Source organism: Streptomyces sp. NPDC127100 (assembly GCF_042724095.1).
GTDB lineage: Bacteria > Actinomycetota > Actinomycetes > Streptomycetales > Streptomycetaceae > Streptomyces.
The window spans coordinates 56,498-96,923 of the sequence record NZ_JBHXFL010000028.1 but is presented as its reverse complement, the minus strand read 5'-3'; the positions used below and the strand labels follow the sequence as shown (position 1 = coordinate 96,923).

General features: G+C 72.1%; 33 protein-coding genes and 1 tRNA gene (1 of these 34 only partly in view). 17 read left to right on the top strand and 17 right to left on the bottom strand.

Going from position 1 to position 40,426, the window contains the following annotated elements; genetic code table 11:
* Positions 1–62 precede the first annotated feature (62 nt).
* Positions 63–2,627 carry an ABC transporter permease gene (locus tag ACFWJB_RS23585; RefSeq protein ID WP_386924572.1) on the bottom strand — a complete coding sequence of 855 codons (2,565 nt, stop codon included), beginning with the start codon at positions 2,625–2,627 and terminating at the stop codon, positions 63–65.
* On the bottom strand, positions 2,624–3,412 hold the full coding sequence (locus ACFWJB_RS23580; protein ID WP_385472583.1) for an ABC transporter ATP-binding protein: 789 nt from the start codon (positions 3,410–3,412) through the stop codon (positions 2,624–2,626). Before ACFWJB_RS23580 ends, ACFWJB_RS23585 begins: the two co-directional genes overlap by 4 nt.
* A gap of 698 nt (positions 3,413–4,110) precedes the next feature.
* Between ACFWJB_RS23580 and ACFWJB_RS23575 the strand changes: the two genes are divergently transcribed.
* Positions 4,111–4,491 (top strand): DUF485 domain-containing protein, encoded by a 381-nt coding sequence (locus ACFWJB_RS23575; protein WP_385472586.1) that lies wholly within the window; start codon positions 4,111–4,113, stop codon positions 4,489–4,491.
* 26 nt (positions 4,492–4,517) lie between these two features.
* Positions 4,518–6,098 carry a cation acetate symporter gene (locus tag ACFWJB_RS23570; protein ID WP_386924579.1) on the top strand — a complete coding sequence of 527 codons (1,581 nt, stop codon included), beginning with the start codon at positions 4,518–4,520 and terminating at the stop codon, positions 6,096–6,098.
* A gap of 60 nt (positions 6,099–6,158) precedes the next feature.
* Here the strand turns inward: ACFWJB_RS23570 and ACFWJB_RS23565 are convergent, their stop codons facing one another.
* The 3 genes from ACFWJB_RS23565 to ACFWJB_RS23555 all read right to left on the bottom strand — a co-directional run bounded on the left by ACFWJB_RS23565 (position 6,159) and on the right by ACFWJB_RS23555 (position 10,994).
* Positions 6,159–7,043 (bottom strand): cellulose-binding protein, encoded by an 885-nt coding sequence (locus ACFWJB_RS23565; protein ID WP_385472589.1) that lies wholly within the window; start codon positions 7,041–7,043, stop codon positions 6,159–6,161.
* A 209-nt stretch (positions 7,044–7,252) separates the two neighbouring features.
* Positions 7,253–9,985: an SUKH-4 family immunity protein gene (locus ACFWJB_RS23560; RefSeq protein WP_386924569.1), complete on the bottom strand. Its 2,733-nt coding sequence runs from the start codon at positions 9,983–9,985 to the stop codon at positions 7,253–7,255.
* Between the two features lie 7 nt (positions 9,986–9,992).
* Entirely contained in the window at positions 9,993–10,994 is a 1,002-nt protein-coding gene (locus ACFWJB_RS23555; protein ID WP_385465712.1) for an SMI1/KNR4 family protein, read from the bottom strand.
* Positions 10,995–11,255: 261 nt separating this feature from the next.
* Between ACFWJB_RS23555 and ACFWJB_RS23550 the strand changes: the two genes are divergently transcribed.
* Together ACFWJB_RS23550 and ACFWJB_RS23545 are read left to right on the top strand one after the other, a co-directional pair.
* Positions 11,256–11,783: a YwqJ-related putative deaminase gene (locus ACFWJB_RS23550; protein WP_386924577.1), complete on the top strand. Its 528-nt coding sequence runs from the start codon at positions 11,256–11,258 to the stop codon at positions 11,781–11,783.
* 46 nt (positions 11,784–11,829) lie between these two features.
* Entirely contained in the window at positions 11,830–12,327 is a 498-nt protein-coding gene (locus tag ACFWJB_RS23545; protein WP_385465709.1) for an SUKH-3 domain-containing protein, read from the top strand.
* Positions 12,328–12,334: 7 nt separating this feature from the next.
* Here ACFWJB_RS23545 and ACFWJB_RS23540 read toward each other — a convergent pair whose 3' ends face one another.
* Complete coding sequence (locus tag ACFWJB_RS23540) at positions 12,335–13,654, bottom strand: sensor histidine kinase (protein WP_386924567.1); 1,320 nt, start codon at positions 13,652–13,654, stop codon at positions 12,335–12,337.
* 135 nt (positions 13,655–13,789) lie between these two features.
* On the opposite strand from ACFWJB_RS23540, the gene ACFWJB_RS23535 reads away from it, so the two are divergent.
* The 7 genes from ACFWJB_RS23535 (at position 13,790) to ACFWJB_RS23505 (ending at position 19,494) form a co-directional block, all read left to right on the top strand.
* Positions 13,790–14,680, top strand: a complete 891-nt coding sequence (locus tag ACFWJB_RS23535) for a hypothetical protein (protein ID WP_385465703.1) — start codon at positions 13,790–13,792, stop codon at positions 14,678–14,680.
* Positions 14,666–14,738: transfer RNA gene (locus ACFWJB_RS23530), tRNA-Gln, on the top strand. Before ACFWJB_RS23535 ends, ACFWJB_RS23530 begins: the two co-directional genes overlap by 15 nt.
* Before the next feature lie 125 nt (positions 14,739–14,863).
* Positions 14,864–16,312 (top strand): bifunctional UDP-N-acetylglucosamine diphosphorylase/glucosamine-1-phosphate N-acetyltransferase GlmU, encoded by a 1,449-nt coding sequence (glmU, locus tag ACFWJB_RS23525; protein ID WP_385465700.1) that lies wholly within the window; start codon positions 14,864–14,866, stop codon positions 16,310–16,312.
* Between the two features lie 132 nt (positions 16,313–16,444).
* A complete protein-coding gene (locus tag ACFWJB_RS23520; protein WP_385465697.1) occupies positions 16,445–17,419 on the top strand; it encodes a ribose-phosphate diphosphokinase in 975 nt (324 codons plus the stop codon).
* 211 nt (positions 17,420–17,630) lie between these two features.
* Positions 17,631–18,227: a 50S ribosomal protein L25/general stress protein Ctc gene (locus ACFWJB_RS23515; RefSeq protein WP_385465694.1), complete on the top strand. Its 597-nt coding sequence runs from the start codon at positions 17,631–17,633 to the stop codon at positions 18,225–18,227.
* Positions 18,228–18,317: 90 nt separating this feature from the next.
* A complete protein-coding gene (gene pth, locus ACFWJB_RS23510; protein ID WP_386924564.1) occupies positions 18,318–18,920 on the top strand; it encodes an aminoacyl-tRNA hydrolase in 603 nt (200 codons plus the stop codon).
* Positions 18,921–18,972: 52 nt separating this feature from the next.
* On the top strand, positions 18,973–19,494 hold the full coding sequence (locus ACFWJB_RS23505; protein WP_385465688.1) for a hypothetical protein: 522 nt from the start codon (positions 18,973–18,975) through the stop codon (positions 19,492–19,494).
* Positions 19,495–19,564: 70 nt separating this feature from the next.
* Here ACFWJB_RS23505 and ppc read toward each other — a convergent pair whose 3' ends face one another.
* Positions 19,565–22,306: a phosphoenolpyruvate carboxylase gene (gene ppc, locus ACFWJB_RS23500; RefSeq protein ID WP_385465685.1), complete on the bottom strand. Its 2,742-nt coding sequence runs from the start codon at positions 22,304–22,306 to the stop codon at positions 19,565–19,567.
* Positions 22,307–22,608: 302 nt separating this feature from the next.
* On the opposite strand from ppc, the gene ACFWJB_RS23495 reads away from it, so the two are divergent.
* Both ACFWJB_RS23495 and ACFWJB_RS23490 read left to right on the top strand, forming a co-directional pair.
* Complete coding sequence (locus ACFWJB_RS23495) at positions 22,609–23,619, top strand: acyl-CoA desaturase (RefSeq protein WP_386924561.1); 1,011 nt, start codon at positions 22,609–22,611, stop codon at positions 23,617–23,619.
* Complete coding sequence (locus ACFWJB_RS23490; protein WP_385465680.1) at positions 23,616–24,290, top strand: TetR family transcriptional regulator; 675 nt, start codon at positions 23,616–23,618, stop codon at positions 24,288–24,290. Before ACFWJB_RS23495 ends, ACFWJB_RS23490 begins: the two co-directional genes overlap by 4 nt.
* Positions 24,291–24,358: 68 nt before the next feature.
* Here the strand turns inward: ACFWJB_RS23490 and ACFWJB_RS23485 are convergent, their stop codons facing one another.
* Entirely contained in the window at positions 24,359–25,174 is an 816-nt protein-coding gene (locus ACFWJB_RS23485) for a trans-aconitate 2-methyltransferase (protein WP_385465677.1), read from the bottom strand.
* Between the two features lie 119 nt (positions 25,175–25,293).
* Here ACFWJB_RS23485 and tamR point away from each other — a divergent pair, with 119 nt between their 5' ends.
* A complete protein-coding gene (gene tamR, locus ACFWJB_RS23480; RefSeq protein ID WP_385465674.1) occupies positions 25,294–25,791 on the top strand; it encodes a MarR family transcriptional regulator TamR in 498 nt (165 codons plus the stop codon).
* A gap of 61 nt (positions 25,792–25,852) precedes the next feature.
* Here the strand turns inward: tamR and ACFWJB_RS23475 are convergent, their stop codons facing one another.
* Positions 25,853–26,626, bottom strand: coding sequence for a LuxR C-terminal-related transcriptional regulator (locus tag ACFWJB_RS23475; protein ID WP_385465671.1), 774 nt, complete (start codon positions 26,624–26,626; stop codon positions 25,853–25,855).
* Positions 26,627–26,916: 290 nt separating this feature from the next.
* Here ACFWJB_RS23475 and ACFWJB_RS23470 point away from each other — a divergent pair, with 290 nt between their 5' ends.
* Entirely contained in the window at positions 26,917–27,372 is a 456-nt protein-coding gene (locus ACFWJB_RS23470; protein WP_385465668.1) for a GNAT family N-acetyltransferase, read from the top strand.
* On the opposite strand, the gene galK is transcribed toward ACFWJB_RS23470, so the two are convergent.
* From galK to galT, 3 genes are read right to left on the bottom strand one after another with little or no spacing between them, the layout of a single operon-like run.
* Positions 27,356–28,528 (bottom strand): galactokinase, encoded by a 1,173-nt coding sequence (galK, locus tag ACFWJB_RS23465; protein WP_386924555.1) that lies wholly within the window; start codon positions 28,526–28,528, stop codon positions 27,356–27,358. The genes ACFWJB_RS23470 and galK overlap by 17 nt on opposite strands.
* A gap of 45 nt (positions 28,529–28,573) precedes the next feature.
* Positions 28,574–29,536 carry a UDP-glucose 4-epimerase GalE gene (gene galE / locus ACFWJB_RS23460; protein ID WP_385465662.1) on the bottom strand — a complete coding sequence of 321 codons (963 nt, stop codon included), beginning with the start codon at positions 29,534–29,536 and terminating at the stop codon, positions 28,574–28,576.
* Positions 29,533–30,594 carry a galactose-1-phosphate uridylyltransferase gene (galT, locus tag ACFWJB_RS23455; RefSeq protein ID WP_385465659.1) on the bottom strand — a complete coding sequence of 354 codons (1,062 nt, stop codon included), beginning with the start codon at positions 30,592–30,594 and terminating at the stop codon, positions 29,533–29,535. The genes galE and galT overlap by 4 nt, the downstream gene beginning before the upstream one ends.
* Before the next feature lie 178 nt (positions 30,595–30,772).
* Here galT and ACFWJB_RS23450 point away from each other — a divergent pair, with 178 nt between their 5' ends.
* On the top strand, positions 30,773–32,452 hold the full coding sequence (locus tag ACFWJB_RS23450) for a sodium:solute symporter family protein (protein WP_386924553.1): 1,680 nt from the start codon (positions 30,773–30,775) through the stop codon (positions 32,450–32,452).
* A gap of 21 nt (positions 32,453–32,473) precedes the next feature.
* Positions 32,474–32,779 (top strand): hypothetical protein, encoded by a 306-nt coding sequence (locus ACFWJB_RS23445; RefSeq protein ID WP_385465653.1) that lies wholly within the window; start codon positions 32,474–32,476, stop codon positions 32,777–32,779.
* A gap of 171 nt (positions 32,780–32,950) precedes the next feature.
* Here ACFWJB_RS23445 and ACFWJB_RS23440 read toward each other — a convergent pair whose 3' ends face one another.
* The 5 genes from ACFWJB_RS23440 to ACFWJB_RS23420 form a co-directional block, all read right to left on the bottom strand.
* Positions 32,951–33,625 carry a LuxR C-terminal-related transcriptional regulator gene (locus ACFWJB_RS23440; protein WP_386924550.1) on the bottom strand — a complete coding sequence of 225 codons (675 nt, stop codon included), beginning with the start codon at positions 33,623–33,625 and terminating at the stop codon, positions 32,951–32,953.
* Positions 33,626–33,816: 191 nt separating this feature from the next.
* Positions 33,817–35,760, bottom strand: a complete 1,944-nt coding sequence (locus tag ACFWJB_RS23435) for a PQQ-binding-like beta-propeller repeat protein (RefSeq protein WP_386924548.1) — start codon at positions 35,758–35,760, stop codon at positions 33,817–33,819.
* A gap of 100 nt (positions 35,761–35,860) precedes the next feature.
* Positions 35,861–37,618 (bottom strand): PQQ-binding-like beta-propeller repeat protein, encoded by a 1,758-nt coding sequence (locus ACFWJB_RS23430; RefSeq protein ID WP_385465644.1) that lies wholly within the window; start codon positions 37,616–37,618, stop codon positions 35,861–35,863.
* Positions 37,619–37,855: 237 nt separating this feature from the next.
* Positions 37,856–39,670 carry an ABC-F family ATP-binding cassette domain-containing protein gene (locus ACFWJB_RS23425; protein ID WP_385465641.1) on the bottom strand — a complete coding sequence of 605 codons (1,815 nt, stop codon included), beginning with the start codon at positions 39,668–39,670 and terminating at the stop codon, positions 37,856–37,858.
* A 191-nt stretch (positions 39,671–39,861) separates the two neighbouring features.
* On the bottom strand, positions 39,862–40,426 hold the 3' portion of the coding sequence (locus ACFWJB_RS23420; RefSeq protein WP_385465638.1) for a 4-(cytidine 5'-diphospho)-2-C-methyl-D-erythritol kinase. The gene runs 335 nt beyond the window's last position; the window shows 565 of its 900 coding nt (coding positions 336–900); its start codon lies off the right edge, out of view — the gene reads right to left on this strand; it ends in the stop codon at positions 39,862–39,864.

Here is a 40,426-nt window from a genome sequence, read left to right as displayed (position 1 = left end):
CCCGTGGGACTCCGGCGCCGGGCCTCTCCTCCGCAACCCCCGTGTGCGGCGGCTGTGGGGTGCTATTCGGTCGCGATCGCGTTCAGGACGTTCATCCGGCCCGCCCGGAAGGCCGGGATCAGGGCGGCGAACAGGCCCACGAAGGCCGAGCCGATGAAGACCCCGATGATCGTCGGCCAGGGGATGTCGAGGACGTTCAGTCCCTCCAGGGCCAGCAGCTTCTGCGCCGTGGTGCCCCAGCCCATGCCCAGCCCGAGCCCCAGCAGGGCACCGAAGAGGGCGATGACCACGGACTCCATGCGGATCATCCGGCGCAGCTGGCGGCGGGAGAGGCCGATCGCCCGCATGAGGCCGATCTCGCGGGTCCGTTCGACCACCGACAGCGCCAGGGTGTTCACGACGCCCAGGACCGCGACGATGATCGCGAGGGCGAGCAGTCCGTAGACCATGTTCAGCAGCTGGCCGACCTGGTCCTTGAGCTCCTGCTTGTAGTCGGTCTGGTCCCGCACCTGGTACTGCGGGTACTGGTCCAGCGACTTCTTCAGCGCCGTGTACGCCGCGGTCTCCTGGCCGTCCTTCGCCTTGGCGAACATGATCACGTTCGGCGGGACGCGGTCGGCCGGCAGGTACTTCCGCATCGTGTCGATGCTGATGTAGCGGGCGCCCTGGTCGATGGCCACGTCGTCGCTCGTGATCGCGGCGACCTTCAGCCGGGCCGTCCCGCCGCCCTTGAAGGCGACCGAGATCGTGTCGCCGACGCGCACGCCGTGCTTCTCGGCGTAGTCGGAGCCGACCGACATGGCGTCGGCGCCGTAGGCCGCGGCCAGGTCGCCGGCGGTGGTCTCGCGGCGCACGTCCTTCGCGTACGTCGGGTCGGCGGCGGTCAGGCCGTCCTCGTCCCTCTTGCCGTCGGGCGAGGTCAGCGTGGCGTCGAGCACCTTGTAGCGGGTGACGTGCTCCAGGCCGGGCGTGTCCAGCATCTTCTTCTCGGCCTGCGGCACGATCCGCTGGTTGCCCTCGACGATGAAGTCCGCGCCGACCGTCTTGTCCAGCTCGCTCGTGGCCGAGGCGACCATCGAGGAACCGACCACCGACAGGCAGGCCACCAGGGCCAGGCCGATCATCAGGGCGGCGCCCGTGGCGCCGGTGCGGCGGGGGTTTCGCAGGGCGTTGCGCTCGGCCATGCGGCCCACCGGGCCGAAGGCCCGCAGCAGCACCGCGCTGATCACCCGCACGACCGCGCCGGCCAGCAGCGGGCCGATCACGACGAAGCCGATCAGGGTGAGGACGATGCCCACCCCCAGCATCGACGCGCCGTCGCTCGCCTTGTCCGCCGTGCCGGCCGCGTACAGGGCCGCGGCGCCGGCGCCGGTGAGGACCAGGCCGATGAGGCCGCGGATCCAGCCGGCCCTGCCGTCGGCCGGGGTGCCGGCGTCGCGCAGGGCGGCCATCGGGGAGACCTTGCCGGCGCGGCGGGCCGGCAGGTAGGCGGCCAGGACGGTGACCACGACGCCGAGGACCAGGCCGACCACGGGCGTCGCCGCCTTGACGGTCAGGTCGTCGGTGGACAGGTTCATGCCCGCCGCGGACATCAGCTTCATCAGGCCGACGGCGATCCCGACACCGGCCGCGACACCGAGCACCGAGCCGACGACGCCGAGGAGCAGCGCCTCGACCAGCACCGAGCGGTTGACCTGCCGGCGGGAGGAGCCGATGGCCCGCATCAGGCCGATCTCCCGGGTGCGCTGGGCGACCAGCATCGAGAAGGTGTTGATGATCAGGAAGATGCCGACCAGGAACGCGATCCCGGCGAAGCCGAGCATGGCGTACTTGATGACGTCCATGAACTCGCCGACGTCCGCGCGGTTCTCGTCGGCGGTCTCCTTGGCCGTCTGCACCTTGTAGGAGCCGTCCAGTGCCTTCGCGACGCTCTGCTTGAGCTGCGCGTCCGGGACGCCGGACGCGGCGGTCACGTTGATCTGGGTGAACCGGCCCTCGGCGCCGAGCAGTTCGCGCTGGGAGGTCGGGGTGTCGAAGTAGACGACGGCGGCACCGGGGTTGGTGACGGTGAAGGAGGCGATGCCGACGATGCGTGCCTTGAAGTCGCCGGTCTGCGCGATGGTGCGCAGCTCGTCACCGAGCTTCAGGTGGTGCTTGTCCGCGGTGTCGGAGTCGATCATCGCCTCGGTCGGGCCGCGCGGGGCGTGCCCGGAGGTGATCTCCATCGACCGCAGGTCGTTCTTCGTCCAGTTGCCGGCGATCGTCGGGGCGCCGCTGGTGGCGCCCACGTTGTCGTTGTCGCTGTTGACGACGGTCACGTTCATCGAGGAGACCGCGCCCTCGGCGGCCGCGACGCCCTCGACCGAGCGGACCCGCTCCAGGGTGGACGCGGGCAGCGACTCGGGCACCCCGTTCTGCGGGGTGTCCTCGGCCTTCGCGTCCTTGGGACCGACCGTCACGTCCGAGGACGTGACCGCGAACAGCTTGTCGAACGTCGTGTTCATGGTGTCCGTGAACACCAGGGTGCCGCACACGAACGCCACCGACAGCAGCACCGCCACCGCCGACAGCGCCATCCGGCCCTTGTGCGCGAAGAAGTTGCGCAGCGAGGTCTTCACGACGGTCATGACGTACGCCCCCGGGCGTCGAAGTCCTTCATGCGGTCCAGCACGGCCTCCGCGGTCGGCCGGTGCATCTCGTCGACGATCCGGCCGTCGGCGAGGTACAGCACCCGGTCCGCGTAGCTGGCGGCCACCGGGTCGTGGGTGACCATCACGATGGTCTGGCCCAGTTCGTCCACCGACCGGCGCAGGAAGCCCAGCACCTCGGCACCGGCCCGCGAGTCGAGGTTTCCGGTGGGCTCGTCCCCGAAGATGATCTCGGGCCGGGCCGCGAGGGCCCGGGCCACGGCGACGCGCTGCTGCTGGCCGCCGGAGAGCTGGGTCGGCCGGTGCTTGAGCCGGCCGGCCAGACCCACGGTCTCCACGACCCGGTCCAGCCACTCCCGGTCGGGCTTGCGGCCGGCGATGTCCATGGGCAGCGTGATGTTCTCGATGGCGTTCAGCGTCGGCAGCAGGTTGAACGCCTGGAAGATGAAGCCGATCCGGTCCCGGCGCAGCTGGGTGAGCTTCTTGTCCTTCAGGCCGGTGATCTCGGTCTCGTCCAGGTAGATCTGGCCGCCGGTGACGGTGTCGAGGCCGGCCAGGCAGTGCATCAGCGTCGACTTGCCGGAGCCCGACGGGCCCATGATCGCGGTGAACTGCCCGCGGGCGATGTCCACGTCCACGTGGTCGAGGGCGACCACCCGGGTCTCCCCGCTGCCGTAGGCCTTGACGACCTGCCGCCCCCGCGCGGCAACGGCCGTACGTCCTCCAGTGCTCCCGTGCCGGGGAATGGTTACGGCCGATGTCATGTCAAGTCTCCTATGTCGGTCATCGAGTGAGCCGTCGGTGCCCGCGGTACGCGTACCGCCGAAGTGCCGTGTGTCCGTGCCGCTGCGTCGGTGGTGCCGGGTCCGCCGCGTCCCGTGTGAGAAGTCTGGCCGGAACCAGGGGCCGGGCGCGCTGGTGCTCAGCGCACTCTTCACCTGGGGAAAACCCCACCCCCACTGCTCCGGTTCGCCGCCCCCCAGCGGCGTAGAGCCAGGTTAAGGACCCGCCGGGGCGCTTCTCGTCCTCCGCCGGTACGAACCCTCCCCGGGCCGTAGTACGGAGGTACCCCTAGGGGCTGTCCACCTGTCGGTGGAGTTCTCCTAGGGGTGGCACTCCACCCTCGGACGCACCGAGCCTCCACCCTCCCGCCGCGTGAGGCGCAAGCGGCGTGCCCGGCCCGGCAGGTTGATGTACAGGGCACGCACAGTGGCGCCGCCGGCGTTCCCGGTGCCGGGACCGTGCCGGGGCCCGGTCGCGCGGGGCCCGTTGTGCCGGTGCCCTGCGGTAGAGGCCCGACTCTGGGCCGCGCGACCGAGGTTGCGGTCTCTCCGGCATACCGACCACTCAGTCGGCCGATGAGGCACCGTCGCGCCGGACCGACGAGTAGCGTGCGTGACCCTCCACCCCCCCACCTCCCTGCGGTCCGTCCACGGACCCCAGCCGCGCAAGGAGCACCGGGATGTCCTTCGCCCCCTACCCACCACCACGGCACGGCGCGCCACCGTCGTACGAACCCGCCCCGCCCTGGCAGCCGCCCGGGCACCACGGCGACCTGCGCGCCCTGCGCGGCGCCCACCGCAGGCAGCGGCGCACGGCCACCTTCGCCGCGCTCGGCTACTTCCTGCTGTTCCTCGGCCTGTCCGCGTTCGCCCCGTCGTCCCTGACCGGCGAGGTCACCGACGGACTGCCCCTCGGCCTGCTGCTCGCCCTGCTCCAACTGCCCGTCACCTGGCTGGCGATCGTCCTGTACGAGCACACCGCGCGCCGTACCGTCGACCCGCTCGCCGACCGCGTCCGCCGGGACGGCGAGGCGAATGCCGGGCGGGGGGCGGTCCGGTGACGGGGTTCGACGACAACGCGCAGGCGATGGCCCTGGTCGCCTTCACCGCCATCGCCACGGCCACGCTGCTGCTGTGCGTGATGACCGGCCCGGACCGGGACGACCTCGACGAGTTCTACACCGGCTACGGCTCCCTGTCGCCGATGCGCAACGGCCTGGCCGTCGCGGGCGACTACATCTCCGCGGCGACCGTCCTCGGCACGAGCGGCGTGATCGCCCTGTTCGGCTACGACGGCATCGTGCTCGCCCTGAGCACCGCGCTGTCCCTGCTGCTGCTCATGTTCCTGATGGCCGAACCGCTGCGCAACGCGGGCCGGTTCACCATGGGCGACGTGCTGGCCCGCCGCACCCCGGCGCGCAGCGTGCGCGTCGCGGGCTGCGTGGTGACCATCGCCGCGCTGCTGCCGATGATGCTGGTGCAACTGGCCGGCACCGGGCAACTGCTGTCGTTCCTGCTGGGGTTCACCAGCGAGTCGGTGCAGACGGGCTGCATCGTCGGCGTGGGCGCGCTGATGATCAGCTACGCGGCGATCGGCGGGATGAAGGGCACCGCCCTCATCCAGATCCTGAAGATCGTGATGCTGCTCGGGTCGGGCGCGGTGGTCACCGTCCTGCTCCTGGACCGCTTCGACTGGAACCCGGGGGCCCTGTTCGACGCCGCCGCCCGGAACAGCGGCGCGGGCCCCGCCTTCCTGCACCCCGGCCTGGAGTACGCCACCGGGCCCCGTCCCGGGCTCGACATGGTCTCCTCCCAGCTGGCCGTGGTCCTGGGCGGCGCCTGCCTGCCGCACGTCACGATGCGCATGTACACCGCCTCCAGCGCACGCCAGGTGCGCCGGTCGATGTCCTGGGCGGTGTCGCTGGTGGCCCTGTTCGTGGTCGTCGTCACCGTCGTCGGGCTCGGCGCCACGGCGCTGGTCGGCCGCGAGACGGTCGCGCGGGTCGACCCGGCCGGCAACACCGCCTACCTGCTGGGCTCGCGGGCCGCCTTCGGCACGGACGTGACGACGGCGGAGACCCTGCTCTTCACCACCGTCAGCACCGCCCTCTTCCTCACCCTGCTCGCCTCCGTCGCCGGCATGATCCTGGCCTGCGCCAACTCCCTGGCCCACGACGTGTTCGCCACCCGCACGCGGGAGCTGTCGCCACGCCGCGAGATGACGCTGGCCCGGCTGTCCGCGCTGGCGGTGGGCGTGCCCGCGATCGTGCTCGCCACCCTGGTGCAGCACCGCAGCCTGCAGCCGCTGGCCACCCTGTCCTTCTGCCTGGGCGCGTCCGCCCTGTGCCCGGCCCTGGTCTACGGCCTCTTCTGGCGCCGCTTCACCCGTACGGGCCTGCTGTGGACGCTGATCGGGGGCACCGTCACGGTCCTGGTGCTGATGCCGGGCACCAGCCTGGTCTCCGGCACCCCGGTGGCGGCCTTCCCGGACGCCGACTTCAACTGGTTCCCGTTCACCACCACGGGGCTGGTGTCCATCCCGGCCGGCTTCGCCTTCGGCTGGCTCGGCACGGTGGCCTCCGGCCGCGGGCGAACGGACGAGCAGCGCGGACGGTACGAGGCGCTGGAGCCGGAACTCCTCGCGGGGGCGGTCCGCAGGACCGGCTGACAGGACGCCCCGGCGGGGGGCCGCGCCGCGGGAGGCGCGACGCCGCGGTGGCAGGTCGCGTCACTCCACGCCGCGGGTCGTCAGGGAGCCCAGGTGGCCGCGGCAGGAGCTGATCTGGTCCTGCATCTCGTCCCAGCGCTCCCCGTGCTCGTGCAGCACCCGCTCCGTCTCGCGGGCGATCTCCTCCGCCCGGGCCCGCGCCGTCGCGACGATCTCCGCGGCCCGGGCCCGCGCCTCCTCCTGCCGGAGCCCGGCCGACTCCTCCGCCTCGGCCAGGTCCCGCCGCGCCTCCGCCAGCGCCCGCTCGGCGCCCGCGACCAGCTCCTCGTGGTGGGCGTCCAGGGCGGCCGCCCGGCCGGTCTCCTCCCGTTCGGCCTCCGCCCAGCGCGCCGCGAACTCGCTCTCCTGCCCGGCGAGCGTCGACGAGGTCCGGCGCCGCGCCTCCCGCAGCACGAACAGCGCCTCGCCGCGCTCGGTCCGCACCTCGCGCCGGGCCGCGATCCGCACCTCGTCGGCCCGCGCACGCGCCGCCAGGACCAGCTCCCCGGCCCACTCGTCGGCCTCGGCACGCACGGCGTCGGCATACGCCCGCGCGGCGTCCCGGACCTCGGCCGCGCGGGCCCGTGCCCCGCTCACCAGTTCCTCCGCCGCGTGCCGCTCCCGCTCCCGCACGGTCTCGGCCTCCTCCTGGGCGAGCCGGAAGAGGCAGCGCGCCCGTTCGCCGAGCGCCTCGTAGTCCTGCGGCTCGAGCCCGGCCACCGTCTCCCGCAGCCGGTCCAGTTCCGTCCCCATCTCGCGGGCCAGCACCGTGAGCCGGGCGGCCCGCTCCCAGGCCGCGTCGCGCTCCCGCGAGAGGGCCGCGACACCCGCGTCGACCTGTTCGGGACGGTAGCCACGCCCCCGTACGGTCTCGAAGCCGTGCGGCGACACCGATGCGCTGCTCATGCCGGAACCCCTGTTTCGCCCGATCCACTGACAGACTTCCGCGATGTCCGGACATCTTTACGGATCAGACGTAAACACGCATAACGCGACACTCCGCGCATACCGCACGACTACGGCCGCCCGGCCCGGTCCCGGAAACGCCGACGGGCCGGGCCGGCCCCCGTGAGGGTGACCGGCCCGGCCCGTCGTTCCGCGTCAGCGGCGCCGCCTCACAGCAGCCCGTCCCACATCTGCTCCAGCAGCACCGACCACCAGCTCTCGGCCGAACCGAGCGCCGCCGGGTCGATCGAGGCCAGCTGCGCCTGGAAGTCCACCGTCCAGCGGCCGGCCTGCTCCTGGTTCAGACCGAACCTGAGCCGCCACATCCGGCCCAGCAGCGCCAGGCAGCGGGCGAACTCCGGCAGCCCGGTGTTCACGAACTGCGGCGGCACGGGCGCACCGCCCGGCCCCGCCTCCACCGGCACCGCCACGATGTGCGCCGTGCCGTACTGCACGCAGACCGCCCGGCCGAAGTCGCTGCCCACGACGAGGTACGAGCCCGCGTCCGAGGCCGGCTGCACCCCCCGCTCGGCGGCCAGTTCCGCCAGCGTCGGCACCGGACGGCCCGGCTGGGCCTGCGCCCAGAAGAACGGGCCCATGTCCATCGGCAGCCCCGCCGCCACCAGCGTGTGCGCCACGACGGGCGGCACACCCTGCCGGGACACGGCGGCCTGCTCGAACCGGAAGACGGCCGGCCCGAACGCCGCCGCGAGCTCCTGCCCGATGGCCTCCGGCGGGACCGGCGGCGCCGGCTGCACCTGCGGCAGCGGAGCCCGCACCGGCGCCGGACGCGCCGGCCCGTCGGCCACCTGGTGCAGCTCGCCCTGGTGCGCGAGCAGTTGCTGCATACCCTGCTGCCGGCTCGCGTGGTCGGTGCCGTACGGCGCGATGGACGTGATCCGCGCCTGCGGCCACTGCTCCCGGATCATCCGCGCGCAGTAGGCGCCCGGCAGCTCGCACGACTCCAGTTCGGTGTGCAGCTCGAGCACCTGGTCCGGGGGCACGTTCATGGCCCGCAGCTCGTGGAAGATCTGCCACTCCGGGTGCGGCGTGCCCGGCGCCGAACGCCGGATCAGCTGCTGCTCGGAGCCGTCCTGCGCGCGATAGCGCAGCACGGCCTGGTAGCCGGGACCGACGGTCGGCTGACCGGTCGGCGGCTGCGGACGGCCGTACGCCGGCGGCGGCACCGCACCGGGCGGCACGGATCCGGGCGGCACGGGATGCCCGGCACCGGGGACGCCCGGGGCGCCCGGAGGCTGCGGCGGGCCGGGCACACCCGGCGCGGACGGAGGCGGAGGCACGCCGGGACCGCCCACCGGGGGCGCGGCCAGCACCGTCTCCGCGTGGTGCACGGCACCACGTCCACCGCCGGACGGACCCTGCGTGCCGGACGCACCGGCCGACGCGGGCGCACCGGGAGCGGCGGGAGGCGGCGGCGTACCGGGCGCCCCACCCGCGGCCGGGACACCCGGAGCACCCGGGACGCCCGGAGCAGCGGGAGCACCCGGCGCGCCCGGAGGCTGGGGTGCCCCGCCGCCCGTCCGGCCCGGGTCGGCCAGCATCGTGGCGGCGTGGTGCACCCCGCCCGGGGGCGTCCCGCCGGGAGTGCTCGGCGGGGGCGGCGTACCCGGACCGGCCGGACCACCCGCCGCTCCGCCCGGACCTCCCTGACTTCCCGGAGCACCCGGAGCACCGGGGCCCTCGGGGCCGAGGGACGACACCATCTGCGTCGGCACGTAACCGCCCGCCGGCGCACCCGGCGGAGGCGTGCTGCCCGGCCGCGCACCCGGCACGCCCGGAGCGCCCGGCGGAGGCGGCGTGACCGAACCCGCGCCGCGTCGCGGAGGCGCCGCCTTGCTGGTCGCGGCGTCGGCGATGTCCCCGGCGTTCGGCGCGAGCGGCCGGGCCGGTGTACTCGGACCGGCCTGCGGCAGGGGCGCACCCGGCGGAGGCGTGCCCGGCACGGGAGGCGCACCCGGCGGGGGCGTACCCGGCACCGGGGGCGCGGCCGGCGGCGGCGTGCCCGCACCCGCGGGCGTCGCCGGCGTGCCCGGGGTGTCGACCGCCGGCGCGAGCGCCGTCCGCGGCAGACCGCTGCCGCCCGACATCAGCGCCGTCTTGGCGTCCGGCGCCGCCGAGGGCGGCGGAGTGTCCTCGGCACCGCTCAGCGGCGGTGCGAACACCGTCTCGGGCAGCGGCACCGAACGGTCGTCACCGGCGTCCGCGTTGGTGTCCGTACCCGCCCAGGGAGTCGCCCCGGCGGGCGCGGCCGGCGCACCGGACCGGCCGGCGCCGGCACCGGAGGCGTCACCGCCGCCAGCCCCGGCGGCGGGCCAGGCCGCGCCACCGCCCCGCGCGTCCGCGGCATCCCCGGCGGCGGAGGAAGCCGCGGCAGGAGCGGAAGGACCAGCGGGCGCGGCGGGCGCGCCCGACGGCACCCCGCCCTGCGTCCCGGGAAGCGCCGCACCTCCCCCGGTGCCGCCCTCCGCGGCACCGTCACCGGCGTCCCGCTCACCCCGCCGGTCCGGGATGCCCAGCTTGTCCGCCGCCTCCTGCAACCACTCCGGCGGACTCAGCAGGAACGACGTCTGATTCAGGTCCACCCGCGCCGCGGGAGCGGGCGCCGGCTCCTCCACCGCGTCCGGACGGCCGTACTCCTCCTCGTAGCGGCGGATCACCTCCCCCACCGCCAGCGCCGGCCACAGCGTGGCCTCACCACTGTCCCGCGCGATCACCAGCCGCTGCGCGCCCCCGTCCGAACGCGGGCCCTCCGCACGGTCCTCGGCCCACACCACGAACCCGAGACCGAACTCCCGCACCCGCACCTCGCGATGCTGGTACGCCGGCAGCTCACCGTTGATCCACTCTTCCGCGCGCTCCTGCGCCTGCGCGAACGTCACCATCGCCAGCTCACTCCCCTACCGGCGCCGAGGACGCCGACGCCACGGGCACCGCACGCGCGAAACCACCGTCCACCATCAGGTTCGCCACCGTCTCCAACTCCGGCGGCGACCCCGCCAGCCGCGACAGGAACGCGTCGAAGTCCTCACCGCACGGCAGCAGCAACCGCTCCACCCGCTCCGCCGGCGTCCACGACGGATCCACGTCCCGCGCGTCGTCGTACGAGCAGAACCACACCGAACCGATCCGGTCGCCCTTCACCTTCACCGCCAGCAGGCCGCCCTGCACGAAGGCGACCCCCAGGTAGTCCTTCGTCAGATGGTCCCGCAGGCACTTGTTGACGTAGACCAGGTCGTTGACCGCCGCCTCCTCACGCACCGTGAAGAACGGCTGGTCCACCAGCAGCCCCAGCTCCGCGTCCAGCGCCGTACCCACCGGCGCACAGCCACCCGCCGCCTTCAGGAACGACCGGTACGCGCCCGGCAGCCGGTACCCCAGGTCCTCCTCGACCCCCTGCACCTGCTGCTCCGTCACCGCCACACCCGACTTCGGCAGCCCGAAGTGCGCCGGACGCGTCTCCTGCAACGGCCGCGTCCCCCGCTTGTCCTGGTCCACCGCCGCCGTCGCGATGCCGCCGTGGTGCCGCAGCAACGCCTTCACCTCGACCGGCACCAGCTCCATGCGCCGCGTACCGACCGCGTGGTGCCACGTCCAGCCGTGCGGCGTCGCCACCGCCGGCACCGTGTCCCACAGCTCGTGCCCCGACGCCGACAACGCCGCGTTCGCCGACACGTAGTCCGTCAGCCGCAGCTCGTCGACCCCGAACCCCACCGGCGGCTCCGCGATCTCCGCGACCGCACGGGCGTACGGCGAGAAGACGGGGTAACCCCCCTCGTCCACCCGTACCCCTCTCGGGTGACGGGCCGCCCTCACCGGATCCGGGAAATGCACGACCTGCCCGGCGTAGGCCGCGTTCGGCGGCGCGATCTGCCCGAGCCGACCTGTCGTCATGGCGGTAGCCCCCTGCGGCGTCTGTCTGTCAGCACTGTCTTCCATCACCGCACGCGAACGCGGTGCCGACAGCCTATGCGGTACGCCGACACCGGTCACCGGCCCCGCACACCCACCCCCGCCCCCACCCGTGACCAGCCGTCACCCCCTCGTGACGGAACGCCCATACGTGGGCGTGTCACCCCGCCCCAGCTACCGCACACGCCACGGGATTTGGCACCCTGTGTCCTCCGGGGGGATGCCCAGGAGGGGAACATGACCATGAGTGCGACGCAGACGGAACCACACACCGGCAGCTCCGGCGACCCCAGGACCGGCGACCCCCGCATCGGCTGGAGCGCCCCCGAGACCCCCCAGGCCCCCACCCTGCGCCACCGCCGCGACGGCATACTCCCCACCGTCGCCGCCGCCCTCTCCGTCCGCGGCACCACCCTCACCGGCACCGCCACCCGCGCCGACGCGCCGCCCGCCCTGCACCACCTCGTCCAGGACTTCCTCGACACCCTCACCAGCGGACAGCGCGACCGCTTCACCGGCCGCTGCGCCGAGACCATCCTCATCTCCCGGCACCTCACCACCGCCGACTCCGCACGCAGCAAGCGCGCCGCGCGCAGGCCCATGACCAACGGCGAGGCCCGCAAGGCCCTCAAGCACGCCAAACTGACCACCCGCCGCATCCGCGAGGACGGCGACCCCCTCCACGGCAGCTTCGCCACCCCCTGCCGCGCCTGCACCGCCCTCAGCGCCCACTTCGGCGTCCGCGTCGTCGACCCCACCGCCGACGACTGACCGGCCCCGCACGCCGAACGACACCACCGACACGGACCAAGGGCAGATGCACGCCGACCGCACCTCCACCACCCGATTCCCCGTCCCCGTCGACGCCGCCCTGCGCGACGCCGGCTGGCAACCGGGACGCTGGGACATAAAGCAGGCCGAGATCTGGGCCGACACCCTGCGCGACCACACCTCGCCCGCGGGACACCGCCACCACGTCCTCCCCGCCGCCGTCGAGGCCTGGGCCGAGTTCGGCGGCCTCCACATCACCCCCACCGGCACGGGCCGCCAGATCGCCCCCGCCGCCCTCCACCTCGACCCCCTGCACGGCCTCCACATGGCCCGCACCCTCGGCGACCTCGGCCGCGCCCTCGACACCCAGGTCTGCCCCCTCGGCACCGAGACCGACACCCAGGCCCTCATCGCCATGGACACCGAAGGCCGCGTCTACGCCCTCGACCACACCGGCGACTGGTACCTCGGCCCCGACATGGACCAGGCCCTCACCGCCCTCGTCGCCGGCACCCGGCCCACCCGCCTCACCACCGGCGGCTGACCCGCCGCTACGACGCCGGAATCACCGCCGACACCCGGAAACCCCCCGCGTCCGTCGGACCCGACACGAACACGCCCCCCAGAGCGGACACCCGCTCCTTCATCCCCACCAGACCGTTGCCGCCCGACGGCAGCCGCGCCGACGACGCCGACGACACCTCCGGCGGCGGCTCGTTCTCCACCTGCATCGCGATCTCCGACACCCGGTGCGCGAGCCGCACATACGTCCTCGCGCCCGCCGCGTGCTTGTGGACGTTCGTCAGCGCCTCCTGCACCACCCGGAACGCCGTCGACTCCACCTCCGCCGCGTACGGCCGCTCCTCCCCCTCCACCGACAGCGCCACGACCATCCCCGCCGCCGTCGACTGCCCGATCAGCTCCTCCAGCTCCGCCAGACACGGACCCTCCGCGGGACGCCCACCGTCCTCCGCCGCCCGCGACGCGGCCGCCGCCGCGGCCACCCCCACCGCCGCCAGCGGCACCGCCGCCCGCTCGGCACGCCCGGCGTCCGCACCGGTACGCAGCACCCCGAGCATCTCCCGCAACTCGGTCAGCGCCTGCCGCCCCATGTCCCCCACCAGCGCGGCGTTCTTCACCGCCTTCTCCGGGTCCTTCCGGGCCACGGCCTGCAGCGCGGCGGCGTGCACCACCATCAGACTCACCCGGTGCGCGACCACGTCGTGCATCTCCCGCGCGATCCGCGTCCGCTCCTCGCCCCGCGCCCACTGCGCACGCTCCTCCGCCCGCTCCGCGAGCAGCTGCAACTCCCGCTCCAGGCTGTCCGCCCGCTCCCGCAGGCTCTCCATCAGCCGCCGCCGCGCCCCCACGTACAGGCCCAGCAGCACCGGAGGGGCGGTCACCCCCAGGGACGTGGCGATCGACGCGAACGGAATGAACCAGTCGCCGATGTCCAGGTCCTCGTGCGCCATGTCCTGCCGCACCCGCACGAACGTGACGATCAACGTACCGAGCAGCGACATACCGGCCAGCGACCCGATGATCCGCCGCGGCATCTCGGACGCGGCCAGCGTGTACAGGCCGACGACGGCCATCAGGAAACCCATCTGCGCCGGCGTGATGGCGATCGCCACCAGCACCACCGCGACGGGCCACTTCCGCCGCACCACCAGCATCGAACCCGCCAGCACCCCGAAGACGACCCCCGCCGCCCACGGGATCCCGGCGTCCCGCGCGAACGGAACCCCCTCCGCCGCGCACTCCAGCGCGGACACGGCACCGAGACTCACATCGAGTACCGCACCGCGCCGCCTGTCCCACCACCAAGGCCCACCCCGGGCCGGTACGTGGTCTTCCCCCGTCGTGGTCATGCCCTCCACCCTACGGGCGCGGACCGACCGCTTTCCGGTGACTTTCCCCGGGCGATACGACGCGATATCCCTCGAACTGGTGAACCCTCCACCGCTCAGCACCGGAGCCGTACATTCCGGCCGGACGGTATGCCCATGGCACTTTCACGGAACAAGTACGCGGACTTCGAGGGCTTGCGGGAACGGGCGGTGGCGTTGCGGCGCGAGGGACTGAGCCGACGCCAGATCCGGGACCGGCTGCACGTCGACAACAACGACATCCTCAACCGCCTCCTGGAGGGCGAGCCGCCTCCGGAATGGACGAAGCGCCCGAACGCGAAGGACGACCTGCGGGACCGAGCACGAGAGCTCCGGCTGCAGGGATGGACGTACGACCGGATCCAGGTCGAGCTGGGCTGCGCCAAGAGCTCGATCTCGCTCTGGGTACGGGACCTGCCGAAGCCGGAGCGGCGGACACCGTCGGAGCAAGCGAGGCTGGCCGCCCGGAAGCGTTGGGAGCACGAGTTGGCGATCCGGGACCAGGAACGACAGCAGACCAAGACCGAGGCGGAACAGCAGATCGGAGAGATGTCGAACCGCGACCTGTTCATGGCGGGCGTCGCCCTTTACTGGGCCGAGGGCGCCAAGGACAAGCCTTATGCCCGACGGGAGCACGTCATCTTCGTCAACAGCGACCCCGGAGTGATCCAGCTCTACCTGGCCTGGTTGAGTCTGCTCGGCGTCGAACGCGAACGCCTGCAGTACCGGGTGATGATCCACATGACGGCTGACGTAGAGGGCGCCAAGCACTACTGGGCCCATCTGGTCGGCGTCGACATCTCCAAGTTCCAGAAGACGACGATCAAGAAGCACAACCCGAAAACGGTACGCAAAAACGTTGGCGACAGCTACCGAGGTTGCCTGGTGATCCGTGTGTCTCAGGGAGCTGAGCTGTACCGGCAGATCGAAGGCTGGTGGAGCGGGATGGTGGCCCAAGCCCCAACACGTCTCAGGTATGGTCTGACGCAGCCATCCGCCATGGGGTAACTGGTAGCCCGCGGGCCTTTGAAGCCCTGTAGTGCTGGTTCGAATCCAGCTGGCGGAGCTGCAAGGTTCGGGCCCTGACCGTCGGCGAAAGCCGGCGTCAGGGCCCGCAGTCATGTCTGCTGCAAACCACCCCGGTATCCTGCGGATGTCCACCCCCACCCCCTCAAAGCCGAAGGGCATCCCGTGAGCGCCATTCGCCCGGCAGCCGTCGTCGTTCTCGCAGCGGGTGAGGGCACCCGTATGAAGTCGGCCACACCCAAGGTCCTGCACGAGCTGTGCGGACGTTCCCTCGTCGGCCACGTGCTCGCCTCCGCCGGTGAGCTGGAGCCCGAGAACCTGGTCGTCGTCGTGGGCCACGCCCGCGAGAAGGTCACCGCGCACCTCGCCGAGGTCGCCCCCGACGTGCGCACCGCCGTGCAGGAGCAGCAGAACGGCACCGGGCACGCCGTCCGCATGGGTCTGGAGGCCCTGGGCGGCGCCGTGGACGGCACCGTCGTGGTCGTCTGCGGTGACACCCCCCTGCTGACCGGCGAGACGCTGCGGGCCCTCGCCGCCACCCACTCCGCCGACGGCAACGCGGTCACCGTGCTGACGGCCGAGGTGCCGGACGCGACGGGGTACGGCCGGATCGTGCGGGACGGGGCCTCGGGTGCCGTCACCGCGATCGTGGAGCACAAGGACGCCTCCGAGTCGCAGCGGGCGATCCGCGAGATCAACTCGGGTGTCTTCGCCTTCGACGGGCAGCTGCTCGCGGACGCGCTCGGGAAGGTGCGGACGGACAACAGCCAGGGCGAGGAGTACCTGACCGACGTCCTCGGCATCCTGCGCGAGGCCGGGCACCGCGTCGGTGCCTCGGTGGCCGGGGACCACCGGGAGATCGCGGGGATCAACAACCGCGTGCAGCTGGCCGAGGCCCGCCGGATCCTCAACGACCGGCTGCTGACGCGCGCCATGCTGGCCGGTGTGACGGTGGTCGATCCGGCCACGACGTGGGTGGACGTGACGGTGACGTTCGAGCAGGACGTGATCGTGCACCCGGGTACGCAGCTCCAGGGGTCCACGCACCTGGCCGAGGGGTCCGAGGTCGGGCCGCACTCCCGGCTCACGGACACGCGCGTGGGCGCGGGCGCGCGGGTGGACAACACGGTGTCCCTGGGCGCCGTGGTGGGCCCGGAGGCGACGGTGGGCCCGTACGCGTACCTGCGGCCCGGTACCCGGCTCGGGGCGAAGGCGAAGGTCGGCACGTACGTCGAGACGAAGAACGCGTCGATCGGCGAGGGGACGAAGGTCCCGCACCTGTCCTACGTGGGTGACGCGACGATCGGTGAGTACACCAACATCGGTGCCGCGAGCGTGTTCGTGAACTACGACGGGGAGAGCAAGCACCACACGACGGTGGGTTCGCACTGCAAGACGGGTTCGGACAACATGTTTGTGGCTCCTGTCACGGTCGGGGACGGTGCCTACACCGCCGCCGGCTCGGTGATCACGAAGGATGTGCCGCCCGGTTCGCTGGCCGTGGCCCGCGGCCAGCAGCGGAATATCGAGGGTTGGGTGGCCCGTAAGCGTCCGGGGAGCGCGGCGGCGAAGGCGGCCGAGGCGGTGTCCCGGGAGACCGGTGGCGAAGGCTGACCGGAAACCGGCGCGTCGAACACGGCGTACCGTGATAAGTGCACATCCGCACCCCACCAGCTGAGACGCCTCCGGCACCCAGCCGGACGAGCCCATGAGGCTCAGCTGCGAAACCTCTGAGGAGAAAGTGCTGTGACCGGGATCAAGACGACCGGCGTGAAGAAGATGATGTTCTTCTCCGGCCGCGCCCACCCCGAGCTTGCCGAGGAGATCGCCCACGAGCTGGGTGTCGGGGTCGTCCCGACGAAGGCCTTCGACTTCGCGAACGGTGAGATCTACGTCCGTTACCAGGAGTCGGCGCGTGGTGCGGACTGCTTTCTGATCCAGAGCCACACGGCTCCGATCAACAAGTGGGTCATGGAGCAGCTGATCATGATCGACGCGTTGAAGCGCGCGTCGGCCCGCTCCATCACCGTCATCGTGCCGTTCTACGGTTACGCGCGGCAGGACAAGAAGCACCGGGGACGTGAACCGATCTCGGCGCGTCTGATCGCGGACCTGATGAAGACCGCGGGTGCGGACCGGATCCTGGCGGTGGACCTGCACACGGACCAGATCCAGGGTTTCTTCGACGGCCCGGTGGACCACCTGTTCGCGCTGCCGCTGCTGGCGGACTACGTGGGTGCGAAGGTGGACCGTTCGAAGCTGACGGTGGTGTCTCCGGACGCGGGCCGGGTGCGGGTGGCGGACCGTTGGTGCGACCGTCTGGGCGCGCCGCTGGCGATCGTGCACAAGCGGCGCGACAAGGACGTGGCGAACCAGGTCACGGTGCACGAGGTCGTGGGTGACGTGAAGGGCCGTATCTGCGTCCTGGTCGACGACATGATCGACACCGGTGGCACGATCTGCGCTGCGGCGGACGCGCTGTTCGCGCACGGTGCGGAGGACGTCATCGTGACGGCGACGCACGGTGTGCTGTCGGGTCCGGCGGCGGACCGGCTGAAGAACTCGAAGGTGAGCGAGTTCGTGTTCACGAACACGCTGCCGACGCCGAACGAGCTGGAGCTGGACAAGATCACGGTGCTGTCGATCGCGCCGACGATCGCGCGTGCGGTGCGTGAGGTGTTCGAGGACGGTTCGGTGACGAGCCTGTTCGACGAGCAGTAAGGGTTCGCCTGGTCCCTCCGCTGCCCGCTCCGGGACCGCTGTAGATCGTTTTGGGTACGGCCTTCCTCTCCGAGTAGACTGCTGAAGTTGCTCGGCGAGGGAGGCCGTACTCGTGTCCGCGGGTGTGGCTGTCCGTTATCGACGCGCTCTTCGTAGCAGGCCGTTCGTGGCCGGGTGACCACGTCCGTCTCTACCTCTACGAGGAGTGATCATGTCCGAGGTGAAGCTCACCGCCGAGACCCGCAGCGAGTTCGGCAAGGGTGCCGCGCGTCGCATCCGCCGTGACAACAAGGTCCCGGGTGTTCTGTACGGCCACGGTTCCGACCCGATCCACCTGACCCTTCCGGGCCACGAGCTGCTGCTGGCGCTGCGTACGCCGAACGTGCTGATCGCGCTGGACATCGACGGCAAGACCGACGAGCTGGCGATCCCGAAGTCGGTGCAGCGCGACCCGATCAAGGGCTTCCTGGAGCACGTCGACCTGCAGCTGGTGAAGCGCGGCGAGACCGTGACCGTCGAGGTCCCGGTGCAGGCCGAGGGCGAGCTGGCCCCGGGTGGTTACCTGCTGGAGCACGTCCTGGCCGCGCTGCCGGTCGAGGCCGAGGCCACGCACATCCCGGAGCAGGTCACCGTGTCGGTCGAGGGTCTGGAGGCCGGTGCCTCGATCCTGGCCAAGGACGTCAAGCTGCCCTCCGGTGCCAAGCTGGCCGTCGAGGAGGACGCCGTCGTGCTGCAGGTCCTGGCCGCTCAGGCCGAGGAGCCCGCTGCCGAGGGCGAGGGTGAGGGCGAGGCGGCCGCCGAGGCCTGATCCTCTCCCGGTCATCGTTTGGTCGGCCGCTGTTCCCGTGCGGGGCAGCGGCCGACGTGCATGTGTGGACGGACGGGCAGGTAAGGAGACATGGACGTGACGACGGACGCGAGTGCGCCCTGGCTGGTGGCCGGTCTCGGCAATCCGGGCCCCGAGTACGCCGCGAACCGGCACAACGTCGGTTTCATGGTGGTGGATCTGCTGGCGGAGCGCATCGGGGCGCGGTTCAAGCGGCACGGCAAGGCGCAGGCGCAGGTGGTGGAGGGGCGGATCGGGCCTCCGGGACCGGCCAACCGGCGGGTGATCCTGGCGAAGCCGATGTCGTTCATGAACGTGTCGGGTGGGCCGGTGACGGTGCTGCGGGACTTCTACAAGGTGCCGGTCGGCAACATCGTGGCGGTGCACGACGAGCTGGACATCGACTACGGCGTGCTGCGGCTGAAGCTGGGGGGCGGCGACAACGGGCACAACGGGCTGAAGTCGATCACGAAGTCGCTGGGGGCGGACTACCACCGGGTGCGGTTCGGGATCGGCCGGCCCCCGGGGCGGATGCCGGTGGCGGACTTCGTGCTGAAGGACTTCTCGTCGGCGGAGCGCAAGGAGCTGGACTACTTCGTGGACCGTGCGGCGGACGCGGTGGAGTGTCTGGTGATCGAGGGGCTGGAGCGTGCGCAGGGCACGTACAACTCCTGACTTGTCCGTGCTTGCCGCCCGGGTGAGTTGACCGACCGCATAGGTATGGCCAATGATCCCGGCCATGCCTGCCTCAGCCGTCGCCGCCGCCCGTCCCCGCCGGGCCTCGCGCGCCTCGCGTGCCGCGCTGCGGTTCGGCCGGGTCGCGGCGATGGGCACGGTCGCGGCGTTGATCCTGATCGCCGGGGTGTGGGCGTCGTGGGGGACGGCGCAGCACGTGATGCTGACCAAGGGGCGCGAGCAGGGCACGGTCGAGGTGACGCGGTGCGGGGACGGTGCGTGCAGCGGGCCCTACGCGCCGGTGTCGGCGGGTTCGCGGGCGCGGGTGAGTGTCGTGCTCGAGGACTCGGTGGCCGTGTCGGAGGGGCGTACGTACTCGGTGGTGGTGAAGCCGGGCAGTGACGACGCGGTGCGCTCGGGTCCGGCCGGGGTGCTGTACGCGTGGGTGCCGCTGGGCGGTGCGCTGCTGCTGGCGTCGGTCGTCGTGGCGGGCGGGCTGCGGCGGACCCGGGCGGCGTGGGTGCTGGCCGGGTCGGGGGTGGGGTTGCTGACCGCGGCGTTCCTCGCGGTGTGACGTGGATACGGCGGTGCCCCCGCGCTCGTGGTGAGCGCGGGGGCACCGTCGTGTCCGGGGTGGCGGGGCGTCAGCCGGTGTTGCGCAGGCCGGCGGCGACGCCGTTGACGGTGAGCAGCAGGGCGCGGGCCAGCAGCGGGTCGGCTTCCTCGCCGGCGGCGGCCGCCTCGCGCTGGCGGCCGAGGAGGGCCACCTGGAGGTAGGAGATCGGGTCCAGGTAGGCGTCGCGGATGGCGAACGTCTGCTTCAGGACGGGGTCGGCGTCGAGCAGTTCGTCCTCACCGGTGACGTTGAGGACCTCGGCGACGGTCAGCTCGTGTTCGGCCTTGATGGCGTCGAAGACGTGCTTGAGCTCGTCGGGGACGAGGGTGTCGACGTAGTGCTGGGCGATGCGCAGGTCGGTCTTGGCGAGGGTCATCTCGACGTTGGAGATGAAGTTGCGGAAGAAGTGCCACTGCTGGTGCATCTCCGCCAGGACGCTGTCCAGGCCGGCCTCGCGCAGGGCCTTGAGACCGGAGCCGACTCCGTACCAGCCGGGGACGATCTGCCGGGACTGGGTCCAGCCGAACACCCAGGGGATGGCGCGCAGTCCGTCGAGCGAGACGCCCGAGCCGGGGCGGCGGGAGGGCCGGGAGCCCAGGTGCAGGTCGGCGAGCTGGTCGACCGGCGTGGAGGCCAGGAAGTACGTCGGCAGGTCGGGGTCCTCGACCAGCTTGCGGTAGGCCTGGTGGGCGGCCTCGGAGACGACGTCCATGGCGGCGTCCCAGCGGGCGAGGGCCTCGTCGGACTGGCGGGGGGCGGTGTGCAGCGCGGATGCCTGGAGGGTGGCGGCGACCGTCAGTTCCAGGTTCTCGCGGGCCAGCGCCGGGATCAGGTACTTGTCGGAGATGACCTCGCCCTGCTCGGTCACCTTGATCTCGCCCTCCAGGGTGCCCCAGGGCTGGGCGAGGATGGCGTCGTGGGTGGGGCCGCCGCCGCGGCCGACGGTGCCGCCGCGGCCGTGGAACAGCCGGAGCCGCACTCCGTACCGGTGGGCGACGTCGCGCAGGCGGCGCTGGGCGCGGTGGATCTCCCACTGCGAGGTGGTGATGCCGCCGAACTTGGAGGAGTCGGAGTAGCCGAGCATGACCTCCTGGACGTCGCCGCGCAGGGCGACGAGGCGCCGGTAGGAGGGGTCGGCGAGGAGGTCCTCGAGGATGGTGTCGGCGGCCTTGAGCTCGTCGGTGGTCTCCAGGAGCGGCACGATGCCGATCTTCGCCCAGCCGGCGTGCAGGTCGACGAGGCCGGCCTCCCGGGCCAGCACCGCCGCGGCGAAGACGTCGTCGGCGCCCTGGCACATGGAGATGATGTAGGACTCGACGACCTCGGGGCCGAAGACCTCCAGGGCGCGCCGGACGGTCTGGAAGACGCCGAGGGTCTTCTCGCCGGCCGCGTCCACCGGGGCGGGCGTCGGGGCCAGCGGCCTGCGGGAGCGCAGCTCCTTGGCGAGGAGCTTGGTGCGGTACTCGCGGGGCATGTCGGCGTAGCGCCAGGACTCCTCGCCGAGGCGGTCGAAGAGCTGGCCGAGGGCGTGGTGGTGGGCGTCGGCGTGTTCGCGGACGTCCATGGTGGCGAGCTGGAGGCCGAAGGCGGCGAGGGTGCGGATGGTGCGGGCGAGCCGGCCGTCGGCGAAGAGGCCGCCGCGGTGCTCGCGCAGGGAGGTCTGGAGGATCCGCAGGTCGGCGATGAGTTCGGCGGTGCCGAGGTAGTCGTGGCCGTCCTCGTGGGGGGTGCCCTTGGCGAGGCGCTGCTTGGTGTTCTCCAGCTTCTGCCGGATGCAGGTGGCCTTGAGCCGGTAGGGCTCCTCGGCGTTGAGGCGCTTGTAGCGGGGGCTGATCTCGGGGAGCCGGTCGAGGTCGGCCTGGAGCGAGGTGAGGAGCTCCTCCGTCGCGCCGGTGTAGCGGATGGAGTTGGACAGGAAGCCGCGCAGCTCGTCGATCATCTCCAGGGCGTCGTTGATGCCGTGCTCGTGCTGGAGGATGAGGACGTCCCAGGTGACCTGGGGCGTGACGTTGGGGTTGCCGTCGCGGTCGCCGCCGATCCAGGTGCCGAAGGTGAGGGGGCGGGTGTCGTCGGGGAGCTTGACGCCGGCGCGCTCGAGTTCGGCCGTCAGGTCCTCGAGGACGTCGCCGACGGCGCCGGCGTGGAGTTCGTCGAGGTAGTAGATGGCGTTGCGGGCCTCGTCGGCGGGTTCGGGGCGCACGACGCGGAGTTCGTCGGTCTGCCAGACGAGGTCGATGTTCTCGGCGAGGCGGGTGTCGAGGCGGCGCCGGTCGGACTCGATGACGGGGGTGTCGAGGAGGGCGGCGATGCGGCGCAGCTTGTTGAGGACCGAGCGGCGGGCGGCCTCGGTGGGGTGCGCGGTGAAGACGGGGCGCACGTTGAGGTTGCGGACCGTCTCGCGCAGGTGCTCGGGGTCGGCGTCCTTGAGGCGGTCGGCCGTGCGGGCGAGCAGTCCGCCCTCGGCGGAGCGCCGGGCGCGCAGTTCGCGGCCGCGGTGGACCTGCTCGGTGACGTTGGCGAGGTGGAAGTAGGTGGAGAAGGCGCGGACCAGCTTGGCCGCGGTCTGCAGTTCGGTGCCGCGCAGCAGTTCCGCGGCGGCCTCGCCGTCCTCTCGGGTGAGTCGGCGTACCTTCTCGACGAGGTCCAGCAGCTCGGGGCCCTCCTGCCGGACGAGGGTCTCCCCGAGGAGGTCGCCCAGTCGGCGGATGTCGGCCCGCAGTTCGGCGCTGGTGGTCGCCTGGGACACAGTCTGGTCGTCGGCACTGCTCACAGGTGCGGCTCCTTGCAGTGTTGAAGCTCGTCTGGGAGGGAACCCGGACGGCGTCTCGCGCGGCGGGCGCCGCTTACGGGGCTGGACGTCCGGGAAGAAATCTGAGCGGACCGCGCTGTCCGACCGCTCTCCAGGATAGGTGTCGACCGGGACGCGCAGGCTCTCGGGCTCTTGCCGCGGGACGACGCACTGCCATACTTACGTCGCTGTATGTTACGGAACCGTAGGAAACGTGCGTGGTTTCCGCGGTGGGTTTCCGCAGCCCGGCACCGGCCACAACCCTCGACCCCCCAAGGACGCGCATGACCACGAGCTCCGATGTGATCCCAGACGCTCCGAAGGCCCCCGACGACGAGTCCGCGGACTCCGCCACGCTGGGCGGTGAGCAGAAGCGGTCGATCGAGCAGATCACCCTGCTGCTGTTCATCGCCGTCCCCTTCCTCGCGCTGGTGGCGGCGGTGCCGCTGGCATGGGGGTGGGGGGTGAGCTGGCTGGACCTGGGCCTGCTGGTCTTCTTCTACTACCTGGGCTGCCACGGCATCACGATCGGTTTCCACCGTCACTTCACCCACGGCTCCTTCAAGGCGAAGCGGCCGTTGAAGATCGCGCTGGCGATCGCGGGCTCGATGGCGGTGGAGGGCCCGCTGGTCCGCTGGGTCGCGGACCACCGCAAGCACCACAAGTTCTCCGACGCCGAGGGCGACCCGCACTCGCCGTGGCGGTACGGCGAGACGGTCCCGGCCCTGATCAAGGGCCTGTGGTGGGCGCACATCGCGTGGATGTTCGACGAGGAGCAGACCCCGCAGGACAAGTACGCGCCGGATCTGATCAAGGACCCGGCGCTGCGGGCGATCTCCCGCCAGTTCGTGCTGTGGACGGTGGTGTCGCTGGCCCTGCCGGCGGTGATCGGCGGGCTGGTCACGATGTCGTGGTGGGGTGCGTTCACCGGGTTCTTCTGGGGGTCACTCGTCCGGGTGGCGTTGCTGCATCACGTCACGTGGTCGATCAACTCGATCTGCCACGCGGTCGGCAAGCGCCCGTTCAAGTCCCGGGACCGGTCGGGCAACGTGTGGTGGCTGGCGGTCCTGTCCTGCGGTGAGTCCTGGCACAACCTGCACCACGCCGACCCGACGTCGGCGCGGCACGGTGTGATGCGCGGCCAGCTCGACTCGAGCGCCCGCCTGATCCGCTGGTTCGAGCGGCTGGGCTGGGCGTACGACGTGCGGTGGCCGTCACGCTCCCGTATCGATTCGCGCCGCAACACGGACCATGGCGGCTCCCGCCGCCGGAAGGAAACCGTCGAGGCGGCATGATGGTCGCCGTGGCGACCGACTCCAGCACTCCCAGCAATGACAAGCCGCGGCGTGCGCGCCGCACCCGGATGACCGGTGCCGAGCGTCGCCAGCAGCTGCTGGAGATCGGTCGCACCCTCTTCGCCGCGAAGGGCTTCGAGGGCACGTCGGTGGAGGAGATCGCGGCGAAGGCCGGGGTGTCCAAGCCCGTGGTGTACGAGCACTTCGGCGGCAAGGAGGGCCTGTACGCGGTGGTGGTGGACCGCGAGATGCGGCGGCTGCTGGACATGGTGACCAGCTCCCTGACCGCCGGCCACCCGCGTGAGCTGTGCGAGCAGGCGGCGTTCGCGCTCCTGGACTACATCGAGGAGTACACGGACGGCTTCCGCATCCTGGTGCGCGACTCCCCCATCCCGCAGTCGACGGGCACCTTCGCCTCGCTGATCTCCGACATCGCCACCCAGGTGGAGGACATCCTGGGCCGCGAGTTCAAGAGCCGCGGTTTCGACGCCAAGCTGGCCCCGCTGTACGCGCAGGCGCTGGTCGGGATGGTGGCGCTGACCGGCCAGTGGTGGCTGGACGTGCGCCGTCCGAAGAAGGCCGAGGTGGCGGCGCACCTGGTGAACCTGGCGTGGCACGGCCTGGACGGCCTGGAGCCGAGGCCGCGGCTGATCGGTCACCGCAAGAGCTGAACTCACCGCACACAAGATTAATGTCGTGTCATCCTTCCTCGTGACCCACCTGGGCCGTATCCCCTGAGTCACCCCTCCTTCCGGGCGACGGCGAAGACGCGGCGGAAGGGGAACGGGGTGCCGTGCGGGCCCGGCGGGTAGGCCTCGCGCAGGGCCGTGCGGTACTCCTCGGTGAACGCGTCCCGGGCCTCCGGGTCGTCGTCGAGCGCGGTGAGGACGGGGCGCAGTCCGGTGCCCCTGACCCAGTCGAGGACGGGGTCGTCCCCGGTCAGCAGGTGCAGGTACGTCGTCTCCCAGACGTCCGCCGTGCAGCCGAGGGCGGTCAGCCGCTCCAGGTAGGCCTCGGGGGTGTGGACGGCGTCGCCGTGCCGCAGGGTGCCGGCGAGGCGGTCCCGCCAGCGCGGGGAGCCGGCGATGTCGCGCATCAGCCGGTGGCTGGGGGCGTCGAAGTTGCCGGGGACCTGGAAGGCGAAGGTGCCGCCGGGGCGCAGGGCGGCGATCCAGTCGGCGAAGCGCTCGGCGTGGCCGGGGACCCACTGGAGGGTGGCGTTGCTGATGATCAGGTCGTGCGGTCCGGCCGGGGTCCAGGTGCGGGCGTCGGCGCGGGCGAAGTCGAGGCGGCCGCCGCCCGGGGTGGGACCGGCGTGTTCGCCGGCCCGCGCGAGCATCTCGGCGGAGTCGTCGTAGCCGGTGATGCGGGCGGTGGGCCAGCGGTCCGCGAGCAGGGTGGTGACGTTGCCGGGGCCGCAGCCGAGGTCGGCGACGCGGGGTGGCGCGGTGGGGAGGCCGGGGACGCGCGCGAGGAGGTCGGCGAACGGCCGGGCACGGTGACCGGCGTGGCGCAGGTACTGGGCGGGGTCCCAGGCCGGGGTGGTGGCGGACATGGTGCCTCCGGGTGGCGGCCGGGCGGGTCGGGTACCCAGCGTCACCGGATATTTATCTCGATGTCAAGATGGTTGACCTCAAGAGACTTCACATCGACACAACCACTACACTGATCGTCATGGAGGACGAGGTCGATCGGCTGGTCGCAGCATGGCGCCGGGAGCGCCCGGACCTCGACGTGGAACCGCTCGAGGTGCTGAGCCGGGTGAGCAGGCTCGCCCGGCACCTGGACCGCGCGCGCCGGCTGGCCTTCTCGGAACACCAGCTGGAGCCGTGGGAGTTCGACGTCCTGACTGCGCTGCGCCGGGCGGGCACCCCGTACCAGCTCTCGCCGGGCCAACTGCTCACCCAGACCCTGGTCACCTCCGGCACGATGACCAACCGCATCGACCGCCTCGCCAAGAAGGGCCTGGTGGAACGCCTGCCCGACCCCAGCGACCGGCGCGGGGTGCTGGTCCGGCTCACGGACGAGGGCCGGGACCGCGCCGACCAGGCGCTCGCCGGGCTCCTGGAGCAGGAGCGCGCGATCCTGGGCGAGCTCTCCCGGGCCCAGCGCAGTGAACTGGCCGCGCTGCTACGCCAGTTGACCGCCCCGTTCGACAACATTCCCGGTTGAGGGCCTCCCGGGCGGACCGGACCGCAGACGCGGGGGCTGATACGCACATCCGCGTCGTCGATCAGGCGCTGTTGCTCTCCTCCGACCCGATCCGCCCGGGAGGCCCCAGGTCCACCGGGCCCACCCCGGCCCGGCGCGCCAGCGCGACGGCGGCGAGGGTGGAGTGGACGCCCAGCTTGCCCAGCACGTTCTGCATGTGGGTCCGCACCGTGTGCGGGGAGAGGTAGAGCCGCTCGGCGACGGCCTTGCGGCCGAGTCCCGCGACCATGCAGCGCAGCACCTCCCGCTCGCGCGGGGTCAGCGACTCCACCAGCCGTTCGCTCTCGGTGCGGTGCTTGCGTGCGGCGGTCAGCTCGCGCAGGACGCCGGTGAGCAGCGCGGGCGGCAGATGCGTCTCGTCGCGCAGCACCCCCCGGATCACGCTGAGCAGCCGCGACAGGGAGCAGTCCTTGGCCACCCACCCGCAGGCACCGGCCGCCAGCGCCAGGGCCGCGCGGCGGGGGTCGTCCTTCCCGGCGAGGACGACGATCCGCACGCCGGGCTGCGCCGACCGCACCCCGGCGACCAGCGAGATGCCGTCCACCAGCCCCTCCTCGTTGCCCTCCCGCACCGGCACGGCCGGCCGGGCGCCGGGCACCCGGCCCCCCAGGTCGGCGTCGACGAGCAGCACGTCGAACCGCCGCCCCTCGGCCGCGGCGCGCTCCAGGCAGCGCAGCGCGGCCGGACCGCTGCCGGCCGCGGAGACGTCGACGTCCGGCTCGGCGGCCAGGGCGGCGGCGAGCGACTCGGCGAAGATGCGGTGGTCGTCGACGACCAGGACTCGGATACGAACCACGGAACCCCCTTCCCCAGGCTCCCGCGGAGCAGGGGATACGTCGCATGAGGCGACACCTGCGCGGGCACGGAGCCCTAAGCCCCTGTGCCCGCCTTCGCGTTCGGTACCGGGGACGGGTCGCCGCGGCCGCACGACCGCCGCCGTGCGGTAACCGATACCCCCGTCCCGGGTCCCGTACCCGGCTGTCCCGCCCCCTGATCGGCACCGGCCCCCACCGGCGCTGTGCATCAGAGTACGGGCGGGCGCCGGGAGCGGAAGGCTATTTGCAGAACTGACAGGCCCGCGCGTTTATGGTGAGCCGCATGTTTCGTCTTGTGACAGAAGTAGACAAAGCACGGCGCGATCTGCTGCGCACCCGCCTGCGGGAGACGAACACGGCCGCCTCCCCGATCCTGCGTACGCTGCGCGGCACCCCTCACGAACGCGAATTCCCCCTGCACGTCTGGGTGCTGGACGCCGACGGCGGCCTCGCGGGCGGTCTCGTCGGGCACACCTGGGCGACCTGGCTCCACGTGACCTACCTGTGGGTGGACGACCGGTGCCGGGGGGCGGGGCTGGGCGCCGCACTGCTGGCCGAGGCGGAGCGCGCGGCCCGCGACGAACGCGGCTGCGCGGCGGCGCGCGTGGAGACCTGGGACTTCCAGGCGCCGGACTTCTACCGCGGGCGGGGCTACGAGGTGGTGTGCGTGATCCCCGACTATCCGCCGGGGATCACCGAGTACACCCTGGTCAAGCGGCTGGGCTGAGCCGCCGCGCGCCCGCCGCGGGCACCGCCTCGAACACCCGGGGGGTGGTGAAGCCGGCCGCGGCGAACGCCTCCTCGACCGCCTTGGTGACGCCGTCGACGTCCGCCGCCTCCACCAGCACGATGGCCGAGCCGCCGAAGCCGCCGCCGGTCATCCGCGCGCCCAGGGCACCGGCCTCCAGCGCGGTGTCGACGACCAGGTCCAGCTCCGGGCAGGAGATGCGGAAGTCGTCCCGCAGGGAGGCGTGGCCCTCGACGAGGACCGGGCCGATGGCGCGGGTGTCGCCGGACTCCAGCAGCGCCACCACCCGCTCCACTCGCTCGTCCTCCGTGACGACGTGCCGGACCAGGCGGCGGACCTCCTCGTCGTCGCCCAGCCGCTCGAGTGCCGCGTCCAGCTCCCCGTAGGGCACGTCCCGCAGCGCGTCGACGCCCAGCAGGGCGGCGCCCTTCTCGCAGCCGGCCCGGCGCTTGCCGTACTCGCCCTCGCTGTGGGAGTGCTTGACCTGCGTGTCGACGACCAGCAGGCGCATGCCCTCGGCGGCCAGGTCGAAGGGGATCTGGCGTTGGGAGAGGTCGCGGGTGTCCAGGAAAAGCGCGTGGCCGGCCTCGCAGCAGGCGGACGCCGTCTGGTCCATGATGCCGACCGGCGCGCCGACGTAGACGTTCTCGGCGCGCTGGCACAGGCGGGCGAGCTGCCAGCCGCGCAGGCCGAGGGAGTACAGGTCGTTCATGGCCAGGGCGACGACGACCTCCAGGGCCGCCGACGAGGACAGGCCCGCGCCCGACGGGACGGTCGAGGCCAGGTGGATGTCGGCGCCGGTGATCTCGTGCCCGGCCTCGCGCAGCGCCCACACGACGCCCGACGGGTACGCCGTCCAGGACCTGTCCGCCTCGGGGGTCAGGTCGGCGACGCGCAGCTCGACGGGGTCGGCGCCGATGTCCGCCGAGTGCAGGCGCAGGACGCCGTCGTCGCGCCGGGAGACCGCGGCGACCGCGGTGTGCGGCAGGGCGAACGGCATGACGAAGCCGTCGTTGTAGTCGGTGTGCTCGCCGATGAGGTTGACCCGGCCCGGCGCCGCCCACACCCCCTGCGGCCGCTCCCCGTACAGCTCGCGGAACCGCTCACCGACCGTCCGCGCGACAGCCTCGCTCATGTCCTGACCCCTCGCCCTTTCCGCACTTCTCCACGTACCGCAGGTCTACTTCGCGTGCCGCTGCGCGAACTCCCACGCGTCGGCGACGATCCCCGCGAGGTCCGCGCGGGACGGGTTCCAGCCCAGCTTCTCGCGGGCGGTGCCGGCCGACGCCACCAGGGTGGCCGGGTCGCCGCCCCGGCGCGGGGCCACCACCTCGGGGATCGGGTGGCCCGTCACCCGGCGGACGGTCTCTACGACCTCGCGGACCGAGAAGCCGTTGCCGTTGCCCAGGTTGCAGATGAGGTGCTCGCCGGGGACGGCCGCGTCCAGGGCGAGCAGGTGGGCCTCGGCCAGGTCGGCGACGTGGATGTAGTCGCGCACGCAGGTGCCGTCCGGCGTCGGGTAGTCGTCGCCGTAGACGGAGATCGCCTCGCGCCTGCCCTGCGCGACCTGGAGCACCAGCGGGATCAGGTGCGACTCGGGGTCGTGCCGCTCGCCGTATGCGCCGTACGCGCCGGCGACGTTGAAGTAGCGCAGCGAGACCGCGCCCAGCCCGTGGGCCGCCGCCTCGCCGGTGATCATGTGGTCGACGGCGAGCTTGGAGGCGCCGTACGGGTTGGTGGGCCTCGTCGGCGCGGACTCGACGATCGGCACCTCGTCGGGCTCGCCGTAGGTGGCGGCCGTGGAGGAGAAGACGAGCCGGCGCACGCCCGCCGTGCGCATGGCCTCCAGCAGCGCCATGGTGCCGCCGACGTTGTTGTCCCAGTACTTCTCGGGCTTCACGACCGACTCGCCGACCTGCGAGAACGCGGCGAAGTGCAGGACGCCGTCGTAGGAGGAGTCCAGCCATTTGGCGGCGTCGCGGATGTCGCCCTCGACGAACGCGGCGCCCGCCGGGACGCCCTCCCGGAAGCCGGTGGACAGGTTGTCGAGGACGGTGACCTCGTGCCCCGCCTCCAGCAGGTGCTGGGCGACCACGCTGCCGACATAGCCCGCGCCACCTGTCACCAGGTACTTCCCACTCATGAACTCGCTACCTCTCGCAGTCGCTCGGCCGCGCGCTCCGGGGGCACGTCGTTGATGAACACGTTCATGCCGGACTCGGAGCCCGCGAGGAACTTCAGCTTGCCGGACGTCCGGCGAATAGTGAAAAGCTCCAGGTGCAGCGCGAAGTCGTCCCGCGTCACGCCCTCGAAGTCCTCCAGCTGCCCGAACGGGGCCTGGTGCCAGGCCGCGATGTACGGCGTCGGAGCCTCACCCTCGCCGAAGATCCGGTCGAAGCGCCTCAACAGTTCCAGATAGACCTGGGGGAACTCTGTGCGCGCCGCCTCGTCCAGGCCGAGCAGGTCGGGCACGCGCCGCTTGGGGTAGAGGTGCACCTCGTACGGCCAGTGGGCCGCGTACGGCACGAAGGCGGCCCAGTGCTCGCTCTCCAGGACGACCCGCTCGCCCGCCAGTTCCTCCGCGACCACCGCGTCGAACAGGTTCTCCCCGCCGGTCGCCTCCTTGTGCGCGGCGAGCGAACGGAGCATCAGGGCGGTGCGGGGGGTGGTGAAGGGGTAGGCGTAGATCTGCCCGTGCGGGTGACCGAGCGTCACACCGATCTCGGCCCCGCGGTTCTCGAAGCAGAAGACCTGTTCGACGGAGGGCAGATGCGACAGCTCCGAGGTGCGGTCGGTCCAGGCGTCGAGGACGAGCCGGGCCTGCTCCTCGCTCAGGTCGGCGAACGAGGCGTTGTGGTCGGAGGTGAAGCAGACGACCTCGCAGCGGCCGGAGTCGCCGGCCAGCGAGGGGAAGCGGTTCTCGAAGACGACCACGTCGTACGACGAGTCGGGGATCTCGCTCAGCCGCTCGCCCGCGGACGGGCACAGGGGGCATTCGTCGGCGGGCGGGTGGTAGGTGCGGCCCTGGCGGTGCGAGGCGACGGCGACCGAGTCGCCGAGCAGCGGGTCGCGGCGGATCTCCGAGGTGGTGACGGTCCGCTCCAGCGGGCGGCGGTCCACGGCGTCCCGCACGGTGTCGTCGCGCAGGTCGTAGTGGATGAGCTCGCGACCGTCGGCCAGCCGGGTCGAGGTCTTCTTCACTGCCGCACTCCTCTACACCCACACTCAGTCATTCAACACAATCAAACATAACACTTCACAACCTACCAGCACCCCGATCATCACAATCAAACAAAGAACATCACCGGAAGTGTTCATTTACTGAACGCGGAGGCGTAGGTTCCGCTGCGGATCAGTTCGCGCAACGAAGCGAGTTCGTATGCATACCCCCACATATCTAGCCGCGGAGCTTCGACTCCCCACCAACTGGCTCGACTACACGATCCTCGGGATCTACTTCGTCGTCGTGCTCGGCATCGGGTTCGCCGCCCGCCGCTCGGTGCGGACCAGCCTGGACTTCTTCCTGTCCGGCCGGTCGCTGGCCGCCTGGATCACCGGCCTCGCCTTCATCTCGGCCAACCTCGGCGCCACCGAGATCCTGGGCATGGCCGCCAACAGCGCGCAGTACGGCGTCTACACGACGCACTGGTACTGGATCGGCGCCATCCCGGCGATGGTCTTCCTCGGCCTGGTGATGATGCCGTTCTACTACGGCTCGAAGGTCCGCTCGGTCCCCGAGTTCCTGCTGCTGCGCTTCGACAAGGCGGCACACCTGCTGAGTTCGATCCTGTTCGCCTTTGCGGCCATCCTGATCGCCGGAGTGAACCTCTACGCCCTCGCGATCGTCGTCGAGGCGCTGCTCGGCTGGCCGGAGTGGGTGGCCATCGTGGTCGCCGGCTTCTTCGTCCTGGCGTACATCACCCTCGGCGGACTCTCCTCGGCCATCTACAACGAGGTCCTCCAGTTCTTCGTGATCATGGCGGCGCTCATCCCGATCACCATCCTGGGCCTGAAGAAGGTCGGCGGCTGGGACGGCCTGTCCGACTCCCTCACGCAGTCCCACGGCGCCGACTTCATGACCTCGTGGGGCGGCACGGGCATCGGCAGCGCGAACCCGCTGGGCGCCAACTGGCTGACCATCGTCCTCGGCCTCGGCTTCGTGCTCTCCTTCGGCTACTGGACGACGAACTTCGCCGAGGTGCAGCGCGCCCTGTCGGCGAAGAACCTCTCGGCGGCCCAGCGCACGCCGCTGATCGCCGCGTTCCCGAAGATCTTCATCGTCTTCCTGGTGATGATCCCCGGCCTGGTCGCCGCGGTGCTCGTGCCGAAGATCGGCACGCCGGGCTCGGACCTCCAGTACAACGACGCGATCCCGTACCTGATGCAGCAGTTGCTGCCCAACGGCGTCCTCGGCATCGCCGTGACCGGCCTCCTGGCGGCCTTCATGGCGGGCATGGCGGCGAACGTGTCCTCGTTCAACACGGTGTTCACCACCGACATCTGGGCGAAGTACGTCGTGAAGGACCGCGACGACGCGTACTACGTGCGCTTCGGCCGGCTGATCACGGTGATCGGCGTGCTGGCGTCGATCGGGACGGCGTTCCTCGCGTCGTCGTTCTCGAACATCATGAGCTACCTCCAGACGCTGTTCTCCTTCTTCAACGTCCCGATGTTCGTGGTCTTCATCATCGGCATGTTCTGGAAGCGGGCGTCGATGAAGTCCGGCTTCTGGGGGCTGATCGCGGGCACCACCGCCGCGATGGTCAACTACTTCGTCATCTACAAGCAGGGCATCATCGACATCCCCTCCGACCAGGGCGCCAACTTCGTCTCGGCGATCGCGGGCTTCGTCGCCGGAGCGGTCGTCATGGTCGCCGTGTCCCTGTTCACCAGGCCCAAGCCGGTCGCCGAGCTCCAGGGCCTGGTCTACGGGACCCGCTCCCCGGGCATGTCCGAGCCGCCCGCCGAGGGCGACGACGCGTGGTACCGCAAGCCGGCCCTGCTGGGCTGGGGCGCGGTCGTGCTGGCCGCCGCCTGCTACATCCCGTTCTCGTTCTGACCGCGGGAGGATTGAGAGAGCATGTCCGATTCCTACTCCGACAAGAACGTCCAGGACGAGGTCTCCGAGCTGGAGGGCAAGTCCGCCACCGCAGCGCGGCTGTTCGACATCCGGCGGATCATCGGCGGGCTGTTCGTGGTCTACGGCGTCATCGTGACCATCGCGGGCTTCGCGGCGTCCGACGACGACATCGACAAGGCGCAGGGGGTGAACATCAACTTGTGGACCGGGCTGGGGATGCTGGTGCTGGGGCTCTTCTTCCTGGCCTGGCTGAAGCTCCGCCCCACGACTCCACCGGCCTCGGCCGAGGAGCCTCCGCAGGAGTGACGGCCGACCCCTGACGCCGGTCACCGTGCCGGCGTCACCGGTTGCCCGGCGTGGGTGCCGGGGGTGGATCGTGCGGCCCGGCGCCGGCGGGTGCCTCCCAGGCCGTTCAGGCACTGGGGGAGGCACGACTGCCCGCAGCGAGGCGAGCCGAGGGGCCGCCCGGCGCGGCGTTCAGCCGCCCGCGGCGCCCGCGCGGTCCAGCAGGCCCGTGCGGGCGGCCAGGGCGGCGGCCTCCAGGCGGGAGCCCACGCCCAGTTTCATCAGCACCCGCTGCACATGCGTACGCGCCGTGGACGGTGCGATGCCCATGCCGGCCGCGATCAGCCGCGTGTCCTCGCCGTCGGCGACCCGGACCAGGACCTCGACCTCCCGCGGCGTGAGCATCGACAGCAGCCGCTGCCCCTCGTCGTCCGGCTGCGCCGCCGGGTTCAGCAGCTCCCCGAACGCCCCCTGGAGCAGCGCCGGCGCCACCGCCGCCTCGCCCGCCCGCGCCTTCATGATCGCCCGCTCGACCCCCTCGATGCGCTCGTCGTGCCGGACGTACCCCGACGCCCCCGCCGCGAACGCCGCCGCGATCCCGCGCGGACTCGGCACCGGCCCCAGCACCAGCACCGCCACCTGCGGCCGCTCCCGCTTGATCCGGACCACCGGGTCGAAGATCCCCGGCTCGGCCGGTGTCGCCGTGCCCAGCAGACACACCTCCGGCGCCCGGCTGATCACCAGCTCCGCCGCCCCCGCGGCGGGCGCCGTCGCGGCGAGCACCCGGTGCCCCCGCAGCTTCAGCGCCGAGGCCAGCGCCTCGGCGAGCAATCGGTGGTCGTCGACCACCATGAGCCGCACTCCCATAGAGCAACCCCCCAGTTCCCCCCCGGTACTGCCCCCGGAAGCTACACGCAAGAGCGACGTCGCGCTGCCCCTACCGGCAAGAACCGCCCCACGACGCCGAAACCCCGCACCACGACACCGCGCGAAGGCCCCGCCCCCGGGAACGGGGACGGGGCCATGGCGCGCGGGACGCGGCGCGGGGACGGACCGGCTCAGCCGGCGGTGGCGAACCCGATGGCCAGGTACTCCTTCTCGTCCGCGCTGGTCACCTCACTGGCGTACACCTGCGACATGTACAGGTGCCCCTGGGAGTACAGGTACTCGGAGTACTCCGGCAGCATGCTGGTCTCCACGTCCCGCACCGCCTCGGTCGCCGGGTTCTCCAGCAGCGTGGTCGGCTTGAACGACCCGCCGTCGATGCTGACGATCTGGCCGCCCTTGTCGTACGGCGGGCGCTTGTAGGCGATCACGTTGCCGCCGTCCATGCGCAGCGGGGTGATCGTGTAGCCGTCGCCGGCGTCGGCGCGCTGCCCGGTCTGCTTGCCGGTGGCCAGGTCGAGGGCGACGATCTCGTTGGTCTGGGAGTAGCTCTCGCCGCCGCCCTCGTGCTCTTCGGTCGGGATGTAGATGCGGTCGTTGCCGACCACGAGCCCGGAGCACTGCTCGATCTTGCTGATGGTGTCGCAGCGGGCGGCGTACTGCTCGCCCGGCGCCGAGATGCGGGTGCGCAGCTTGCCGGTCTTGTTGTCGATGGAGAAGAAGTCCGAGATGCCGCTGCCGTCACCGGCGGAGTCACCGACGTCGGCGGCCACGACCAGGGGGTTGGTCGAGACGATGCCCGCGTACTCGATGCCCTTGGCCATCTTGTACTCCGAGAGCACCTTGCCGGTCTTCGGGTCGAGGGTCTGGATGTTGAGCTGCCGTGCGTCGTACGAGCCGCACTTGCGGACCGCGACCAGCTTCTCGCCACCGCCGTAGCCCGCGTCGTAGCAGGAGTCGGTCGTCTTCGGGGACCACAGGACGTCGCCGCTGGCGAGGTCCCAGGCGACGCCGCCGCTGGTGCTGCCGGCGGCGACGGTGCCGCCGCTGATCGTGACGTTGTCGAAGGAGATCGGCTGGTCACCGGACTTGGCGGACTTCGTCCACACGGTCTTTCCGGTGCCCAGGTCGATCAGCGCGACCTGGCTGCAGCCGTGCGAGGGCTCGGCCTTGGTCGGCATGGCGGGCTCGTGGACGACGACCGCCTTGTTGTCCGCGGTGAGGTGCCTGCTGGTGGTGCAGACCGGGCCCGCCAGCGGGATGGTCCACAGCTTGCTGCCCTTGTCGGGGTCGTAGCCGACGATCTGGGCGATGCCGCTCTTGGCGTACACCGAGTCGGTGAGCCAGGAGCCGGCGACGACGACGCTGCTGTCGTCCTTGCTGACCGCGGGGGCCGGGACCTGGAAGAGGACCTTGGCGGCCGGGTCCGCGGGCACCTTCTCCTTGCCGCCGGAGGAGGTGCCGCCGGAGCCGCCCTTGCCGTTCGTGCCGCCCTTGCCGCTGGTGCCGCCGCTGGAGCCCGCCGTGTTGTTCTTGTCGTCGTCCTTGCCGGAGGAGCTCGCGTACCAGACCCCGCCGCCGATGATGAGGGCGATGGCGACGGCGGCGGCCACGATGATGGCCATCGACGCGCTGATCCTCCGCCCGCCGCCCGGGCCGCCGGTCTGGGCCTGCATGGGCACGGTCGCCTGGGGATAGCCGTAGCCCGGCTGACCGGGCTGCCCCGGCTGCCCGTACGGCGGCGTCGGCTGCGCGTAGGGTCCGGGCGGCGTCGGCTGCCCGTAGGGCCCGGGCTGCTGCGGCTGCCCGTACGGGCCGGGTCCGCCGGGGTAGCCGTATCCGGGCTGGGGCGTCTGCGGGGGCTGCGGATACCCGTACCCCGGCTGCGGTCCGCCCGCCGGCGGGGCCGGCGGTGCGACGGGCGGCTGCGGGGACGCCGGAGGCGTCCCCGGGGCCTGGGGGTAGCCGTACCCGGGCTGGGGGGCCTTGCCGAGGTCCGGTCCGCCGCCCGACGGCGGGGTGGGGGGCTGGGACGGCTGCGACGGCTGGTCCTGCGGCGGTCCGAAGCCCCCTCCCTGCGGGGGCTGGTTCGGCGGCGGGGGCGGCGGCTGGGTCATGGCGTGAGTACCTCGGTGAGCGGGGACGACGGGACCGGCCGGGCCGGCCGGACGGATCCGGCGCGGCGGCGGACGGGGCGGGCGGCTGGGGCGGAGAAGGTCACTTGCCGTAGGCGAGCATCAACTTCTCCTTCGCGTCGTCGTTCCCGGTCAGGCGGGTGCTGGAGATGTAGAAGCGCCCGTCGGCCCAGTCGATGTCGCGCGAGTAGAAGCTGCCCTCGATGTCCGCGGTGCCCTCCGGGTTCTGCAGCAGCTTGGCCGGCGTGTGGGCGGCGCCGCCCGTCGGGATCGACACGACCTGGCCGCCCGCGTCGTACGACGGCTCCACGTAGGCCACGAGGGCGCCGCCCTCGGCCTTCACCGGCAGCATCGACTCGTCCGCGGGGGACTTGGTGCGCCACTTCTCCTTGCCGTCGGCGAGGCCGATCGCGACGATCTCGTTGGCACCGGTGGTCGCCTTGGTCGGCAGGTAGAGGGTGTTGTCGGCGACGACGACACCCGTGCAGCCCTGGAGGTCGCGCTCGAGGATGGCCCAGCCGCACTCGGGGGCGAAGTCCTCGTCGACACCGACCTGCGCCTGGACCCGGCCGGCGGAGGTGAAGCTGGAGATGTTCCAGACCTTCTTGTCCTCGTTGGTGGCGTAGACGACGAGCGGGTCGACGGAGTAGGTCCGGGCGACCTGCCAGCCCTTCTCGTACTTGTAGGTCCACAGGACCTTGCCGGTCCTCGGGTCGAGGCCCTGCATCTCGTCGTGCGCGTTGTCGCCGCCGGCGCCGCAGGAGGCGACCTGGACGAGCTTCGTCGCGCTGCCGGCGAAACCGGCGGGGAAGCAGGCGTCGCCGTACCGCTTCTTGTCGTACAGCTTCTTGCCGCTGGTCACGTCGTAGGCGGTGCCGGACTGGGAGCGGCCGACCATCAGGGTGCTGCCGCTGACGTTGAGTTCGAGGGAGAGCGTCGAGTCGAACAGCTCGCCGTCCGCGACCTCTTCCTTCCAGCCCTGCTTGCCGGTGGCGAGGTCGATCTGCTGGAGCTGGTTGCACTCGGCGCGGTCGCTGGAACCGCTCATGTAGGCGACGACGATGGTGTTCTGCGCCGTCGCCTCCGGGGTGACCGCGCAGATCTTCTGCGGGAAGGTGATGGGGTCCCAGGTGGGCTTGCCGTCACCGACGTCGTAGGCGAAGACCTGCTTGTACGCGGCCTTCACCGCGGTCTTGTCGGTGATCCACATGCCGTCGGCGTCGGCGCCGGAACCGGGGGCGTCGGGCGCCTCCTTGTACCAGAGCACCTTCGACTCGCCAGCCTTGCGGCCCTCGTTGAGGTCCTGGGTGTCCTCGGCGCCGTCGCCGCTGCCGTCGCCCGGGTCGACCGGGGCGCCGCCGGAGGCCGAGGGCTTGGGGTCGTCGCTCTTCCCGGCGACCGGCTTCTTGTCCGGGCCGTCGTCCCCGGTGCCGGTGACCGCCCACACGGTGCCGCCGATGACGAGCAGGGCCGCGACCGCGGCGCCGATCGCGAGGGCGGGCTTGCCCTTGAAGGGGTTGCGGGATCCGGAGCCGCCGGGCGGCGGGGTGCCGGGGCCGCCGGGGAACTGCGGCTGCGGGTAGCCGTAGCCGGGCTGCTGGCCGTACGGCCCCGGCTGCTGCGGCTGGGCGTACGGGCCGGAGTTGTACGGGCCGGGCTGCGCGTACGGGCCGGGCTGCTGGGGGTATCCGTACCCCGGCTGCGGCGGGCCCTGCGGAGGCTGGGGCATCTGGGGCGGGCCCTGCGGGGGCTGCGGCGCCCCGAAGCCACCGCCCGGCGGCGGGTCCTGCGGTGCTCCGAAGCCACCCGGCTGCGGCGGCTGGTTGGGCGGCTGGCTCATCAGCGCGTTCCCCCTTATTGCTCACTGATTTCTCGCCACGTCCCGAGGTACGCGCTGGCCCCGGGAGCGTCGTCGGGCGATTGGTCAGACAGTCTTCAGACGGCTCTTTCTATCACCCGGTGCCGACAGCACACCGGGCCGCGTCCGCCCCTGTTCCCAAGGGAGGACCGGCCCGTGATGCCTCTGTTACGCGCCTTCACGCCCTCTTCACGCCTCGCGCGCCCCCGGCCCCGAGTGTCAGGCGTCCTCCGCCAATTCCAGCCAGCGCAGCTCCAGCTCGTCGCGCTGTCCGGCGAGGGTGCGCAGTTCGGCGTCCAGTTCGGCCACCTTCGCGAAGTCCGTGGCGTTCTCGGCGATCCGGGCGTGCAGCTTGGTCTCCTTCTCGGAGACCTTGTCGAGCTGCCGCTCGATCTTCTGGAGCTCCTTCTTCGCGGCGCGCACGTCGGCGGCGCTCTTCTCGGGCACCTCCGCGGCCGGTTTCGCCGCCGGGGCGGGCGAGTTGGCCGCCGCGGCCTCCTCCATGCGCCGGCGCCGCTCCAGGTACTCGTCGATGCCGCGCGGCAGCATGCGCAGCGCGCCGTCGCCGAGCAGGGCGAAGACCCGGTCGGTGGTGCGCTCGACGAAGAACCGGTCGTGGGAGATGACGATCATCGAGCCGGGCCAGCCGTCGAGGACGTCCTCCAGCTGGGTCAGGGTCTCGATGTCGAGGTCGTTGGTGGGCTCGTCGAGGAAGAGGACGTTGGGCTCGTCCATGAGCAGGCGCAGCAGCTGGAGCCGCCGCCGCTCACCGCCGGACAGGTCGCCGACCGGCGTCCACTGCTTCTCCTTGCCGAAGCCGAACGTCTCGCAGAGCTGGCCCGCGGTCATCTCACGGCCCTTGCCGAGGTCGACGCGCTCGCGGACCCGCTGCACGGCCTCCAGCACCCGCCAGGTGGGGTCGAGTTCGGCGACCTCCTGGGACAGGTAGGCCAGCTTGACGGTCCTGCCGACGCGCACCTGCCCACCCGCCGGCTGCCGTTCGCCCTCGCTGCGGGCGGCCTCGGCGAGGGCGCGCAGCAGGGAGGTCTTGCCGGCGCCGTTGACGCCGACCAGGCCGATGCGGTCGCCGGGGCCGAGCTGCCAGGTGACGTGCTTGAGCAGCACCTTGGGGCCGGCCTGGACGGTCACGTCCTCCAGGTCGAACACGGTCTTGCCGAGCCGGGACGAGGCGAACTTCATCAGCTCGCTGCTGTCGCGGGGCGGCGGGACGTCGGCGATCAGCTCGTTGGCGGCCTCGACGCGGAAGCGGGGCTTGGAGGTGCGGGCGGGGGCGCCGCGCCGGAGCCAGGCCAGCTCCTTGCGGACGAGGTTCTGCCGCTTGGTCTCCTCGGTGGCCGCGATGCGCTCGCGCTCGGCGCGGGCGAAGACGTAGTCGGAGTAGCCGCCCTCGTACTCGAACACGTCGCCGCGCTGGACGTCCCACATGCGGGTGCAGACCTGGTCGAGGAACCAGCGGTCGTGGGTGACGCAGACGAGCGCGGAGCGGCGTTCGCGCAGGTGCGCGGCGAGCCAGGCGATGCCCTCGACGTCGAGGTGGTTGGTGGGCTCGTCGAGGACGATCAGGTCCTGCTCGTCGATCAGCAGCTTGGCGAGCGCGATCCGGCGCCGCTCGCCGCCGGAGAGCGGCCCGATGACGGTGTCCAGCCCCTGCGGGAACCCGGGCAGGTCCAGCCCGCCGAAGAGGCCGGTCAGCACGTCGCGGACCTTGGCGTTGCCCGCCCACTCGTGGTCGGCCATGTCGCCGATGACCTCGTGGCGGACGGTCGCCTCCGGGTCGAGGGAGTCGTGCTGGGTGAGCACGCCCAGCCGCAGCCCGCCGGAGTGGGTGACCCGGCCGGTGTCGGGCTCCTCCAGCTTGGCGAGCATCCGGATCATGGTCGTCTTGCCGTCGCCGTTGCGGCCGACGACACCGATGCGGTCCCCTTCGGACACGCCGAGGGACACGCCGTCGAGAAGTGCACGGGTGCCGTACACCTTGCTGACGTTCTCGACATTGACCAGGTTGACGGCCATTTCTCTCCTGCCTGGGGGACGATCGACCCTCCAGGGTAGTCCCGGCCGCGGGTGCCCGGGGTCCGCCGTCGGATCGGGCCGGCCGAGGGGGACGGTGCGCCCCGGGTCGGCGTGGTCCGAAGGGCGGGGCCCAGGTCCTGTCGTCGAACTCCCGTCGTTCGCCCGAAGGGCGGGCCTGGCGGCGTCAGGGCCTAGGAGCCGAGGACCGTCGCCCCCGCCGCGGGACCCGACGCCGTGCGCACGTCGCGGCAGGTGCCGGACGCCCGGAGCACCCCGGCGATGTCGGACGCGGACCCGGCGTCCGTGGCGAGGAAGGCCGTGGTCGGGCCCGAGCCCGAGACCAGGGCCGCCAGCGCACCCGCCGCGCGCCCCGCCGCGAGGGTGTCGGACAGCTCGGGGAAGAGGGACAGGGCCGCGGGCTGGAGGTCGTTGGTGACGGCGACGGCGAGCGCGGCGGGGTCGCCCTTGGCGAGGGCCTCGAGGACCGGCTGCGCGGCGGCCGGCTCGGGGATGTCCCGGCCCTCTCCCAGGCGGTCGAACTCGCGGAAGACGGCCGGCGTGGACAGGCCCCGCGCGGCCAGGGCGAAGACCCAGTGGAAGTCGCCGCCGGTCTCCAGTGCCGTCAGCCGCTCCCCGCGCCCGGTGCCGAGTGCCGCCCCGCCGACCAGGCTGAACGGGACGTCGCTGCCGAGCTCGGCGCAGATCTCCAGCAGCTCGGAGCGGGAGGCGCCGGTGCCCCACAGGGCGTCGCAGGCG

Bases quoted from the DNA above. Each gene is read 5' to 3' on its own strand.
- ACFWJB_RS23535 (WP_385465703.1), top strand. From the start codon at position 13,790: ATGGCACTTTCACGGAACAAGTACGCGGACTTCGAGGGCTTGCGGGAA.
- ACFWJB_RS23550 (WP_386924577.1), top strand. From the start codon at position 11,256: ATGAGTGCGACGCAGACGGAACCACACACCGGCAGCTCCGGCGACCCC.
- ACFWJB_RS23575 (WP_385472586.1), top strand. From the start codon at position 4,111: ATGTCCTTCGCCCCCTACCCACCACCACGGCACGGCGCGCCACCGTCG.
- ACFWJB_RS23580 (WP_385472583.1), bottom strand. From the start codon at position 3,412: ATGACATCGGCCGTAACCATTCCCCGGCACGGGAGCACTGGAGGACGT.
- galK (WP_386924555.1), bottom strand. From the start codon at position 28,528: ATGAGCGAGGCTGTCGCGCGGACGGTCGGTGAGCGGTTCCGCGAGCTG.
- ACFWJB_RS23445 (WP_385465653.1), top strand. From the start codon at position 32,474: ATGTCCGATTCCTACTCCGACAAGAACGTCCAGGACGAGGTCTCCGAG.
- pth (WP_386924564.1), top strand. From the start codon at position 18,318: ATGGACGTGACGACGGACGCGAGTGCGCCCTGGCTGGTGGCCGGTCTC.
- ACFWJB_RS23485 (WP_385465677.1), bottom strand. From the start codon at position 25,174: ATGTCCGCCACCACCCCGGCCTGGGACCCCGCCCAGTACCTGCGCCAC.
- tamR (WP_385465674.1), top strand. From the start codon at position 25,294: ATGGAGGACGAGGTCGATCGGCTGGTCGCAGCATGGCGCCGGGAGCGC.
- ACFWJB_RS23570 (WP_386924579.1), top strand. From the start codon at position 4,518: ATGGCCCTGGTCGCCTTCACCGCCATCGCCACGGCCACGCTGCTGCTG.
- ACFWJB_RS23495 (WP_386924561.1), top strand. From the start codon at position 22,609: ATGACCACGAGCTCCGATGTGATCCCAGACGCTCCGAAGGCCCCCGAC.
- ACFWJB_RS23545 (WP_385465709.1), top strand. From the start codon at position 11,830: ATGCACGCCGACCGCACCTCCACCACCCGATTCCCCGTCCCCGTCGAC.
- ACFWJB_RS23430 (WP_385465644.1), bottom strand. From the start codon at position 37,618: ATGAGCCAGCCGCCCAACCAGCCGCCGCAGCCGGGTGGCTTCGGAGCA.
- ACFWJB_RS23560 (WP_386924569.1), bottom strand. From the start codon at position 9,985: ATGGTGACGTTCGCGCAGGCGCAGGAGCGCGCGGAAGAGTGGATCAAC.
- ACFWJB_RS23490 (WP_385465680.1), top strand. From the start codon at position 23,616: ATGATGGTCGCCGTGGCGACCGACTCCAGCACTCCCAGCAATGACAAG.
- ACFWJB_RS23450 (WP_386924553.1), top strand. From the start codon at position 30,773: ATGCATACCCCCACATATCTAGCCGCGGAGCTTCGACTCCCCACCAAC.
- ACFWJB_RS23540 (WP_386924567.1), bottom strand. From the start codon at position 13,654: ATGACCACGACGGGGGAAGACCACGTACCGGCCCGGGGTGGGCCTTGG.
- ACFWJB_RS23505 (WP_385465688.1), top strand. From the start codon at position 18,973: ATGATCCCGGCCATGCCTGCCTCAGCCGTCGCCGCCGCCCGTCCCCGC.
- ACFWJB_RS23565 (WP_385472589.1), bottom strand. From the start codon at position 7,043: ATGAGCAGCGCATCGGTGTCGCCGCACGGCTTCGAGACCGTACGGGGG.
- ACFWJB_RS23555 (WP_385465712.1), bottom strand. From the start codon at position 10,994: ATGACGACAGGTCGGCTCGGGCAGATCGCGCCGCCGAACGCGGCCTAC.
- galE (WP_385465662.1), bottom strand. From the start codon at position 29,536: ATGAGTGGGAAGTACCTGGTGACAGGTGGCGCGGGCTATGTCGGCAGC.
- ACFWJB_RS23515 (WP_385465694.1), top strand. From the start codon at position 17,631: ATGTCCGAGGTGAAGCTCACCGCCGAGACCCGCAGCGAGTTCGGCAAG.
- ACFWJB_RS23435 (WP_386924548.1), bottom strand. From the start codon at position 35,760: ATGACCCAGCCGCCGCCCCCGCCGCCGAACCAGCCCCCGCAGGGAGGG.
- ACFWJB_RS23425 (WP_385465641.1), bottom strand. From the start codon at position 39,670: ATGGCCGTCAACCTGGTCAATGTCGAGAACGTCAGCAAGGTGTACGGC.
- ACFWJB_RS23440 (WP_386924550.1), bottom strand. From the start codon at position 33,625: ATGGGAGTGCGGCTCATGGTGGTCGACGACCACCGATTGCTCGCCGAG.
- ACFWJB_RS23470 (WP_385465668.1), top strand. From the start codon at position 26,917: ATGGTGAGCCGCATGTTTCGTCTTGTGACAGAAGTAGACAAAGCACGG.
- ACFWJB_RS23585 (WP_386924572.1), bottom strand. From the start codon at position 2,627: ATGACCGTCGTGAAGACCTCGCTGCGCAACTTCTTCGCGCACAAGGGC.